Source organism: Mesoaciditoga sp., from assembly GCF_054006115.1.
The window spans coordinates 1-57,671 of sequence record NZ_JBPNHS010000017.1 but is presented as its reverse complement, the minus strand read 5'-3'; the positions used below and the strand labels follow the sequence as shown (position 1 = coordinate 57,671).

Here is a 57,671-nt window from a genome sequence, read left to right as displayed (position 1 = left end):
TGAACCTTTCTCTTTCATCAACTTTCAATGTGGCTTACGCACCAGATTTGTGGTATTTTAAAACTCGTCTGGAATTGATGGACGGAGAGATAAAAAAAGCCAAAAAATCTTTAGAAATGGCGGCAAGTGTTTTTCATCCAAAATCCGTGTATACTTTGTTAAATTCTCTAACGAATGCCTCTGTAACTTCCTTTTCTCCTATTACAAATGTTAATTACCTCAATTCTATAAAAGGATTTTACGGTGAAGAGGTTTTTTATTCTCCGATCTCGGTGACATCTAGAAGGGAAAATTATTACGTTTTGGATGGTGCCAATCGTTTTGTAGAAAAGTTTGGACTGATCCAAAAACGCTACTTTTTGGGAGTTAATTCAACTCCAACAGCCATGATTTATTCTTACAGACTCGATTCTTTCTTCATTTCATTTGAAAACGGATGTATCTACAAATACTCTCCAGATTTCTCAAAAAAGTCGATCTTTGTTAAAGGTCTTTCTTATCCAATAGTTTCTTTTTCTGATAACTTTGGAAGAGTTTATGTGATCAACTCCGGAAAAGATGAAGTAAACGTCTTTGAATGTAACGGTCAGCTCTTCAGAAATTTTAATTTTTTCAACAATAAAGTTCATATACTTGGGAACGTGAGAGAAAGTGCTGGGACAATGTACGTTATGGATTACACAACAAGAAGCGTTAGAACTTTTGATATAACAAATGGAAAAGAACTGTCTCGAATTCCATTTCCCGATGGTTTAACACCAACTTCTTTTGAAATTTTAGGTTCAAGCGTAATTTTTATCGGTTCCCAAAATTTGAATGTTGGAGGCATAAAATTCCCGCTTGAAGACTCTAAGTCGGTGTTTTCTTCTTCGCTAACAGAAAGAATTCTAATGACCACGGACATTGAAAGTAACAAAGTAAATCTTTACGAGATGAAAACGAGTTCCAACATTTTCATTCCCTTAATAGATAATTTGTCCTTTTCCAATGGGAAGATCTCAATCAAATTTAGAATTTTAGATCCTCTCGGTTCAAAAATAGAAAATCCGGGTAAGGTCGTTGTAAATGATAATGGTTTCACAAAACCTATAACCCTTACCACTATTGAACTTCCAATATCTTTGCACCGTCTTCAAAATGTAAGCGATATTTTGGAAATGAAAAGAAACAAGCGTAATTTCGTCGTTGTGTACGCGTCCACTTTAAAAGGGCATGAACGTGGAATGTTCGCTCCTGCGATTCTCAAAAACATAACGTTTTACATAATTGAAGATACCCCCCCAACAAAATTAGAAAAAACACTTGTAAGATTGACAAATGGTGACTTTATATCCCAACAAGAAGCCGACAATTTTGAAGAAATATTGCCTAATATGCGCGCTTTTGAATTTAAGGCGTCTTACACTTCAATTCTTCCAAACGGCGTGGATGAAATCGATCTCATGTACGGTGCAAACGCTAAGTACGTGGACAGCGTTTACTACACATTTCAAAATGTGATGAAGTGATAAAACAAAATGCTTCATCTAAAGTACAAATTTCGTGGCAAGTCAACGGCAGAGTTAATAAGATTGGCTCAAAGCGGAATAAGAGAGGCCACAGATTTAATAGTTGAAAGATACTATCCCATGGTTGTAAAAATTTCAAGTAAGTACTATACCGAATGGGCTGAAAAAGATGATCTTATTCAAAACGGTCTTGTTGGAATTTTAAAAGCTATTTATTACTACAAAGAAGGAAAAAGTTCTTTCACGAGTTTTGCGTGGAAATCGATTGAATCCGAAATCAAATCATTTTTAACCTATCTTAACAGAAGAAAGAACAAGATGCTTACCGATTCCGTTAAAATAGATTTCTTGCTGGACGAAAACGAGGATGACAAATCGCTTAATTTTGGTTACAACCAGGGATTGTTTGAAAGTTACATCGTAGAAGAGTTCTTGAATGAATGTAAAAATATACTAACAGAAGAAGAATATGAGATATTCAACTTGTATTTGCAACACATTCCGTACAAGGAAATAGCCAAACTTGTGGGTAAAAAATTCAAATATGTGGATAACACGCTGCAAAAGATAAAAAAACGCTTAAATCCATTGATAAAAGCGTACGGTATAATTAGAATGTACAAGAATTTCATGTGATGATTACTCGGAGGCGAAAATGAACAATCAAGAAGAAGATACCCCTTTTATATTCAAAATCATAATAATTCTAATAATAGTTTCAGCCATTTTTGGAGCGTTCATGGGCGTTGTTAATCTTTCACTTGCAAGAATGAACTCAAAGGAAATAGGTGAAGTGAATTCGATAATAGACAAATCCATAAATGCGAAGATAAGTAGAATAGAAAATGAAATTTCCTCTATAGATACTTCTTTAAGACCAGGTGGAATGATAGATTTGTACATAAATGCATATCATTATTTATCCAATTCGAGCATAGATCTTCAAAAGATAGTTACAATAGCCCAATCCAATTATGGAAAGACTTTTTTTTCAATTTACATCACTGGAAAGTATGAAGTGTGGATAGGTGTAATGAAAAATGGGAAATACGTATTTCAATCGGAAATGACACCAGGAATTTCGGATCAGCGGTTTTTTGTGAATTCAACTCCAACCGTCTCGACTTCTTACACCATAACTTTGAATTCATCATCTGTACTGATGAGCGGCGATCCACAAAACACCTATGTATTGCTTGTCACACCGGATGGTGCCCAATTGCTGAAAATGTCTTCAAAGTCCTTAAGCGTTGGAGAATTGATTCAGGAGGGGAAATAATGATCATCAAAAGGGTAAATGCAGCCATCTTCAAATTAAGATTTGGTGCTCCTTCAAATCCAATAAACGTGGTGAACGAATTTGAATCTGAAGACGATATAGATTTTAAGTTAAACGAAGATGGTGAAAGGCTTACTCTACTGTCTAAAGACAAGAAAATGATTAGCATAGAAAAGTACGTTCAAAAAGATGGAAAAGCTTGCTTGATGTGTTACTCGGAGCAAGCTCATTTTTTTGGTTTTGGAGAAAAATGGGAGAATTGGATAAAAGGGGAAGAAAAATGGAAATGCTCAACAGTGATAATCCATTACACCTTCCAGATACCGATCCATTGTACATTTCCATTCCCTTTTTTATTGTGCTTTCTCCTTACAAGCCTACCATTGGTCTCTTTTTAAATTCAACATCGAAAACTTATTTTTCCATGAACGGTGATGAATACGCCATATGCTCAGAAGATGACGGATTGGAACTCTACATAATTTACGGCCCAAAGGTTTCAGATGTCTTAAAACGTTTCTCACTCTTGGTGGGAAGAATGGAATTACCACCGGCCTGGGCACTTGGCTATCAGCAATCTAGATGGAGTTATTTCACGTCTGAAGAAGTTTTAAACGTGGCTGAAAAAATGCGAAGAGACAAAATTCCATGTGATGTGATCTATTTAGATATAGACTATATGCAAAATTACAAAGTTTTTACCTGGTCAAAAGAAAGCTTTCCAGATCCCAAGAGAATGGTAGATAGGCTAAAAGAAATGGGATTTAAGATTGTAACCATTGTTGATCCGGGCGTGAAGATCGAGAATGGTTACGATGTTTACGAAAGTGGAAAAGAAAAAGACGTCTTCGTGAAGAAAAAAGGTGGGGAAATCTTCGAAGGCTACGTTTGGCCTGGAAAATGCCATTTTCCCGACTTTTTAAAAGAAAATACACGCGAGTGGTGGGCCCAACAACATGATAAGCTCTTCAAAATGGGTGTGGATGGGATTTGGAACGATATGAATGAGCCTTCGATAATCTGGGATGATGAAAAATCAAATGAGGCAAAAAGCTTGGTTGAAAATAGAAAATTCGTTCTTTCAACTCTCGAAAGATTGAAAGGGTTGGCAAACCAAAAAAACTACGTTCACGATATAATTCACGAAGACGACACGGGGAAAAAGTGGGAACACCTTAAGGTGAGAAATGTTTACGCTTTACTTGAATCTCAAGCGACAAAGAGGGCATTTGAACTTTACAAAAAAAATCAAAGGCCATTCATATTGAGTAGAGCCGGGTTCGCTGGTATTCAAAGAAATGCCGCTGTTTGGACCGGTGACAATTCAAGCTGGTGGGAACACCTTAAAAATGAAATGGCAATGGCCTTAGGGTTAAGTGTAAGTGGTGTAAGCTTTTGTGGCGGAGATGTTGGAGGATTTGGCTCAAACGCAACGCCAGAATTGCTTGTAAGGTGGATCGAAATGGGGGCTTTTTTACCATTTTTCAGAAATCATTCTGCTATCGGCACAAGCCATCAAGAACCATGGGCATTTGATGAGAAAACGGAAAACATTATCAGAACTCACATTCAAAAGAGGTACGAATTATTCCCATACTTTTACACTTTGTTTTACGAGTCATCTGTAACCGGATTGCCAATAATCAGACCACTCTTCATGCAAGACGAAGAAGATGAAACGCTTTACTCCATAAACGATGAATTCATGCTTGGAAATTCAATGCTAATAGCACCCATAACACAGCCCAACACTTACTGGCGAGCTATTTATTTTCCAAAAGGAAGGTGGATCGATGTAAGAAACGGAGAAATATACGAGGGCAAAAGGCTCTACAAAGTGGATGCTCCCTTAGAAGAAATTCCAGTTTTTGTCAAAATGAATTCAATGCTTTTAAAAACGCAAGCGCTTAATTACATCTTTGAAAAGAAGCGCCTACCGCTCTATGTAGAAATTTACGGTGATAGAGCAAACTCCATTCTTTACGAAGATGATGGAGAGACTTTGGAGTACAAAAAAGGAAAGTACAATCTTTACAGAATATCTGCTGGAAGTGTAGCGAAATCCCTGCATGTAAATGTGGAATATTTGAAACATGGTTACACGGGCATATACGAAAGAATTATCTTCAAATTTTTTGCGCCTAAAGTATCGAATGTCTACGTGAATAGAGAAGAAACGCCTGTTTTCTTCAAAAATGGTGTGCCTCAAGTTGAATTTGACATCTCAAAGGTGAAATGAGATGTTCATAGGCGCTCATATGTCTTCTCCCCTTTCCACCGTTCCAGAAAGAACCGTAAAAATAGGTGGAAACACATTTCAAATTTTTTCACACAGCCCCAGAGTCTGGAAAATGTCGGTAAATGAAAGTGAAATGGAGAAATTCAAATCCGAAATGAAAGCATGGAATATAGAAGCAAATAAAGTTCTTATACACGCAAGTTACCTTATAAATCTTGCAAGCCCTAAAGATGAAGTTTGGCAAAGATCAAAAGCTCTCCTAAAAGAAGAAATGAGAATTGCGCATCTTCTTGGTTTAAAGTACGTTAACGTTCATCCCGGCAGTAAGTTAAAAGAAAGTTTGGAGTGGGGCTTAAGAAGATGTGCGAAAGCGATAAAAGAAGTGTATGATGATTCACCAAAAGGTGTAACACTTCTTTTGGAGATCGTGGCTCCAAAAGGAGGAAACATTGGTTACAGCTTCGAACAATTGCAAAAGATAAAAGACCTTGCAAAAGTGGATTTAAAATTCACGTACGATACCTGTCACGGCTTTGATGGTGGTTACGACATAACCACAAAAAGGGGAATGAAAGATCTTGTAAGCGAAATTAAAGTTACCATCGGCATGAAAAACCTGCTCATGTGCCATTTGAACGATTCAAAGTACCCTCTTGGTTCTGCGAAAGACAGACATGAAAGGATTGGAAAGGGATATATAGGTATAAAGGGTTTTTTAAACTTCTTTTCCTTCGAAGAATTTCAAAAGATTCCTTTAATACTGGAAACACCAGGAAAAGATGAAGAGCATGCTCAAGATATCTTAACGGTAAGGAAAATACTTTCCCAATTGGGAATTAACAATACAAAATAAATTCAAAGGAGATGGTTTTTAATGTTCAAGGTTTCTCCACAGATGGTTATCGATAACCCATCAAGTGATGAACTTTGGAAGATGTCAAAAGAATTCTCTCTTCCAAACAACTTGGGTCTTCCTCTTTTCCATTCAAAAGTTAAGTCAAGAAGTGCCAAATTCACCGCAAATTACGAAGTTTCAGACGGGGAAGCTCAAAAATACATAAAAGACGTTCAAGAGTACATCAACACTCACAAAATGATAAAAATAGATGCGAGAGTAGGAGACGGTTCAAGTTGTACTTTTAAAACTACATTATTTGTAAGTGAAAAATATCCGCAGCTTGCTTTTATGTTTCAAAGAAACCTCTTTGAGCCCAATGGAAAAGAAAACGACAATATAACCGTTATAACCATTCCTGAGTATCCTGAAAGAAAAATCATGGTTTTTCCACACGAAGCGACTGAAATAATACTTGGATCTGACTACTACGGCGAAACGAAAATGGCAGCGTTGAGACTTGCAATGTATCTAGCGCGAGAAAAACATCAACATCTTGGTCTTCATGCCGGATCAAAGGCCTATAATTTAAATGTGGACGGCGAAATGAAAAAATTTGGTGTTCTCATCTTCGGTCTTAGCGGAACAGGCAAGACCACCCTCACCTGTGCTACCCACGACTTAAAAAATCCAGAAAGTGTGGAAATAGTGCAAGATGATATCAATTTTTTAAGCGCTGAATTGAATGCGTTCGGTTCGGAAAGAAATTTTTACGTTAAAACGGACAGCATAACATCTCAGCCCCTTTTGCTTGCGGCGGTGAAAGAAGAAGGCTCAATTCTTGAAAACGTGTACGTTTCACCAGAAGGGGAAGTGGATTTTGACAATCTCAGCGTTAGTACTAATGGTCGCGCCGTTTTACCAAGAGAACACATACCTTTCCACGCTTCTTCATACAGCGTTGGAAAAATTAACACCATATTTTTTAACACAAGAAGAGACGATATTCCTCCGATATTGAAGATAGATTCATACGAAAAAGCCGCAGCGGTTTTCGGATTGGGAGAATCGACTATAACAAGTGCAGACGATCCGTCAAAGGTTGGACAGCCTGTCAGGACGGTGGGATTTAATCCATTTATAATAGAAGATCCCGCCAAGGAAATAAACACCTTTAAAAAGTTTCTAAATGGAAAAGATATTCAGGCATTTGTCATCAATACCGGTTGGGTAGGTGGTCGGGACGGTTTAAAGATAAAACCACAAGACACGTTTATGTTCGTTGAAAATGCGCTTAGAGGTAAAATAGAATTTAAAAAAGATCCGATCGTTGGCTTTGAAGTACCGGTTAAAGCAGAGGGATGGGATATAAGCAAATTCGACGTTATGAATTTCTACTCAAAAGAAGAGTATGAAAAGAAGATGAATAAGCTTCGTCAAGAAAGGAAAGAAGCCTTGAAAAAAATAGGTGGTGTAGATGAAGATATAATAGAATCTCTTTGAGCTTTACTTAAAATTTTATAAGACTCGCTTCGTTTAAAGCAACGAAGTGAATCTTTTTCATAAATCTATAAAGACAAGGGCCGTGTTGGCCCTTGTGAGTTTTTTACTTTACTTTTTTGACGATATCGTTTTCATGCTGTTGTTCTTGCATGAACTGCACCTTTGTTGGGACCAAATCTCTAACTTTGGCTATTATCTTGTTTTTCTTTATCGCATCATGAACGATTTCTGTAGATGGAAAATTAATCGCGCCAACGGGACAGATATTCGCGCATGTTGTACATCCAACCAAACAATTGTACGGATTGGCAACAACGGGTTTTCTTGAGTTGAGATCGTAACTGTACACATTTCTTCCACAAGTCATAAAGCATAGTCCACATCCAACACACACCGCAGGATCAATGGAAGGATACCATCTTATCTCTTTTCTTGGAATACCAAACCACTCGTCAAATTTCCCAGCCATCTCTTTCACCTCTTTTAATTATTTTTTTCACAATCAAAGGCAAAAATTTATTAGCTTTTGCTCAAAACGATCATAGCATTAAATTCCTCACTGCATATTAAGAATGTTTTATCAAATAAAAAAATAAATATTGTGATTTTTTTAATTTATATCACGATAAACGCGCTTCATTTAGGATATAGAAATTCAAAACGACAAGAAAGAGTATGACAGCTTAGCTAAATGAAAATAAGTAACTGCTAAATCGAAAGAGCTCATTGAAAACATGAAAAAAAGAATGTATAATTGTGCTAAATTATTTCTTCCTTTCCTTCAAGTTAAGGGGGAGAAGTCAATTGGATTTGATAAAGGGAAAATTCCATCTTTACCACCTGATATCGAACGTTTTTTCCACCCTTATGTACCTTCTTTTTTCTTCTGTAAATACCGTCGCCACTGGATGGGGGCTTTCATTTTTTTCAATTGGACTTATAAATTTCATCGGAGCACTTACTTACATAGGTACAAGCTTTATTTTCGGAAGATTAGGGGATAAATATGGCCACAAGCGTGTTATCTCCTACGCAACGTTGTTTTTTTCCTTTTTCAGTGTTCTTGGATTTTTTTGGTCAAAAATAATAGAACTTCTCATTTTTGTTATAGGAATGAACATGTTCTTTGGAACATTTTTTCCCCAGGTAGAAGGCTTGTTATCGAAACGTGAAAAAGGTCTTGGCGTGGATGCGGCGAGTACCATCAACCGCTTTAATCTTTCTTGGAGCACTGGGAATATCGTTGGAGTAATACTTGGTCCTTTTTTAATAGTCAGGATTCCTTACTTGGTTTTCGTTTTTTCGATATTTTTGAATCTTTTGGCTTACTTTTTAATAAAAAAAGATCTCGCGAAAAATGCGGAGAACCTTTCTTTTGTGCCTTCAAAAAAGTTGAAAATTTTCTCATCTGACGTGGATTTTCCAAGGATAAATACTTACAGGATGAATTACAGATTAACGCTTATATTATCAGGTTTAGTCTACGCAGCTTTTCTTTCATTATTTCCCAAAATAGCGGTCTTTAGCAATATTCCATTATCAATAAGTGGATTATTGGCGTCTGCGTCGAATGCCGGTGTTGTGATAACATTTCTAACCCTGGAAAAGGTGAAAATCTGGGTCGGAAATCCTTTCAAGGCTTTTTTTTTGATGATTGGCTTTCCAATAACCGTTCTCTTGCTTTTCATTCCGCCTTCCGTGCCCCAATTTCTCCTGCTTGCTTTCTTTTCAGGTATCACCTACGCTGTTCCATACACCTACGCTATATTCTACGCTTTGAATTCCCCCGATGAAGATCACAGCAAACAAGGAGGCTTTCATGAAGCCACAATAGGGATACTTTCTGGTTTTGGACCACTGTTGGGAGGAACCATAATTCAAATTTCGAATGGTTTAAGGGGTTTTGCCTTGACGGCTTTACTTCTATTGCTAATTGTCGTGATCCTACAAATAAGATTCATAAAGAAAGTTAAAATGTGATAACAACTGCGTTTAACATTTTAAACGAAAATATAGTAAAATCGTTTTAGAGAGGTGAAGAATGAGAGAAGATTTTGAACTACTTCTTAGCTTGCTCGAAGAAAAGATAAGCGCACTCGTTGAAAAACACAAAAAGACTTTACAGAACTTGAAAGAATGCGAAAAAGAAAATGTTCAGTTGAAAAAAGAAAACCTTGAATTGAAATCCATGCTAGAAACTCAAAGCGTGAGGGTTGATGCGTTGTTGAAAAAATTAGAAGAAACTCTTAAAGATAGACAAAAAAGCGAGAGGGGTGTGCCAGGTGAAAAGAACGGTAACTTTTGAACTTGGAAGTAGAAAATACAAGTTTACAACTACAGATCCACAACAAGAGGTAGATGAAACGTTAAGCGCCATAAGAGAAGAATTCGAAAATTACGCTCAAATCGTCGATAAGCACGGTTATGACAAGGTTTTCCTGATGATGCTGCTGAACAATGTGCATGAAAACATAGTTTTAAAAGAAAGAATAAAAGAGCTTACCAAGAAATTGGAATTGACCGATTCTTCCGATAAATAAAGGGTGAAAAAATTGGACGTAGTTGCTCTTGGAGGAGGAACAGGCCTTTCAACATTATTGAAAGGCTTAAAGCTTTTTTCTGATGTAAACATCACCGCAATTGTCACGGTAACGGACGAAGGGGGAAGCTCTGGTGTTATAAGGGAGGAGCTTGGCATTCTTCCTCCTGGAGATATAAGAAATAACATAGTTGCCCTTGCAGAAGACGAATCTTTGATGGCAAAGGTTATGAGCTATCGTTTCAATGAAGGAAAAACTTTTAAAAACCACAGTTTGGGCAACCTCATAATTGCGGCGTTGACAAAGATAACAGGGGATTTTGCCACCGCTATAGAAAGGCTTTCAGACACGCTCGCAATAAAGGGAACCGTTTTGCCAGTTACGGAAGATAAGGTAAGATTGGTTGCAAAAATGAGCGATGGAAAGAGCGTAGTTGGTGAAATGAACATAGTAAAGGCAAACAAAAAAATCGTCCATATAAACCTAGACAAAGAAGCAAAAGCTTATCCAAAGGTCATAGAAGCTATAATTAAAAGCGACGTTGCCGTCTTAGGTCCTGGGAGCCTCTACACGAGCATAATTCCAAATGTGCTCGTTGATGAAGTACGGGAAAATTTGAACAAAAAGCCTCGCATTTTCATAGCCAACCTCATGACTCAGCCTGGAGAAACGAACAACTTTACGCTTGAAGATCACGTAAGGGTTCTGGAAAAATACCTCAAAAAACCTGTAGAAAAGATAATAGTCAACAATGAAAAAGTACCATCGAACATACTAAAGAAATACCAAAAAAAAGGTGCAACTGCCGTTTTAAAAGGTGATTTTAACGATGATAGAATTGTGGAAGCACCGTTGGTGAGTTTGGAAATAGATCCAAATGATAAAAATGAAAAAATAAGGCACGATCCGGTAAAGTTGGCAAATCTTGTGAGAAAAGTTGCTTTGGAGTTGATGAAAGAATAAAATGTCTTTTACTTCAGAGGTCAAGATTGAACTTTGTGATCTTAAGATAGAAAAAACACTTGCAATGGCCGAATTTGCTGGTTTTTTAAAGTTCAAAGGAATGCTTGAAATAGGGAAAAAAACTCACCTGGAATTATCTGTAAAGAGCACTTGTGCCGCAAGAAGGGTAAAAAATCTTTTGCTCTTAATGGATGAAAAAAGCGTTACGATTTTTTATCATGAAGAAAAGAAATTGAAAAGGGGAAAGATCTTTTTGTTCAAAATAAGTGTAAAGGATATCAACACTTTTTTGAGCAAATTGTATCTCAATACCATGGGAGAAGTAAAAAAAGAATTATTTGATGATCCTGTAATTTTCAGCGCTTTTTTGAGAGGAGCATTTATTTCATCCGGTTCAGTGGTTGATCCGGCAAGGCACCATCATCTTGAGTTGTATAACAACAAAATTGAAATTCTCGAAAAGATAATGAAAAAGCTTGAAAATTTTTTTGGAATTTATGGACACATAGCCGCCGTGAAATACGGCTACAGGTTTTACATTAAAGACGGAAACATGATAGAAGAATTTCTCAATTTCATAGGTGCGCCAAATGCGGCAAAAAAAGTACACAACGTTCTGTTAGAGAGTAGAATACGTTCTGACATAACGCGGAGCCTGAATTTCATAGAAGCGAATTCCAAAAGAAGTGGCAGCGCATCTCTTAAACAGATAAAGGCGATAATTGAAGTTGATAAAGAAATCGGTTTAGATTCTTTAGATCCAGAGCTCAGAAATGTGGCAAAAGCAAGATTGGAAAATCCGGAACGTTCTCTCAGAGAACTTGGAAACTTGTTCAATCCACCTCTTTCTAAGTCCATGGTTCACAGAAGATTGCAAAAGATAATGAAACTTTCTGAGAAAAGAGGAAAAAAACCATGAAATGCCCATTTTGCGGTTATCCAAACACAAAAGTTCAAGATTCACGTTCTATAGAGAATGGTTTAGTTATAAGAAGGAGAAGGATTTGTCCGAATTGTGGGGCAAAGTTCACCACTTACGAACGGTTTGAAGGTGGTACCTTAATGGTTGTAAAAAAGGACGGAAGAAGAGAAAAGTTCTCGCGCGACAAGGTAATGGGGGGAATAATAAAAGCGTGTGAAAAGAGGCCTATTTCGATGGAAAAAATAGAAGAAATTACAAACGCACTAGAAGCAAGGGCAAAAAAGCGCGGTAAAGAGATAAGCACAGCTGAAATAGGTGAGATGATAATGGGCGAATTAAGAAAGCTCGATCAAGTCGCATACGTGCGTTTTGCGTCCGTATATAGGGATTTTAGAGATATAGATCAATTCATAGAAGAAATCGGGAAACTCAAGGGAGAAGGAAAAAATGGATGAAATGGTGTTAGTTGTGGAAGATTCAGATGTCGATCTTCTCTTTAGAGGATATGGGTTGTTGAGGATACCAATAGAAGAGATCAAAGAATTGGTGGAAAAGAGGGGATTTTTCGTTAGAAGAACGCGCGCAGAAAAAGACAAAACACTGCGACAGCTCATACCTTATGTTGTAATTCAAGATGAAAGTGGGTTATATCTAATGGTAAGAAGACTCCCGGCACAAACCGAATCGCGCCTTCATGGCTTTTACAGCCTTGGTATAGGTGGACACATAAACGATACAGATGAAGGAAATTCTCCGTGGTTAAAGTTCATATCCGGTATGGAAAGGGAAGTTAACGAAGAAGTCGACATATCCGTTTACGATTGGCCAAGGTACATAGGCACCATTCGAGAAAACACCACAGACGTTAACATGGTTCATCTGGGCGTGGTTTTTATGATAAGAACAAAAGTTAAAGGTGTAAAAGAAATCGAAAAATTCACTTGGGAACTTGCTGATGTTGATGATATCTTGAAAAAGTATGATGAATTGGAATCCTGGTCTAAACTCGCTTTTGAAGAAATTGAAAAGATGAAGATTTAACTTTTATCCTTCCTTACCAAAAGCTTTCTTCACAAGTCTTTCAAAAAGTTCCAATTGCGAATCCACCCTCAAATCGAGGGTGCCAAAATCGGCTTCCACTTGAACATCCATCTTTTTTAGATTAGAAAGGGTGATAACTTGTACTTTTTCAATCGATGAAAATTTCTCTATCACATCTTTTGGAAGTTCAGAAGAGAGTTTAAGCACGATCTCTTTTGAAGATTTCACACTTTCCAAGGCTTTCTCAACTTTCTTCTCAATATCCCCTTTCTCTTCTTCGACAAGTAAAATTTCTCTTATCACGGCGAGACTTAAATCTACAAGAGAAGATTTAATTCCATCCACGGATGAATCCATTTGTTCGTTAAGCTTATTGATCATCGTCTTTACCGTTTCAATTTGTTCATTTAACTCTTTTTCAGCCTTTTTTACGCCTTCGATATATCCGGTGTTTTGAGCCTCTTCTTTTATCTTTTGCGATTGGGCTTTTGCTTCATCTATAATCTGCTGCGCCTCATGCTTTGCTTGACTTAAAATTTCTTCCGCCTGCCTTTTGGCAACTTCTATCGGATCCTCAACGTTCTCCTCTTCTAATTTACCGTTATTTTTAATCTTCTTTGGTCCCACAATTACCACTTCATCTGTGAGATCAATGCTTTTAATAATGTCAGACAATGAGGTCTTCACCTCCGCCTCTGCTTATGACTATCTCCCCAGCATCCTCAAGTTTCCTAATAATGGAAACTATCTTTTGTTGCGCCGTTTCGACATCTTTAACCCTTACAGGTCCCATGTATTTCAATTCATCTTCAAGCAAGCTCGCAGCCCTTTTGGACATGTTCTTCATTATCTTTTCTTTGACTTCATCCGAAGAGCCCTTCATGGCCAACGCCAAATCGTGAGTATCGACTTCTCTCAATATCATCTGGATGGATCTATCATCAAGCGTTATTATATCCTCAAAGACAAACATTCTATTTCTTATCTCTTCGGCAAGATCCGGCTCAGTCTTTTCTAAAGCGTCTATTATGGCCTTTTCAGCAGATCTGTCCAAAGAATTCATGATTTCCACAGCAACGTCTATGCCTCCCACATTGCTGAAATCCTGACTCACAAAAGTTGACATTTTCTTTTCCAATACTTTTTCAACCTGTTTAACTATTTCTGGAGAGGTGCTTTTAAGCAGCGCCAATCTTTTTACCACTTCTGGCTGCAATTCTTCGGGCAAAGACATTAACACCTGTGAAGACTGCTTCGGTTCGAGATAAGCCAAAACTAACGCTATCGTTTGTGGATGTTCGTTCCTTAAAAAGTTGACCAGCTGAACTATGTCCGCACGCTTCATGAAATCAAATGGCTTCACTTGGAGATTTGAAGTTAAATTCTCTATTATCTCAAGTGCTTTTTCTGGACCTAAAGCTTTCTCCAAAAGCTCCTTGGCGTATTCTATGCCACCTTCGTTTATGAATTCACGTGCCTTCATAAGATCTGAAAATTCTTCAAAAGCTCTTTTTCTTTCTTCTTCGCTAACATCACGAAGGTTGGCAATTTCCAACGTCAACTCTTCTATCTGCTCTTCAGGAAGGTTTTTCAAAATTTTGGAAGCCTTTTCTGCACCTAGCGCCAAAAGAAAGATCGCGGCTTTTCTTCTGGCTGGAATATCATTTTCTTTTTTTTTCTTATCCATCACATATCAGTCCTTAGACATCCATATCTTTATTATATTCGCAACTTCTGCGGGATCTTCATCAACCCACTTAAGTGCTTCCTCTTTCAACTTAACAAGCGCCTCTTCTTCAGGAGAACCCTTCGCTTTTTTCGTCATTTCCAGCACTTCTTCTTCTATCTTCTTTCTCTTTTCTTCTATTTCTTTTAGCTTTTTCTTCTTCTTGCTCTTTGCCCTCATGTAGTAGAATCCCACCGTCATGAGAATCGAAAGGAGAATGCTGTAAACAACCAAATTTTTGAACCTGCGTTGCGCTTCAAGCTTTGCTTCGGCCTGTGCTGCCGCACGCATGGCACTTCTGTCGAAAAGCATTGGAACAATTTGAACAGCGCTTGCATCAACACCAATGGAATTCGCGACTGCCATACGAATGGTGTTTTCTTCTTTCACATCCGTTGAATTCAAAAAGACAGTCATTCTTAAATTCTTTATTTCACCGGATTTGTCTTCAATTACTTGATTGTACGTTTGTGAAACATCGTAGTTTCGAATGCTTTTGGAATAAGTTGAAACTTGCGAAGAGGGTGTCGTGGTCACATATGTGGGTGGAATATTTGAATTTGCTCCAGGGGCCCCCATAGGAGCTCCGTTGGTTGAAAGACCGCTTTCTTCTTGTTGACTTGCCAGTACACCGGTGTTGTTTTTGGCATCGGTAGGAGTGTAAACTTTGCTTTCTTGTGTTATCTTTTGCCAATCCAAAATAACGTTTGCGGCGACCGCAACATTTCCATAGCCAAAAACCTTGTAAAGCATATTTCTGATTTTATCGGAATAATACTTTTCCACAGATTGTTTCAATTTCAGCTTGGAAGCACCAGAAATTGCAGAAGCCGAAAGGTTAACCTCATCACTGAGAACATTTGAATACTGGTCCACAACTTTCACATCACTTGGAGACATATTTCCCACTGCGCCCGCTACCAGATTCATTATACCTAACACCTGATCGGAAGACAACGTCATTGATGGTTTCAATACGACCAAAACAGAGGCGGTTGGTTTTTGTTCTTCACCAGGCACGTAATAAGTGTACTTTGGCAAAGCTAAAAAAACGCGTGAATATTGAACCGGACTGAGCATATCGATGCTTCGTTCTAATTCGCCAGCGAGCGCGATCTGAAAGTTCACCTGCCTATCAAAACTCGTCATCCCCATAGAAGCAAGAGAACCATTTTGAAGCAAGCTGTAGCCCTTCACACCAGCATCTGGTCCCAGAACCCCAAGAGTGGCCAATTTCATTCTAACGTTGTAAACATTTTCAGAAGACGGTATGTAAATCGTACCATTTTTTCCAGCTTTGTAAGGTATGTTAAGACCATCCAATTTCTGTGCTATGTATCCCGCACTTTGTTCTGTTAAATTTGATACCAGCACAACGTAATGGGGCCTTGCGTTGATTTCTACAAGTACCCACAATCCCACGAAAACACTCACCGCCACCAGAATCCACAATATTTTTTTTCCTAGACTCAGTGGCTTAAAGCGTTTTTCGTAAAAATCTTTCAGTTGATCTTTGAGACCACTGAACTTAAAAGCCATTAAAACGCATCACACCTTGGAAAGTACATTTTTTCTTATTTCCCTTATCTTATCTTCTATTTCTTCCTCATCGTCTTTTCGCAAATCGTAAGCTATTTTCCCCCCCACAAATGTCAGCTGAACGCGCGCGTCTCTCAAAAAGTCAAAAAGTAAATTCCTCAAAATTGGCTTCTTTCCTTCTCCTAAAGGTCCTCTGTAATTATACAACGCAAAGTCAGCGGCGTAACCGGGAATTAATTTTCCAATCGGCTTATCAAGTAATTTAGTTGCGTAACGATAATTGTTATCCAAAAAGATTTTCTTAGTTTGATAGATCGAATCAAAATCGCTTCCGCCTTTCATCATTCTCCTCAGCAGAAAAGCTATCTGAGACTCCGTTAAAACTGAAAAATCGTGAACTTCTCCGCTTCCTATGGAAAGGTTCACTCCTCTTCCCATCATCCCGTCTACATCTGGAAACGCCATGTTTTTTATCATCATTTCCCTTGGACAGTAAACCGCCATCGTATCGGTGGAAGCCATTATGTCTAAATCGGTCTCGGTGAAGTGTTGAGCATTCACTATGACTTCATGATCGCCTAACATGCTTATGTGTCTCAGCCTTTCCAGATTAGACATTCCATATTTGAAAAATGCCTCTTTTTCCTCTGTAAACTCGTCTGAAAGTAAAATAACGATGAAAGCGCCTGTAGAATTGGCGAACTCCTTCAAATTTCTTAAATCGTCATCGGAAAAAGAAGTTATGGAATTCAAAGGAATGTATTTTGGATGTTCTCCAGACTTCAAAAGCCTTTGGAGATCTTCTGGAGTTTTTAACCCTTCTCCAACGGCGAAACGGAAGGGCCTGGTACTTACAACAGATTCTATTGTTTTTTCAACTTCTATTTTGTGAAGGTACCTATCTATAGACCCGGCTATCATCGTTACGCCTTGCTTGAGAGAATCGTGGGCCACTTTTTCAGCCATCGTAAAGAATATTTCCTCGTCTAACACATTTTGAAAGACTTCTAAAATTTTATGGTAAAGCTCTTCGGAAGGAATCCCGGATTTTTCCTCTATTCCAAACATTGGAAATATAGCCGACTCCATCTTAACATATGCGTTGACAAATCCTGGTAAGATCGTCATACCATTTCCATCTATCACATCATCAACGTTTGAATATTTCTTTTCCAAAACTTCACTTTCACCTATTTCGACCACTTCTCCATTTTCAACGTAAAGCGCGCCCTTTTCCAATATTCCAACTTCGAAATCATTGCTAACAATTCTCACGTTCTTAACGAGCATCGTTTCTCACCTCATTCCAAAACTTCTCTTCCATCCGTTACACGAACACACATCAACACACTCGATGACAGATCAATTTTACCACTTTATGCTGATAAAAGTTCTATAATTTAACCAGAAACACATTATTAAATTCTATTTCATTTTAAAAAGCGGCCTTCTAAGAAGACCGCTGTTGGTGCCGAGGGCGGGACTTGAACCCGCACGAGCTTTTCAGCCCACTGGATTTTGAATCCAGCGCGTCTGCCAATTCCGCCACCTCGGCGTTACGTATTTGGATTATATACGTTTAAATTCTCTCTGTCAAGAGGATAACGACAAAAAATCATCAAAATTTAAAAAACACGCAGAAGATGAATTACACCAAATATTTTTTGAACATAGTGGTTCTATCATCATCGTGAATCAAATGAAGATATCTGTTTTTTGCCTCTTTGGCAAACCTTTCTAGTATGGCTTCCAGGTCGCTGTTGTTCAATGCATTTTTCACATCAGGATCTGATCCTATCTTTCCCAAAGAGAAAATTCCATTACCTTCTGGAGTGAATTTCACCTCTTTTTCAAAATCAAAGCTTTTTTCAAAAATGGATGATATGATCCTTTCTACCGCCCTCACAAAGGCTTTTCTAACTTCTTCCGGTTTCTTTGCCATGTTTAACTCTTCACGATAAGTCTTGGACACTTCTTTTTCCAAATTTACATAGCTTTCCATTTGAATCCCTCCTTCACCATGAAGTGGAATAAAACCGACGAAGCTCTTTTAAAAATTCCCAAGCAAGTAATTCACCAACGTTAGAGATGCTATCACGGCAGTTTCCGTTCTAAGAATCCTTTTACCCATTTTCACACTTTCAAAGCCATTTGCTTTGAAGAAATCATTTTCCCTTTCACTGAATCCGCCCTCTGGTCCTACGGCAATTATCACGCTGTTTGAAAACTGCAAGTCTTTAAAAGTTTTAGATGCCTTTACGTCCAAGAGGATTTTCGTTGCGTCTTTTGAAAATTCTTGATACTGTGCATCTTTTATTTCGGGCAAATAGAAAGAACCACATTGCTTCATCGCATCGCGTGCGACGAATTCCATTTTCATCAATTTTGACTCTGTTTTCTTCCTTGTGGTTCGTTCCATATTCATAAACCATAGTTGGTTTGCTCCTAACTCAACAGCTTTTTCAATTGCAAATTTTGTTCTTTCCCATCTTACGGGTGAAAGCACAATCGTTATGTTAGTGGTGGAAGGAGGTTGAAAATCCAATTTTTGGAGTATTTCGGCGGTGCTCGAAGATGCAAGTTTTCCAAGGTAAAGGGTGCCTTTGCCATCCGTGAACTTTATTTCGGAATTTTTTGAATACCTCAGAACCTTAATATGGCGCATTTCGTGCTCATCAAAATGCGCCATTTTTCCATCTATTTGAGCGAAGAAGAAAGAAGACATCAGATCTCTTCTTTTCCTCCCATATAAGGTCTCAAAACTTCTGGAACTTCTATTTTTCCGTTTTCTTTTTGGTAGTTCTCAAATATCGCCACGAGTGTTCTTCCAACGGCCAACCCTGAACCGTTCAAAGTGTGCACGAAATCAAGGGTGTTATCGGATTTTCTGTATCTTTCATTTGCCCTTCTAGCTTGATAATCCGTTACATTACTACAAGAAGAAATTTCCTTGTAATTGTTGTAAGAAGGCAACCATACCTCGATATCGTACGTTCTTGACGCTACAAATCCCAGATCACCTGTACACAGTTCTATAACCCTGTAGGGAAGTTTTAGATACTGCAAAACCTCTTCTGCATCGTGCGTAAGCGCTTCCAAAGCCTCATAAGATTCTTCCGGGCGCGTGTACATGACAAGTTCCACTTTGTCAAATTGATGTTGGCGGATCATGCCTTTGACGTCCTTACCGTAACTTCCAGCTTCTCTTCTGTAACACGGGGTGTAAGCCACATACTTAAGAGGAAGATTTTTTTCATCTATTATCTCGTTTGTGTGCAAAGCCGAAAGGGGAACTTCAGCTGTGGGAATGAGGAAAAGATCATCGAGGGTAGTGGAATAGGATTCCTCTTCAAACTTTGGCAATTTTCCAGTGTTTATCATCGTTTCACGGCTTACCATATGTGGAGGCATTACCTCAGTATAACCGTGTTTTGTGGTATGTAAGTCCAACATGAAAGATATCAATGCCCTTTCCATTTGCGCCGCTTCTTTGTAAAGAATCGTGAAGCGTGAACCGGATAATTTCGAAGCTCTTTCAAAATCCAACAGATTCCTTTGAGGTCCAAGCTCCCAATGGGCTTTAGGCTCAAAGTCAAATTTTCTTGGCTCTCCCCATTTTCTTATTTCCACATTTTCGGTTTCATCTTTTCCAACGGGTACCTTTTCAAAGGGAAGATTTGGAATGTTTAAAAGCCTATCCTTTAATTCTTTTTGCAATTTTGAAAGTTCCGTTTCATCTGCTTTTATCTCCTTTGAAAGCTCTTTTCCCCTTTCCAAAATGCGTTTTGCGCCTTCCTCATCCTTTGCAGCTTTAAACTTTGCCACTTCTTTCGAGATGGAATTTCTCTCCGCTCGTGATGAATTCAGCGTTGTGGTAAGCTCTCTTATCTTTTTATCGAGTTCCAAGACTTCATCTATTTCTTCAGGCTTTACCTTTCTCCTTTTCAACAGCTCTTTTACCCTTTCCGGATCATTTCTTATGAGCTTTATATCCAACAATTCCCTCACCTCCATTTTTGAAAGTATATCTCTTTTTAGATTTTAAGGCAAGAACGAGTGATATAATCTCCTTGAAATTAAAAAAACAGAAGAAGGGAGAAGAAAAAATGGAGAAATTAAAAGTTTGTATTCCAACAAAGGATGAAAAAAACATTTACAAAGGGCATATGGGAGATGCGGATCTTTTTATGATCTACGAATGGGATGGAAAGGACTACAAATTGGTGGAAAAGAAGAAAAACGTGCCATTTGAAGAGAAAAAACATGGCGATCAAAAGAAAATGCAGCACATTTTAAGCATAGTTGGAGAGTGTGAAGTGTTCGTTGGTGGCGTGTCGAGCCCCAATTTTCTGAATTTGCGAGATAAAACCAAAGTTCAGCCCGTCGTTTCAAAAATAGAAGATATTGAGAAAACCTTTGAAGCGTTAAACAAAAATGCTCAAACCATTGAAGAGCTCACTCAAAAGAGAAAAAACGGTGAACATCCACGCGTTATTCCCCAAATTTCTGAAGACGAAACGCGTTTGCTTTCATGATTGATATAGAAAGAGCGAATTTTCGGCACATTTTAGTTGATTAAAATTTAAGAAAGGGGGAATGAAATATGAAAAAAAGAGTTATCCTGACGATTACCGCATTGGCAATCGCAGTGGCGTTGTCTTCGTGCACACTTCTAACTTACAACGTCTTCAAACCTCTTGATAAACCAAGCAATTTATCAAGTACTGCCAAAAGCGCCCTTGACGCCGCGCAAAATGGTGATGCGCAGAGCGCGGTTGATCTTTCAACTCAGGTTATAACGACAGTTGCAAGTTCATCGACCAAAGCTCCTGATCTGTACAAAGCCCTCACCACTTCTGCCACCTCTACGCAATCTCAAAAGGTTATCGACAACGTTGCTTCAAGCGTGAAAAAGGTAAAAGATGACATACTAAACGGCAAAATATCCAAATCAAGCACTGAAGGGGCGGCAATTAAGGACGCCGCCATTGCAATGGTGAGGTCCGTTGCAAAAGTGAAAAAGATCGAGCTTTCAGACGTCATAAGTAACGTTTTGAATGTTTTGAATTCCACTTCTCAAAGTTCAACTTTTAAGGAAAAAAGCGGTGCACTTTTCACAGACACGCCTTCTTCAACGCAGCTATCGCAAACGGTACTAATGTTGTTGTCCATAACAAAGGATATGCCAACCATGAATCTAATGAGCGAACTCACCTCGTTGGTGGCTGTTTATGGCGGAAACGATGCCTTCAATTGGGATGTCGCCACCATATTGTACGATGCACTTTATTCATCAACAGCTTTATTCGATTCAAACGGAGATGGAGTTTTGACAAAGCAAGACGAAATATTCAAGTATGTATGGGATCAAAATAAAAATGAGTTTAAAAATCCGAATGACGTGGACTGGAATGACGTATTGAAATTACAACTTTCAACTTACGAAAATCGAGCGTTGTGTGAAAAAGTCATGGAAAAATTTTCCCAGGCCGTTTCAAGCTTTGAAGACGCCTTGAATCATCTCCCTCAAAATTTCATCAACGGCAAAGAAGAAGGGGAAAATTTCTTGAATTACCTTGAAAAAATTCAAAGCGAAATGAATGCGCAAAAGCTGTCTTCTTTTAAAACCGTTGGCGATTTTTTAAACTTTATGAATTCATTGTTTACGGGAAGTGGAAAAAATGGGTAAAACACTGTTTGTAATCGCATTGATAAGTCTTGTATCGGTCTTTGCCTTCGCGTTTGATTTGAGTTTCTATAACTCCTTTGAAACGCTATGTATGGGGGAAACCTTTACCGGCATAGCAAACGATGCGAATTCGTTGTATTACAATCCAGCGGGACTCGCAAATGGAAGCGGATGGACACTAAAGCTTCCAAATGCGGACGTGGATATGAGCAGTGGAATCGCTTCGGCAACTGTAAAAGCTTTAACGCACATAGATGAAATAAAAGCCGTGCTCAACAGCAACGATAATTTGAAAATAAGCACGTACTTTTTAAACAATTACTTAAAAGCGCTTGTGGGAGAAAGTGATAACGCAGTCGTGAAGAGCAGTTCCTATCTCGGATATGAAGGTAAGAACTTCGCGTTGATGCTTTCAGCAATAGGTCAGGCCTACGCCCATTCGTTTATTTCAAGCGACCTGGTTCCATTCATAACGTTGCATGCAAAGGCGGCCGCCTACGCACAGTTAAGTGGAGCTCTTGCTTTTAACGTGTCGAAAGCAAAACTGTCCGTGGGAGGAACTTACCGATATGGTTACGTAATGCCCGCCATATATTCCATAGACAATCTTTCGAGTTTAATGGTTAATTCTTCAACGTTCGATCCAAATTTAGACTACGAAGCCACTTCAAACGTGGATTTAGGCGTGAAAATTTCGCTGAAAGGATTCATTTTCGGAGGATTATGGCACGATCTTTTGAATTCCCAAACTCCAGATGTACGCGTTGGGATAGGATACGTGACAAAAAAATTCTCAATCGGTTTGGACTTCGAAAAGCTTTTCAACGGAGAATATTCCATCTTCAGAAGAATACACGTAGGAACGAAGTACACACCATGGAATTTCTTAAATCTTTACGCGGGTCTTTCAGCAGGATGGTTTAGCGGAGGTGTGAAGTTGAATTTAGGCTTTTTAAGCCTTTACGCGGGCACATACGTTTTGAATAATGGATATCACGCCGGCTGGGGAGACGATACGAGAATGTACACCGTTGGGCTTGGATTGTAAACCGAATCGCCAAAAATACGAAAATGGCTTCCTCACAAGGAAGCCATTTTTTACGTGCATTTATTATAAATCAACGTCTTACTCTTGCTTGGATTTTACAAGAAAAAAACGCTTTCCATGGTACACTATGATTTTAACTGCTGGATTGTTTTTGACTTTTAAAATCATCTCTTCCTCAGAGAAGCCAAACTTCTTCGCCAGCTCTTTGATCTGTTCTTCTCTCATTGGATGGCGTTCGCAGATTTTGATTATCTCATCGTAAAGCTTGCTTGGATCGTCTATATGGAATTCTCCTTCTTCGTAACCACTTATAACGTAGCTGTGAAGGATCTCGTGAGCTTTTAAAAGAGATTCTTCATCTGGAATTTCCACCCATTTTTCCGCAGGTGGTCGAATTGGGACATTGACGTAAACACGATCTGGATTAATTTCTTTTAGAATTCCCGCAATCCCTTTAAGATGTTTTTCACCATCGTTTATGCCTTTCACAAGCATCACTTCAACCCACAACTGTCCATTCCGAACTTTTGAGAAAACTTTTAAGCCTTCCACCATTTTATTAAAATCTATTTCTCCCTGCGGTCTGTTTATCTTTTTGAACGTTTCTTCATCGTCCGCATCCAAAGAAGGCAACACAACGTCAGCATCTTTTAAATCATTTCTCACGTCTTCCATGTACAAAAGAGATCCATTTGTGATAACTGCAACCGGAAGCTTTGTTCTTAGCTTCGTCTCTCTTATGAGATAATCCAATGATTTGCAAAGAGTCGGTTCTCCTTCGCCGACAAAGGTCACGTAGTCTATACCGTTGGGATTGTTTTTAACCGCATCTAAGATCTCGTTTAGTATTTCTTGCGGATCGTAAAAATCTTGACGAAGGTTTGTCATGTGATCGGTTCTTCCAAGCTGGCAGTACACACACGAATAATTACAAGTCTTTGAGGGTATTGGACTTACCCCCAAAGACTTTCCCAACCTTCTAGATGGAACAGGGCCGTAAACGTGCTTGTATTCCATCACCAATCGCCTTTTCCAAAACCACGGCCACGTCCCATGCCACGGCCCTGTCCACGCCCCATTCCTCTACCCATTCCGCTCATTCCGCGTCCTCCTCCCATACCACGTAAGGAAGGATTTTCAGAGTTCGGGCGTATGGCATTGGTAGGGCATGCTTCCATACATTTGCCACATCTGGTACATATGGAGTTGTTTATTTGAGCCTTTCCATTTACCATTTTTATGGCTCCATCTACTGGGCACACATTCACACATACGCCGCAGCCTTTGCATAAATCTTCTCTAACCCATGGCATATCTCATCACCCTTTCATCACTTTATTTTCAACCTTGTTCCATATTTTCTTTATTTCATTTGCTGAAGGGCAATCGTACGAAATAACGGGTTTAGCCTGTTCGGTGGCGGTTTTTACTATCGTATCGTAAGGTATCTTCCCAAGTATTTCCAACGAGTTCTCTTCACAGTACTTTTCTATTTGTCGTGTTTGTTCTTCGTTGATATCGTATTTGTTTATCACAATTCCCATTGGTATTCTGAAATGTTCAACGGTTTTAACGATACGCTTTAAATCGTGCAGACCACTCATCGTTGGTTCGGCGACGATAACGACGTAACTTGTGGAAGTTATAGAAGACGTTGCAGGGCACCCTATACCTGGAGCACCATCTATGATGATGAGATGGATATCTTCTTCATGTGCCACGCTTACAGCCTTTTTCCTCACTTCCGCTATAAGCCCTCCCGTTGTTTCTTCGCCGGGCCTCAAAAGTGCGTGGATCATAGGTCCTTTTTCAGTTTGGGAAGAGTAATATTCTCCGCTCAGGCTGTCTTCAAGCCTCAAAGCGCCAGTCGGGCACTTCATAACGCAGGCGTTGCATCCTTCACACGCGTATTCTTTTACAAAATACTTTTCTCCATCAAATCCTATCGCTTCAAACCTGCACGTTTCTTGACATATTCCACATTTTGTACATTTATCCTGATCTAAAACGGCTTTTTTCGATCCTATATATTGCTGAGTTTCTTTTATTTTGGGTTTCAAAATTATATGGAGATTTGGGGCATCAACATCGCAATCGGCCATTACCCTTGAATCGGCTAGATAAGAAAATGAGGCCGACAGCGTTGTTTTTCCAGTTCCACCTTTTCCACTTACTATTGCTATTTGTTTCAACATTTGACGTTCGCCTCGACTTTCTCGTACAAGTCGATGAATTTTTCCACATATTCATCTTTGTCCTTTGAAAAAAGCTTACCATTCGAATAGCTTCTCGCTATTTCTACATCGTAAGGTATTTTCATCATAAGAGGAATGTTTTCGCTCTCAAGGTATTTTTCAACTTCGGTGTAAACGCCATCGTATCTGTTTACGATTACTCCCATTGGAATATTCAAATCCTTTATCGCGTTCACGGAGAGCTGTAAATCGTGTAGTCCAAAGGGTGTTGGCTCGGTAACCAAGAGTGCAAAATCCATATCTTGCAATGTTTCAACCACCGGGCACGACGTGCCTGGAGGAGAATCTATAACGATTACATCGGCGTTTTCATCCATATGCTTTTTCATCTGTCTTATTATTCTTACCGCTGAGGGTTCCCCTATGTTAAGTATTCCTTCGCCAAACGAAATTCCATCTTTTGTCTTGCCAAGTTTTATTTTTCCTATTGGTTTTGGCTCTTCTGAAATAGCGTTGACAGGGCATACCATGGAGCAAACTCCACAACCGTGACACAGGTATTCAAATACCATTATATGTTTTGGTGAAACACTTATAGCCGAGAACTCGCACGCTTTGGCACATGCACCACAATGAGTGCATACATTCCTATCAATTTTTGGAATCAAGATGTTGACAGATTCTTCTTGAGTGTACTCAATTTCAAAGAAGATATGAGAGTTTGGCTCTTCTGCATCCGCATCCAAAAGCTGAACTTTCTTTCCCACTTTGTGAAGGGAATAAGCCAAATTCGTCGCGACAGTTGTTTTTCCGGTTCCACCTTTTCCAGACAGGACAGCTATTTTCCTCATACTCTTTTCAATTCTCCACTTTCAAATTTTTCTATAGCTTCTGATGCTTTTAAGCCTCTTCCATCGTACACGGCTATTTCAGCGCTTTTCAAGGCTTCCATAGCGTTTCCGCCCGGCAAAGCGGATATCAAAACTTCGGCACCGTTGTCTATGGCAATTTGAACTGCCTTAGGCCCCATACCATGCGCCATATCAGCATCGTTGCTTATGGGCTCAAATTTTTTGCTTTCCGTATCGTAAATCAAAAAATAGGGGGCCCTTGCAAATCTATCCGCTATTGCGCTTTCCAAAGTTGGTTCGCTCGTTGCGAGCATGATCTTCATAAAAACACCTCCAAAAATTTTATGTATTTTGCATATATATGATATATGCTTGATTTTTCATACGCTTTTCAAAATGGTGAATTTCTTATCTTGCAAACAAACGTAAAATTTTTTAAAAACTGCCATATGCGTTTGTGGTTATCGCTCTTACACACTTCGATTCAATTTTACATCTAAATATGCTTTTAAACAAAAAATTTTGCAAGAAATTCTTCTTGACAATTCAATTTTATTGATATATAATTCAAAAAAATTAAACTATAAATAAAAATTTTTGATAAAGTGAAGAATAAATTTGATTTTTTAGAGAATCAGTCAGGAGGTGATCGAATGGCATTTGTATCCCGTTGCCCTTCATGTGGACATAAAATGGATGTGGTGGCCTTGAAGTGTCCCGTATGTGGCACAGGAGTTACCGGAAAGTTTGAGATAGACGAACTTTTTAGCCTTTCAAAAGAGCAAATGAATTTTGTTAAAGTATTCCTAAAAAATCGTGGGAATTTAAGTGAAGTACAAAAAGAATTGGGAATATCCTATCCAACGGCAAGGAACCGTCTTGACGAAATCGTTAAAGCTTTAGGATATGACGTAAAAGAAGATAAAATTGATGAACGAGAAGTGTTGGAAAAATTGAAAAGTGGAGAAATAAGTGCAAGTGAAGCGATTTCCATGTTAAGGAGGATGAAAAAGAATGAAGATGAGTAAGAATTTTCGCTTTAAAAGCTTGCCCAACGTGAAAGAGATAATTTTTCACTCCGTCTCCACAGATATGAATTTTCTTTCCTGGGATGAAAACGTATTGGAAATAGACGTAGAGTTATCGGGATTTAAAGACGAAGTGGAAGAATACGAACCAGTAGTGGAAAATCACGGTAACACGGTAGACGTTTTCTTTTTGAAGAAAAAAGCGTTTTCAATTTCGTTTTTTGGAACGTCATTCACTTCACTTAAAGCTTTAAAAGCGACGGTAAAAGTTCCAAAGGAAATCGCTTTGAACGCGAAAAGCACTTCCGGTGATATACACATGAATAAAACATCCTTTAAAAAAATGGAGATAACGACCATTTCTGGAGACTTTAACGCAAAAAATGTATTCTGTCACGAAATGAAAGCAAAACTCACAAGCGGAGATGTGAAGGTAGAAGGGTTATCACAAGCAAAAAGAATTGAAATCCGCTCAATTTCTGGAGACGTATTCTTAAGAAACGTTCACTTTCTTGAAGGCTTCATTCATTCAACATCTGGAGACGTGAAGATGATGGAAATTCTTCCCGACATAAAAAATTTAAACGTAAAGACCATCTCTGGAGATGTACATCTTTACTACGCTTTACAACCAAAGCTCCACGTGGAATTTTCAACCGTAAGTGGTGATATAAACGTGAATGGACGAACGTTTAAGGGAAAAGCTAAAAATATAGATTTCAACATAGGAAAAAATCCAGATTCGTTTCTGAAATTCAAAAGCGTTTCTGGAGATTTAAAAGTGAATTTTAAAGATGATAAAGAATTTAACTTCGACTCCAGCACTGATAATGATATAAAGTCGACACTTCGTGATATTATGAAAAAGAAGAAGGCTACGACAGAGGAAATTATGGAACTTATGGAAACGATGGGATATTCAAAGGAAGAAATAGAAGAATTTTTGAAGGAAAGTGAGGAAATTCAAAGATGAAAGCATTTCCAATATTCTTGATTTTAATAGGAATACTTGGCTTTCTCTCTATTTTTGGAATGATGAGCGTAACCTTTGGCATATTAGTAGGAATATTTTTTGCGATCGTGTTTACAATTGAAGGAATCAGGGAATTGATAAACGGTAACTTAGTGGGGATAGGGAGCGTTCTATTTTCCATATTCATAATCATCAAGCTCTTTTTCATAAGTATGACGTTTGGACAGCTCTTTATGGCTTTTATAGCCTCTTACGCTATAGCAATAGGATTTCACATGCTTTTTAAAAGAAGAGAAAGAATACGCTTTTAGCAAAATTGAAAAGTACAGGGGCAACAAATGATTGAGGATGAAGAAAATAAAAAAGAAATGTCTCAAAAACTATTTAACAAAAATTACGTGCTCTTATGGCTTGGGCAAATGGTTTCCGCCACCGGAAATTCCATCCAGTACATTGCCCTGATGTGGTGGATTATGGAGAAGTTTCCTTCCAACCAATCGGGCATCGTTATAGGTTGGATGTTCGCTTCTAACATGATTCCAGTGGCAGCGATTGGGCCATTTGCGGGAGTTCTTGTCGATAGAATAAGCAGAAAGGCCATTGTGGTGTTGGCCGATGCATTACGGGGGGTTTTGATATTATGGATGGCGTACCTTGCGTATACAAATCAATTGACAACTTTTTGGATATATTTCATATCCGCTCTAATGGGAATTGGAGCCGCATTTTTTAGACCATCACTGCAGGCCACAATTCCAAACATAGTTCCCGATAAGCATTTAACAAAAGCTAACAGTTTGTTTCAAACTGGCATGCAGTTTGCCCAAATAATAGGCCCGGCAATTGGCGGCGTTTTGGTAGGATTTATGGGCACATTTTTCGTGTTTTCCCTAAATGGTGTATCATTTCTCATCTCAGCAATAACAGAAATGTTCATAGATTTTAGGCAAAAGCATAGAAAAAGTAAAAGGGCAAAGTCTTTCTTGCGTGATTTTAAAGAGGTGCTGAAATTCACATATGCCAAAAAGATGATATTTTGGACCATGATAATAGCATCGCTCTTGAGCTTTGCTTTTGCACCGGTCGATATCCTTATAGCAAAACAGGTTAAGGTCGTTTACCATCTTGGCGCGTTGGAACTTGGATATGTTGTCAGTGCATTCGCACTGGGAATGATAATTGGAGCTGGATTGCTTTCGATTCTTCCAGAACTGAAAAAGAAGCATAACGTGATAATTTTAAACATGCTTGCGGCGGGATTGCTTTTTTCAATTATGGGGTTTGCCTCGAACTTCGTGATCTTTTTGGTGTTATCATTGATAATAGGTGTTAACGTTTCAATTTCGGATGTGCTTTTCATGGTCGTTTTGCAAAGAATCATTCCAGACGAAAAACGTGGGAGAGTTTTCAGCGTCTTGACGACGGCTGGAACCGTTTTGCAACCGGTATCCCTCGCATTGATCGGATGGGCATCGGCGATTTTGGCTAACTCCATAATATTCCTTTCCCTTGGCATCATGGTAACATTCGGTTCACTTTTCATGTACCTGGTGCCTGGAATAAAGGAAATATAATGAGCAAGCCGAAAAGTTGAATGAGGAGAGTAAGAAAATGAAAAGCATAGAAAATATCAAGAATGTGCTGAACAAAATCAAAGGGGATGTAGAAAAAGGGGCTCTTTGGAGTGTAATGGGGCGCATAGATAAAGTGGTTGGCTTGACTATTGAATCTATAGGTCCAAACGCACCATTGGGGGAATTGTGCGAAATAGAATCTCCATACGGTAAAGTGCTGGCGGAAATAGTTGGATTCAAAGAAAACAAAGTTATACTGATGCCTTTAAGCGATACGGAAGGGCTTTCCATTGGTGCTCCAATACGTGCCACCGGTGAAAGATTGTCCGTGCCTGTTGGAAATGAAATTTTAACAAGGGTAATAGACGGTCTTGGAAATCCTATGGATGGGGAGCCTTTGCCTTTATCAAAATCTTACCCACTCAACGCTTCTCCCCCAAATCCCATAAAAAGAAAGATGATAAAAACACCTCTCCCTGTTGGTGTAAGAGCAATAGACGCCTTTTTGACAATAGGAAAAGGTCAAAGAATAGGAATATTTTCAGGAAGTGGTGTTGGAAAATCAACGCTTATGGGTATGATCGCAAGAAACGCCAAATCTGACGTAAACGTCATCTGCCTTGTTGGAGAAAGGGGAAGAGAGGTAAGGGAATTCATAGAAAGAGATCTGGGAAGCGGAATAGAACGTTCTGTTGTCGTTGTGGCAACAAGTGATAAGCCAGCGCTCGTAAGGGTAAAGGCCATCTTCACCGCGACGGCCATAGCGGAATACTTTAGAGATCAGGGTAAAGATGTGCTTCTAATGGTAGACTCCTTAACGAGATTTGCGCTCGCTCAAAGAGAGGTTGGCCTGGCCATCGGTGAGCCTCCTGCGACACGTGGGTACACCCCAAGTGTTTTTGCGCTTTTTCCAAAAATATTAGAAAGGGCGGGAAATTCAGATAAAGGATCCATAACTGGCATATACACAGTTTTAGTGGAAGGAGACGATATAAACGAACCCATAAGCGACACCGCGAGAGGAATATTAGATGGTCACATAGTTTTAACGCGTGAATTGGCAAATGCGAACCATTATCCAGCCATAGACATTTTGAAAAGCGTTAGCAGGGTTATGCCATCAGTGATGGATAGAGAAATTGTACAAAGTGCAATGGCACTACGAGATATCATGTCAACTTACAACTCGGTTAAAGACATGATAAGCGTTGGAGCTTATAAAAAGGGTACTGATCCAAAGATAGATCGCTCAATAGAAATGCACGACAAAATAGAAGAGTTCCTCAAGCAAGCTGTAGACGATCCAGCTCCATTTGAAAAAACTCTTGAAACTTTAAAAAAATTAGCTCAAGAGGCTACATCTTAAGAATATCTGGACGCCTGTATTTTCTTCCATTTATCTCAAATTCCAAGTACGGCCATCTTCCATCATCGTTGAGGCTTATCAGCTCCATACCATTGGCAGTTCGAATGTAAGTATCCTCCGATTTGGTGCCAGTTATAGTTGGATTCCATGCCAATGCCATTCCGTCTTCTATTTGAAATGGAAAGTGAGGAATGGCGACGAATTCTCGTGTTCTGTATCCCGTTACCCCACCCTGATGGTGAAGCTGCCATTCTTGTGGGTAGCCGTGAAAATCGTATATATTTTCTATATCAAAGAAAATCTGAGAAATCAGAGATTTTTCAAAAGAAGAGTTTATGATTTTGGCGTCTATAAGGGCATTAATTTTATGCTGATCTTCAAATTTTTCATCTCTTTTGAATTCTATAGTCCGTGTTGTTGAAATCACCAGGCCAAACATTTTGGCACAGACAGACGCTATACATCTATCGCCAAGCTTTACCTCACGCGGTAGGTTATGCCTGTAAAGCCTCCTGCTTTCATCTCCAAAAACCAATACCAAGAGCGTGTCCAGCCCTTCTCGTGAAAGTTCCCTTTCTATTAGCGACTTGGCCTCCAATTCCGTCATATCCGGAGAAAAAGTTCTCATCGCATTTTCCAACGCTCGGGCACTTTTTAAGCCAACTATTTTGTACCTTTTCTGCTCGTATTCGCTTAATTTAAGCCTTGAATGAAAGAGAAAATTTTTGAAGTTAGGTTCGTCTTCGTAAAGAATTTCATTTCCATCTGAAAGTTTCTTTACCATATCGTCAATCTTCGTGTACCACGGAAATTCCACAACCGTGAAATTAGAAGTAAGCTCTTCCCTTTTCATTCTTTCTCTTTCGATGTTTTTTGTGATAACGTAAGATTCTTCTTTTGTCAAGAAAACAACGGCGCTTCCTTCATCATCCGACAAAGCTATGTAAGATCGCCCTCCGGAAGTAATCCAAGCAAAGTTTTCTATACCACTCACAACGGCTCCTTTGGCGCCTCTTTCTAACATGTAATTTCTTACCTTTTCTACTTTCGTATTTACATCTTCTTCCCTTTCTATTTCCATAAATTCACCTCTTATTTTTTACTCTTCTTCGCAGTAGTTCGTTTCAAAAATACCTCTTTTAACATTATACAACTAAAAATGGGAGAAAAGCTTGCTTGTGGTAAAATACATTTAACAGTGTTTTTTCAAAATGGGGGTGTACAAATTGGATTTGTTAGACGGTTTCGGAAATATTTTTTCTGTTGTAAAGAAAAAGCCCTCCGTTGTGGTTCCCGCCCTCTTTGGAATAGGGGCGATCTTATTATTCAATCTTGTCATCTTCGAATACGTGGTTATTTTAAAAATAAGTGGAATGGTGTGGCTACCTTTTGCTTTTAACGTTTTGAAATGGGCCATTATTTTTTCCATCTCAGGTTGGACAGCACTCTTGATGAAATACGAAGATCTCAACTACGAAAAAGTGTTTTCAAAATCCTTTACTAACTTGTTCGTTTTTTGCACATTTATGGCTTTTTTCACTGTGGCCGGCTTTTCATTGTACTTCGTTCCAGGAATGTTTATCCTCTTTTTTCTGCTTTACATCCCAACGTATTCGGTCGTTAAAAATGATAGCAATGCTCTGAATGGCTTTAAAGAAAACATGAAATTCATCCTGGAAGATGCGCACGTTATACACACTCTCGTTTCTTTGATAATAATCACCCTTTTTCTTCTGATACCTTACGTTGGCGAGTACTTTGCGGCTTTCTTTTACATGCTGTGGATACCAAACATTTACATATCTGAAAAAGAAGCACAGGCTCTAAAACAAGAAAACCTCAACAACGAATTCTGAAAGAGGTGTGCACTTGGTAGAATACGAAAAAATCATCGAAGAAATCGTAGATTCAATAAGAAAAGATCGCGGAGAAGAGTCCGCGAAAATTGTTCAAAAAGCGTATGAATTTGCAAAAAGAGCCCACGAAGGTCAAAAACGTGATAGTGGTGAACCTTATATTTGTCATCCAGTGAGTGTTGCTAAGATCGTTTTCGACCTTGGTATGGACCCTCAAACTATCTGTGGGGCGTTACTACACGACGTAGTGGAAGACACGGATGTTAGCCTTGAAGAAATAAAAGAAAAATTTGGAAACGAAGTTGAATTGATCGTTGATGGCCTCACCAAAATTCAATCTCTGGAAAAAGAAGACGTGAAGTTTTCAGAAATAGAAACGATAAGAAAGATGATATTCGCAATGGCACAAGACGTCCGGGTAGTTATTGTAAAACTCGCCGATAGGCTTCACAATATGCGAACTCTAAAAACATTTGGAAATGAAAAGAGAAGAAAGGAAAAGGCTAAGCAAACTTTAGAAATTTACGCGCCAATAGCCAATAGACTAGGCATATACACGATCAAAAGCGAATTAGAAGATCTTTCTTTTAAGTACGTTTATCCTCAAGAGTACAAAAAAATAAAGGAGCTCATAGACAAGAAAATAAATCAAAGGGCAGAAGAAATAGCCTACTATAAGGATAAACTTGAAAGCGCTTTAAAAAGAAATAAAGTTGATTTTGTTGAAGTGAACGGACGTGCAAAACATTTTTACAGCATCTGGAGAAAGATGAAGAATAAAAACAAAGAATTCAGTGAAGTTTACGATCTTTTCGCTTTAAGGGTAATCACGAAAGATATTCCAACGTGCTATGCGGCCCTTGGAGTGGTGCACAGTTTATGGAGACCCATTCCGGGAAGGTTCAAAGATTACATTGCTTCTCCAAAATCAAATGGCTACCGTTCGCTTCATACCAGCACAGTAACCGAAAAGGGAGAAGTTCTGGAAATTCAAATAAGAGACGAAAAAATGCACAAAGAAGCCGAATATGGAATGGCGGCACATTGGAAATACAAAGAAGGAAATGTGAAGAACAGTGAATGGATAGAAAGGCTTCTTGAATGGCAAAAAAATTACGTTAAGGGCCTCACAAATTGGGAAGAACTCACAAAAGAGCTTCAACTAGATGACGTTTTCGTTTTCACTCCCGAAGGAGAAGTGAAGAGCCTTCCAAAAGGATCCACACCAATTGATTTCGCTTATTCCATACATACAGAAATAGGAAACCATTACACAGGGGCAATAGTAAACGGAAAGATGGTACCAATAGGCTACAAGCTGAAAAACGGCGATAGAGTACGAATATTAGTTGACAAAAACAGTTCTGGTCCAAGTTTAGATTGGTTGAGATATGCCGAGAGTTCAAGAACTAAGGCGAAAATAAAAAAATTCTTGAGGGACAAATACTCAGAAGAGTACGTTTCGCGTGGACAAGAAATTCTCAGAGAAGTACTGAAAAAGTACCGTATTTCCCTTGAAGACTTTTTTAAAAGTGAAAAGGTGAAGCGTTACTTCGAAAATCACCATATAGAAAACGAAAGGGAGTTCAAGTTAAGACTTGGAGAAGGCGCTATAACTTCTGTAAGTGTTGAAAGCCTTTTAGAAGAAAAAAAGACAAAGGAAAATTTCACTCAATCTCCACCAAAAACGCACGGAAGGGAAATCTTCATAGAAGATTTAGATGGAATAGAATTTCATCTTGCCAAATGTTGTAACCCCGTTCCAGGTGATCCGATCGTTGGAGTGGTTACTAGAAATCATGGAATAAGCATTCACACTGCCGACTGTAAAAACCTGAAGAATTTTGACAAGAGTAGACTTGTAAAAGTCTCGTGGGGTATGGAATCAGGTGAGCTTTTCAGCGTCGGGATAGCACTTAAAGCTTACGATCGTGAAGGACTTCTTGGAGATATAATAAATCGCATAAGAGAAAAACACGTTCAACTTGCCGGTATAAATTCCTGGGTAGATGACGTCGGAATAGCTCACGTTTCCATAATCGTAAACGTATCCGATCTTAAACAATTAAAAGATGTTATTTCGCATGTGAAAAAAGAAAAGGGTGTTTTGGAAGTCCATAGACAAAGAGGAGGCAATAATGAGGGCGGTAGTACAAAGGGTTAAATGGGCAAAAGTTGAAGTTGAAGAAGAAATAGTTGGAAAAATAGAAAAAGGCTTGTTGGTATTTTTGGGAGTTGGAAAAGACGATGATCAAAAAGATCTCGAATGGATGACAAACAAAATACCAAACTTGAGAATATTCGAAGATGAAAACGAAAAAATGAACAAATCCCTTTTAGACGTAGGCGGGCAACTCTTAGTTGTGTCGCAGTTTACACTTTACGGGGATTGTAGAAGGGGAAGAAGGCCATCTTTCACATTTGCGGCGGATCCCAAAAAGGCCAAGGAAATGTACGAGACTTTTTGCGAAATTTTGAAAAAGAAGTATTCCATAAAAGTGGAAAAGGGAATTTTTCAAGCGGACATGAAAGTCTCTCTTTTGAACGATGGTCCGGTTACCATGTTGTTAGAATCAAAGGGAACTTTTTAAAATCATGATTGAGGGCCGTGATGCCTCAAAATAAAATCTACATTTGGATTTGACGGAATCGGGACGCCTCCTTTCTGTTTTCTTTTTTTCATGAATCTCGAGAAGCTCGTTTGAGCATTTAACTATCTTACGTTTTAAGTCGTATAAATCCAGTTTTTCATGGATTGCTCTGAGAGCTTCTTTTTTCTCTTGAGACACATCTTTGGAATTCAAGACTCTTTCATATGGGGTGGTGGCTTTGTCGTAGCGTTTTATCACTTTGCTTGAGTCTCTCACTTTTTCAATCAATTTCATCGAAGCTTGGAAGTGATTGTTATAGAGTCTTAAGTATCCATACAATTTGTTCAACAGCTCCAATTCTTCTTGAGTGTCATATCTAAGATATCCAACATTTCTCCTGACTACAGACCAATTCTTTTGTTCAACATGAGAGTTGTCATTCTTTTTGTATTTACGTGAGCGTGTGAAATCAATCTTGTGAGATTCACAATACTTCAAAAGATGTGCGTTTATGAATTCAGAACCGTTGTCTGAATTTATGCCAAGCATTTCAAACGGCAATCTCTTACGTATAACGTCAATCGCTTGAACAGTCCAGATTTGCGCTTTGTTCTTTATCGCTACTATTTCATCCCATCCACTCGCTACATCCACCATATCTAAGCTGTAACAAAAATCTCCTTTTGCATCTCCGCCATCATGTCCAACCAGGTCCACTTGAAAAAAGCCTACCTTTGAATCAGACCATTGTGAGAATGTCTTTATCTTTATTTGTTGCTTCAAGAGGCTCCGCGGTTTCGTGTGAGACCTACCCTTTATCTTAAACCTTTTTCTTTCATCCTTTAGCATTCTGTCAATGGTAGAAGCGCTCATAGTGAGAAGTTTCTCTTTTACTTGTCGTGTAAAGGGAAAATGTCCATGCTTGTCGAGATTATCCACACTTTCATTCATGGCAGATTTCAATCGTTTTCCACATGCAAAGTCCATTATCTTCCAGACCCATACAAGTGCTTCGAGTACATCCCTTGTATAAATTTTCTTTCTTCCTGCCTTATGATTGGATAATCTCTTAGTTTTTGCTCTTTCGACATGCGTTTTCAAAATATGAGCCGCGTAACTTCGATTATAACCCGTTGTTTGAATGAACTCATCCAATATCTTTGTTTTATCCTTCTTAGATGCTCTCACATAACGCTTATGCAAGATATTCACCAGCTTTTTTCTCTCATTCATTTTCAGCTCTTTCATCTTCTCACCCACTTTGAAATTGATAAGGTGTTTGAGAAGATTATCCGTCATTCACTCATGATTTCGTGTAGATTTTTATTTTGACTCATCGACTCGATTTCATGTAGATTTTTTATGAGTCAATTCGAGGGCTTGATCAAAACTCACTCTTTATGGTAAAATCTTTCTCGAAGACAGTGCGGGCATAGCTCAGATGGTAGAGCATCGGCCTTCCAAGCCGAGTGTCGCGGGTTCGAATCCCGTTGCTCGCTCCAAAAACGGGCATCTAAAGATGCCCGTTTTTCAAATAAAAGTGGTGATTTGCCTTGTTGATGGTAAAGATCGTATTCGTGCTTTTGGGAATTGTGTCTTACGTGTACACAGGGGTAAGAATTTTGAAAATGCGCGTCAAATTCACAGCCTTCGTGTATTTTCTTCTTCTTTCGGTATTTGCGCTTGCTGTTGTGTTTGATAACACCATCTTTATACTTTCGTGGTCATCTTTCAGCCTTCTTATTTCGGCTTTGATCTACATATTGGCACGATAAAGCAACAAATGCCGTTTAATGCTTTGTAAAAAGTATGCATGCGAATTTTCAGAATTGAATAAAATCCTTTAAAAGTGTAAAATTTGAATTGGAAATGTTCTACTTGAATTCAGAAGGAGAAAATAAACAGAAAGATCTCATTATTCCCACACTTGCGAACGAAAAAACCAGACTGGAGTTCGATTGAATCGATTCTTAAACAAAGGAAAATACATGACAATAAACGGGAAAAAAATTGTAGTGAACGCTTCCTATGGAGGAGATTGAGACGTTAATAGTCAACGATGAAATTTTGAAAAGCTTTATCTCGTGTCATAGAAAAGCTTTTTTACTGGAAAAAGAAGCGAGGCAGCGGGATTTATCCCAAAAAAATGAAAAACTTTATTTTAAAGCCAAATACGAAGGTATGGTGCTCTTTTCGAAAGCGGATGACTTTGTGGAAATGAATGGCCAAAAGTTTGTTGTGCTGGACGTTCATTCTGCCACAATTCGTGAGAGGCATAAAATTTCAGCTTCTTTTTTGGCCTTCATCATGGCATTAAACAAAAATGAGATTCCAATTTCTTTTAGAACACCAGAAGGTTTAAAAATTGTATATCCACGCATTGATAAAGCAAAACAAATACTCCTTAAAATAAAGGAAATCCTTTCAAGGAAAAAAGCGCCCAATCCCACTTTCTCTTTTGCGTGTAGAAATTGTCCTTTCCATACCGAATGTGTTGAATTTGCTTCAAAAGAAGGAGACATATCAATGATAAACGGTATTGGTGAGGGAAGGAAGAAAGCACTCCAAAAAGCTGGATATTCAACGATAAACGAAGTGTCAAAAGCGGACCCCAAGCTATTGGCTAAGTACATGGGGATAAACGTTCAACAAGCGCAAAAAATAGTGCTTCAAGCCCTGTCAGTTAACACATCAAAGTGGTTTTTGGTGAATAACAAAGATAAGGATTTGAAAATTTTCAACAGAAATTACGAGTACTTTTTTGACGTTGAAAAAGCCGCGGACGAAACCTACCTCTTCGGCATTCTCTTAAAAGAAAAAAATGAAGTTACGTACAGGTACTTCCTTTTGCTTGAAAACGAATGGAAAGTGGAATGGGAAAACTTTTTGAATTTTGTAAACGTTCATCCGCGCACTCCAATTTACCACTACGATGTTTTTGACAGAAATGTGATGGAAAAATTTGCTTTCATGTCTTCCAAAAACGTTGATAGAACTCTAAAACGCTTTCAAGACATGTACAACCTGGTAAAGCGCTATTTTGTCGTACCGGTAAGATTCTACTCTTTAAAAGACGTGGCAAAGAGTATAGGTTTTAATTGGAGAGTGGAAAACTTCAACGGTTATGAAGCCATGAAGCAGCTTACCGAATGGAAAAACAAAAAAGATAAGGCGCTTCTTCAAAAGATAGTAGAGTACAATGAAGACGATTGCAGGGCTCTCATGGTTGTGAAAGAAAAAGTGAGTGAGATGATGAAGCGAAGCGAAAAGTGAAAAAAGCGGGGAATTCCCCGCTTTTACATCAAGGTTATCTGATCGTTTTCCGGTAAGTTTTTTATTGCTCCAAGTTCGCGAAGTATTTTAAGGTGCGTCTTGTTGATAAGTGTTCTTCTTTTCAGATCTTCCACAGAACGAAAAATTTTCTTCTTCCTTTCCGTCTCTATGGAAGCGGCCACTTTCTCACCAAGACCGGGCACTTTATTCAACGGTACTCGTAAATTCCCGTCTTCAATGGTGAATTTTGAAGAACTCGATTTGAAAATATCAACATTTTTAAAGCCAAAACCTCTTACCATCATCTCACGGCATATCTCCAACACACTTTGCCTCGCTTTGTCTTTTACGTTAGACACACCTTCTGTTGCCATTCTTTGAAGTTCCATATTCACCCATTCCAAGCCACCTTTAACAATCCGTATATCAAACTCACCGCCTTTTATCGTGAGATAGGTGGCGTAGAAGGCAAGGGGATAGTGCACTTTGAAATAAGCTATCCTGAATGCCATACTGACATACGCGACAGCGTGCGCTTTTGGAAAAAGATACTTTATCTTCTTGCAAGAATCGATGTACCAAGAAGGCACTCCACGTTCTTTCATAGCTTTTAGATCGTCGGCTTCCAGACTTTTCCCCTTTCTTACCTTTTCCATTATCTTAAACGATAATGAAGGTTCCACTCCCTTACGAATCAAGTAATTCATTATGTCATCGCGGCACGCTATAACTTCTTCCAAAGTCGCTTTTTTGGAATTGATCAAGTTTTGAGCATTGTTTGCCCACACATCTGTACCGTGCGAAAGTCCGGATATTCTCACTAAATCCCCAAAAGTCTTTGGTTTAGTTTCAACTAGCATCTGTCGCACAAATCTTGTTCCAAATTCAGGTATGCCGTACGTTCCAACTTCAGTACCTATTTCTTTTCCACTCACGCCTAAAGGCTTTGTGGAGGAGAAAATGCCCATGGTTTCCTTATCGTTCATAGGGATTTCCATCGGATCTATTCCAGTTAAATCCTTTAACATCCTCATCGTCGTGGGATCGTCATGACCGAGTATATCGAGTTTTACCAGAGTGTCGTGAATCGAATGATAATCAAAATGGGTCGTTGTAACGTCGCTTTTCGTATCGTTGGCAGGTCTTTGTATAGGTGTAAAAGTATGGATGTCCATGTCCTTTGGGACGATCATGAGACCACCGGGATGCTGACCGGTTGTTCTTTTTACACCGGTAAGTTTTGAAGCCAGATACTCTATTTCCGCTTTGTTCAAAGCTTCTCCACTTTTCTCCATGTAACCTTTCACGAAACCGTACGCCGTGCGTTCGGCTATGGTGGATATCGTTCCCGCCCTGAACACGTGGCGCTTGCCAAAGACGCTTTCTATAAATTTATGGGCTTTAGATTGGTAGTCACCAGAAAAATTAAGGTCTATGTCTGGCACCTTATCACCGTGAAAACCCATAAAGGTCTCGAACGGTATGTTTTGACCATCTGCTTTCAACTTTGCGCCACACTTCGGACAAATTTTTTCCGGTAAATCGTAACCGGATTCGACAGATGAATCGAATTCGAAGTAGTGGCAATGCGGGCAGTAGTAATGTGGAGGAAGAGGATTAACCTCGGTTATTCCCAACATAGTGGCAACAAAGGACGAGCCAACTGATCCTCTTGAACCTACAACGTATCCATCTGATTTAGACTTTTCAACCAGCTGCTTCGCTATAAGATAAAGCACGGCGTAACCATTACCTATTATCGAATTCAGCTCCCTTTCAAGTCTTTCCTCGACGGCTTTTGGAAGCGGATCACCATACCTTCTCTTAGCCTCACTGTAAGCGTGATTCCTTATCGTTTCCTCAGCGTTTTCTATTTTCGGCGGATGAAGTTGCGAATCAACTATTTTTATCTCTTCTATCTCATTCGCTATTTTGTTTGTGTTTTCAATGACCACTTCATTACAAATTCTTTCCGCATCATTTGAAAACTCAGAATCAACAAATATTTTTTTCGCTTCTTCAAGCATCTCATCGGTAGTTCTCAAATAAAGTCCTCCTTGAGAATTGAAATTCTTGTAATCCTGGGCCGCTTGCAATATTGATCTCACTTTGGCGTCTTCTGGATTTAAAAAGTGCACATCACCGGTCATCACAACGGGTATAGAAAGGGCTTTTCCCAGCGAATAAACCTCAAGGTAGAACTTTTTCAAAAGCTCTTTGCTTATCTCTCTCGAATTGTCATCGCTCAAAACATCCAAAGGCATGATTTCCAGGAAATCGTAAAAAGAAGCTATTTGAATGAGCTCATCTTTGCTTGCCCCACCAAAAAAGTTTTCCGCGAGTTCCCCCGCAGTGCAGGCTGAGCCAATTAACAGCCCTTTTCTTCTTTTTTCAAGCAACGACTTGGGAATTCGAGGCTTTCCCTTGAAGTACTCAAGATGTGACTTGCTCACAAGTTTGTACAAGTTTTTAAGCCCTTCTCTGTTCTTCACGAGAATCGTCATGTGATAAGGGTACAAAGCCTTTACATCGACATTTTTCGACAAATCGTTTAGTTTTTCTAACGTGTGAATACCCTTTGAATACGCCATATCGATAAGTTTTAAAAAAGCTTCCGCCGTCACCGTGGTATCATCAAGCGCTCGGTGATGGTTAAAGGTCCCAAGTCCAAGCGCCTTCACAACCTTTTCAAGCCCGTATCCAGAAAGATTTAACATCGCCTTCGAAAATTGAAGCGTATCGATGTAAGGAATGTTCACATTCAAATCAAGTTTCTTCGCACTTTCCCTCAAAAAACGATAATCGAAATCCGCGTTGTGAGCGACAAAAACGCTTTTTCCAATGAATTCTAAAAGCTTTGGCAGTACTTCTTCAATTGTGGGAGCGTCTTCAAGTTCTTTCAGAGAAATTCCCGTTATTTCCAAAGAACGGTCTGATACTTTCTTGGTTGGCTTTACAAGTGAATGAAAGCTTTCCGTGATCTTCAATTTTTCCACCTTCACGGCCCCTATTTCTATTATTTCATCGTCTATGGCGTTAAGACCTGTGGTCTCGAAATCAACAACCGTAAAACTTTGATCTTTTATTTCGCCATTTGCGTCCGTTCCGTTTCTCAATATCTCTCCGGTATCGTCCACCACGTAAGCTTCCATTCCATAGAGAGCCTTTATCCCAGTTTTTTTGCTGGCCTTTTCAAATGCGGGAAACGATTGTATGACACCATGATCCGTCACGGCAACGGCTTTATGACCCCAGCGCTTAAGGATTTCAAACAATTCATCCACGTTAACAAGCCCATCCATAGAGGACATGACGGTGTGCAAATGAAGTTCAACTCTCTTTTCAGCTGAGTTGTCCATTCTGAACTCAGGCTCCCATTCTTCTATGGAATTGACGAGAAAAACTTTTTCATGGCTGAATTTATCTTCCGATACCTTTCCCGAAATCAACGCGTACTTTGGTAAAGACTTCGAAAAATCCGTGGCGATCTTTCCAAAGGCTTTGCATGAAATCGCGGATGAAGCGTCTTTTAACGAGAAAGATAAGATCGGAGTTTTTCCGTTTCTAAAATCAACTCCAAACGTTTCACCGGCTATCCAATTTTTCACGGAATCTTGGAGAGATTTAATTGAAGAAATTTTAACTTTTTTCTTCCTTTTCACATGGCTAACAGAGTGATTTTCGACTTTTTCACGCCTGGACGTTGATAACATCTTCGGTATTTGCACCGTTTCTGGTACTTTTCGGGTGCAAAAAACTTCAACTTTCATCTCGGGAAAAAATTCGGCCACCAACTCATCTATTGCGCGCTTAGAGCCATTCACGCTTATTCTTTCTTTTACAAAGGCGTTTGAAACGAAAAGTTTAACAACACCATCTTCAACTTTAATGCCATCTAAGACGCCTTCCAAAAATCTTACCTTTTCAATGAGACTTTCTTTAACAAGCGATAGCTTATCGTTTGCATCGAACGAATGAATTTTTACCGGTACTTTAAGGTAGTTGGAAAGTATTTTCTCCACTTCTTCACTTTTCTTAGAATCCAAAGCAAATATTTCAACGCCATCTTCGCTTACCACAACGCTCTCAACTTTTTCGAAAGCGTTGGATGGCAAAAACGACGGAACCTTTCCAAAAGTCGAGTTGGTAAGTATTTTGTATTTCATGGCAAAGCACCTTCCATCTCTTTTACATTAACATTCTCGAATTTTCTACGATCTTTTACTATCCTTTTTAAATGCGTTTTAAAACGTCTGATGAGCGTGACACAAAGCGATCGCCAGAGCGTCCGCAGCATCATCGGGGCGCGGTATATCGTCCATATTCAACATAATCCGCACCATTTCTTGAACCTGTCTCTTTGTGGCTTTTCCGTAGCTTGTAACTGAAAGCTTAACTTCCATGGGAGTGTACTCATATATGTCTATTCCAAACTTTTCCAACGCCAAGAGGATAACACCTCTTGCTTCTCCCACCGATATGGCGGTGGTAACATTTCTAAAGAAGTAAAGCTCTTCTACCGCCGCTTCGTTCGGCTCATATTCGGTAAGCAATTTTGAAAGCTCATCGTATATCTTCTCTATCCTTTTTGGAATGGCATCGCGCGATGAAGTTCTTATGGCGCCATATGTAACCAAATTCTCACTCCGACCGTAAACGTCAATGACTCCGTACCCTACAATCCCAAATCCCGGATCCACCCCGAAAATCCTTTTCTTTTCATTCTGCATGAAAAAATTATACCCTTCAGATTTTTAAGAACGTTCACGTCACGGTGAAGAGTTTGGTACGCTTGGAATGTAAATTCTGTAAATATTTTTTCAGATCGCCGATGCGCTTTTGCAGACGGCCTTTTAACAGAGGTAAAAATGAATTATTTTAAATCAAAGTTTCTTCGCCACCTCTGCTGCCAGTGCGGCGTTAGATCTAACAAGAGAAATATTGGCATCAAGCGCTTGAGGAAAGCTTTTAACTATTTCCGAAAGTAAAAATGGTGTAACGTCTTTTCCCTTTATTTCATTTTTTCTTGCAAGTACAAGGGCTTTTTCTATGATATCATTCATAAATTCACGCTTTATCTCATCTTTTTCCGAAATGGGATTTGCAAGAAGCATTCCACCATCTATTCCCATTTCTCTTCTCACTTTAAAGAGAGCTGCCGCTTCTTCTGGCGTATCAACTCTCATGTAAACTTTTGAGCCACTTGAACGAGAATAAAATGAAGGGAATTCATCTGTTCGGTATCCGACCACCGTTACGCCTAAAGTTTCCAAAACTTCCAAAGTTTTTGGTATATCAAGAATCGACTTCACACCTGCTGAAACGACGAGAACCGGGGTTTTCGAAAGTTCAAAAAGATCTGCGGAAATGTCGAAAGTCTTTTCCACTTCTCTGTGAACTCCACCAACTCCACCAGTGGCGAAAACCTTTATTCCTGCGAGATGAGCACAGATCATCGTGGCGGCAACTGTCGTTGCCCCATCTAAACCCTTTGAAATCGCGTATGGGAGATCCATCCTGCTGAGTTTTAAAATGCCACTCGCCTTTGCCATGTACTCGATTTCCGAAGGTTCAAGACCCACCTTTATCTTCCCACCTATTATCGCTATGGTTGCTGGAACTGCGCCACGCTTTCTAACGCTCTCTTCTAACGAAAGAGCAGTCTCCAAATTCTGAGGATAAGGCATTCCATGTGAAATAATCGTTGATTCTAACGCAACAACTGGCATAGAGCTATTCAACGCGTCCTTAACTTCTTTGGATATTTCCAAAAAATTTTCCATTTTTCCATCTCCTCTGTGAATTCCAAAATATCATTCTTTAATATCATTCTTTCCTAATGATCGATTATACACGAACATGCAATTTGCATTTAAATGCTTTTTATGATATGATGTCACGTAAGACGCAAAGGATAAAGCTCCCACGTTTTATACGGGAGCGTTTATTTTTGGCATTAACTCATCTTTTTGATGAATCAAGAAAGGAAATCTTGTATGAATGACTTTAGCTCGATGAATTTATCACAGGAAATGAAAAAAGCTTTGAAAGAAATGAATTTTAAAGTTCCAACCCCTATACAAAGTATGTCAATTCCAATTTTGATGGGAAACACGGATGTTATAGGGCAAGCTCAAACTGGCACTGGAAAGACTCTCGCCTATTCCATACCTGCCGTCGAAAAAGTAACAAATGACAAGAGTACACAAGCCCTTATTCTTTGTCCAACAAGGGAATTGGCAATTCAAGTTTCAAAAGTGTTGGATAAACTTTTAAGATACAAAAGGGGAATCACTTCCGTTGCCATTTATGGAGGACAAAGAATAGATTTTCAAATTAAGGCCCTTAAAAAAGGAGGCCAAATTGTGGTTGGCACTCCAGGAAGGTTAATGGATCACATGAGAAGAAAGACTTTAAACTTGGAAAATGTCAAACTCTTGGTCCTTGATGAAGCCGATGAAATGCTAAATATGGGCTTTATAGATGATATAAAAACGATTCTTTCTGAACTTCCATCCGAAAGGCAAATAGCGCTATTTTCCGCAACGATGCCAGGAGCAATACTAAACCTGAGTGAAAAATTTCAGAGGCAAAGAAAATTCTTGAAAGTACCAAATCAGGAGTTGACTGTCAAAAACGTTGAACAAATTTATTTCAAAATAAAGGAAAGCGATAAGATTGTTCTCATTTCAAGAATTTTGGCAATGGAAAATCCAAATAGCGCAATGGTTTTTTGCAATACCAAGAAAAAAGTGGACGATCTCTCAACAACTTTAAAAGGAATAGGTTTTCAAGCAGATGCAATCCATGGAGACATAAAACAAATGTCGAGAGATCGTGTTATGAACGCCTTTAGAAGCAAGCAAACAAAAATATTGATCGCGACGGATGTTGCGGCTCGTGGAATAGACGTTGAAAACGTTGAGATAGTCTTTAATTACGATTTGCCTCAATATCACGAATACTACATACATAGAATAGGAAGAACAGGAAGAATGGGAAAGAGCGGGAAAGCCTACACATTTGTAACGGACAGAGAGATGAGTAAGTTTTACACGATAAAAAGGTACGCAAAAGTTGAAATAGAACGCGGAAGGATACCTTCCCTCAAAGACGTGCGCGCTGCAAGGATGAAAGCGCTTCTTAAAGACGTGTCCAAAATCATAGATGAAGAGAATATAGAAGAATACGAATCCATAGTGGAATTGTTAACCGAAGAAAATTACTCTTCCCTCCAAATTGCCGCGGCGCTTTTAAAAAGAAATTCAAAAGTCAAAATACTGGACAATCCTATTTTTCAGGCGAAAATGGACTTGAATTTCAAAAAAGAAAAAAAGGTAAAGTCATTCAACTTTAAAAACGGTAATTCGAAAAAGCGAAAATATTCTTCTCGCACTTTCAAAAAGAGATCTCGTATTTGAAAACCCGCTTAAAAGCGGGTTTTCATTTTACACTTTTTCCACTCTTACTTCTTTTAACAAACGTTCCACGTCTTTTCTTAAACAAAGCGTTGTACCCGGTGTCATAACGGCGGCGTTGCCGGCGGCCGATGCCCATTTTAAAGCTTCCATCAAAGAAGCGTCACGCTTCAAAACAAACGCCGCAAGAAATGAATCTCCTGCCCCCACAGCACTAACAACCTTTACATCTACAGGGAAAAGCTTGTAAATGTTTCCTTCGCACAAAGCTATGGCGCCATCTTTTCCCAATGTTACAAGTATATCCTTCACACCGTACTTTTCGCTCACGTTCTTCACGGCTTCCACTATTTCATCTTCGTTCTTTAAAGTGCTTCCAATTAAACGAGAAAGTTCATGAATATTGGGCTTTATTCCGGTTGGAAAAGCTTGAAGCGCTGCCTTTAAATTTTCCCCATCCGTGTCAACGTAAACATTTGCTCCTTTCTCTTTTGCCAGTTTTGTAATTTCAAAGTACGTTTCAGGAGAAAAGCCAGCCGGTAGGCTTCCAGAAACAACCAATGTGTCTTCACTTCTTAAAGTCGCCTCAAGCATTGAAATGATGAGTTCAAATTCTTTTCTTTCCAAAGCTGGCCCTGGAAGGCTCATTCTGTATTGATGAATTGAAGACTGAACGATGATGTTCATTCGTGTCTCTTTTTTTATCCTTATCGCGGCGTACAAAACGAGCTCATCATCGAGGAGAAAGGATATTTTTTCTCCATTTTCTCCACCTAAAGGAGAGATCGCTATAGAATTTCCACCTAATTCCTTTATGACCCTTGAAACGTCTATTCCTTTCCCAGCCGCGTAGTCTTCTACCTTTTTTACACGCATCGTGTCGTCCTCTTTTAATTCATCAACGTAAAGATACCTATCGAGACTCGGATTGAGAGTTAAAGTGAATATCATAAAACCGCCTCCTTCGTTTTCAACAAGTACTCAAAATTTCTTTGATGTTCTCAAAATCCACTTTTTTCGTAGTTTGCCATTCAACAGCTCTTCAATATCCTTTCCATCCTTTAGGATGACTTTTCCACTTTTTGCGAGATCAATCGCCTGCCTGGTGAAGTAAGAAGTCGTTACCACCGCTTTGCGCTTGAGAGATGGAAAACCGTTGTTTTTCCAGTAAGTTGCGCCGGCCATAACTTCTTGAACGGCATCATTTCCAGTTGATCTTGCGTAATTTTTGGCTTGCACAGCCACTTTTCCATTCAATATCAAATCAACACCCTGATCCGAAGAATTTGTGGATGAAGTCGGGTTTTGCACTTTCCATCCACAGGCCTTAAAAAGTTTGGTTAGAAATATTTCAAACGCTTTCCCATCTCCGTTCCCCTGTAACTTGTAAAACTCCACCTTCAATTTAAACGCTACAGTTTTCTTGTATATCACGTGTATAAGTAGAAAAAGCAGGCCAAGTCCTACAAAGGCCAGCCCAACTTTTAGACAGAGAGAAGACAGCCATACTTGCCTTAGAAAAAGTGGCACGTACGATTCTACGAAGAAAAAATTTTCTTCGTTGGCAAAGAAATAAAAGATGAACGAAGCGCCAATTATGAAAAAAACAATGGAAAGAAGTTTTATCACCTTCATATTTGAACCTTTCCACGTATTTTGAATGTTTTAAAACCTTCACAAATTACTATGCAATTTTACTACGAAAAATTGCAAAATAAAAGGGCCTTAAGGCCCTTTTATTCATACATGTAAATGAATTCTCAAGGTTTAAGTCCCTTAATGATTATCAACTCAAGCGTTTTAGGAGACATTTGTCCTTCTGGCAACAACGCAGACGAGCCAACTATATCTGTTATGGCTCTGGCAAATTCGGGAGAGGAATTACCAGTTTCTGAAGCTATAACATCGGCTACCTGTTGTACAAAAACGTCGTACCTTTTCTTCATGTACTGCCAATTTTTGCTTTTTTCCGAATAAAATTTGTTCTTTTCCCTTTCTATAAGGCGTAAAGACTTTCGATCGTTACGTAGAAAGTCGATGTAAGCTCTCAAAAACTGCTTGACTTTTCTAACGTACTTGCCTTCCTCTTCTTTAGGCCCAAAAACTTTATCTTCCAAGTCTCGAAAAGCCTCATCCCACGCTTCCTTAAAAAGCTCTTCTTTACTTGGAAAATAGTAGTAAATCAACGGCTTCTTCACGTGCGCTATTCTGGCTATATCCTCCATCGATACTTCCGCATACGATTTGGAAGCGAAAGCCTCCCGTGCGGCTTCAAGAATCGCTTGTCTCGTTTTGTTTCCCATCCGAGTGGCCATAAAGGCTCTCCCTTCTTGGAATTTTTGATTTACCGATCGGTAAAATAATATCATATTTTTCGCAGATGTCAAAGAAAGTGAATTACATCACAAAACGCAGCATTCATCTGAATATTCTATTTGGTATCCTTCTTTTTCAAGATATTCAATAATTCTTTTAGAGGGTTGAGTTATGAGGTTAAAGCCATTTTCGATCGCCGCCATGGCAATCTCATCTCTATGTGTTCCAGTTGGATACATGCAGCCAAGGTTTAAATCGCAATCGAATTTCTTTCTCGCGTAAGCGAAAACATCTTCTACATCTTTTAAATTTGGGACGGGACATCTTTCAAAAGCCGTATTCTTGGTTGGAATGAAGACTATGAAAACCACTTTTTTTTGAGTGTACCTCGAAAGTATGTCGATCGCTTTGAATTCATGCGTTATCTTGCCACAATTAAGTCCTACTGTTATGTGTGGGTAAACATTATCCGTGTATTTTTTAAGAGCTTCAAACGTGCGAATATAATCTTCAACTCTTTTATTTAAATTGTAAACGTACTTTATAGTTTCATTATCCCCAACAAAATCGAATGATATCGCATCTGCGATCTTCGATATCTCCACAGCCTCTTTCTCATCTACCAAACCAACGTGAAAATTCAATTTGTAACCTTTTTCTTTTAATCTTTTTATCTCATTCATATGTGCCAGCACTGGCACTTTTCCATCTTTTGTAGAACCTCCGCTTACGAGAATGCTCTTTGTACCGTCTGGAATATTTACACTGTTTACATTCATCATGTGCTTAAGGTAATGAGCGTTACAGTGCTTACAAAGCAAGGAACACGCCGTTCCCGTTACACTCACAGGAACGGTGCGCCTTAAATTCGCGATCTTGATCTTCCTCATGATTTAGAAATATCCACTTCCCTGAGATACTTTGCCGCGTCTTCCGGAGGCGTGGGATTTATGTAAAAACCAGAACCCCATTCAAAGCCTGCGAGCTTTGTTAAGCGCGGTACTATCTCGACGTGCCAGTGGTAATAGTTTCTTCCTTCACCAGATGGCATCCCCGTGTGTATCATGAAATTGTACGGTGGATCGTCCAACGAAATTCTCATGCGCAAAAGCACGTTCTTCAAAATTTCGGCGAAACTTTTAACACCCTTTTCACTTATTTCTCCAAAATCGTATTGATGGACTTTCGGAAGTATCCATGTTTCAAATGGAGCTCTCGACGCGTAGGGTTCAAAGGCTATGAAGTCTTCGTTTTCTTCAACAATTCTCGTATTTTCCATCTTTTCCTGCTGAATTATGTCACAGTAAATGCATCTTTCTCTGAACTTGTAATACTCGTTAGATCCTTCTATCTCTCTCATGACACGACTTGGAACCGTTGGAGTGGCAATTATTTGAGAATGAGAATGAGCAAGTGATGCACCAGCGTCTGCGCCGTAATTTTTGAAGATCAGGACGTATTTTATCCGTTCATCTTTCAAAAGGGCGTTATACCTTTCTCGGTAAGCCCAAACTATCTCTTCCACTTGTTTGTAATCGAGAGTGGCTATTGTGGCTTCGCTGTCAGGCGTTTCTATAACTATTTCATGTGCACCAAAGCCAGACATGGAATCGTAGATACCATGTCCGAGCTTCTTCAAATCCAATTTGGGATCTAAAGCTGGAAATTTGTTTGGTACAACTCTTATCCACCATCCCGGTGTATTTGGTTCTGTATCTGCCGGTCTGAAAGCCATTATTTCTGGAGGCGTCACGGACTCGTTACCGGGCGCAAATGGATCGAATTTTGAAACCTTTTCTTCCTTCGGTTTGGCAAAATCGTGTGGGCGCTTCGCACGCTCAGTTGAAATTATGACCCATGTTCTAACTATTGGATCCTTCCTTAATTCTGGCATCTCAACTCACCTCAATGATTTTTTAAAGCCAATTCGTAAAGCTTTAAATATTCATCCGCCGATCTTTCCCATGAAAGATCCGTCATCATGGCGTTTCTGATCAAAGTCTTCATCTCATCTTTTCTGTGATAAAAGTACAACGCTTTTAAAATGGAACGGGCCAAATACGCGGAATCGTATGGCTTAAACCCAAATCCATTTCCCTTAACGCCATCAAATTCTTCAACAGTGTCCGCTAAACCGCCCGTGTACCTAACTATTGGGATAGTACCATACCTCAAGCTGTACATCTGTCCCAATCCACATGGCTCGTACCGTGAAGGCATCAGGAAGAAATCACAACCTGCGTATATGCGCTGCGCCAAATTTATGTCAAAACCTATCTTCACCGACGCTTTACCGGGAAATTCCCTTGCGAGCTTCGAAAAAGAATCTTCATATTTCTTGTCTCCCGTGCCAAGCAAAACGAACTGCACGTTGCAATTCATAACGTACTTCATCACGTCATCAATTAAATCCAAACCTTTTTGATCTACCAGACGGCTTATCAAACCTACAAGTGGAACTTCAGGTTTAACATCAAGGCCCATTTCTTTTTGAAGCTCCTCTTTATCTTTCCACTTTCCGTCCATGTTATCTACACTGTAATGATATGGAATTCTCTTATCAGAAGAGGGATCGTTCTCTTCGTAATCAATGCCATTCAACACTCCATAAAGCACTTCGCTTCTTGACTGCAAAACCCCTTCGAGCTTTTCACCGTACTCCGGCGTCGTTATCTCCTGAGCGTACGTTGGGCTAACGGTGTTAACTATGTCGGAAAAAACTATTCCGCCTTTCATGAAGTTCAAATTTCCGTAGAATTCAACACCATCTATGTTGAAAAGGTAATCGGGAAGTTTTGCAAATCCCATGTAAGATCTGTCGAATATACCCTGGTAACCAAGATTGTGAATTGTGTAAACGCTTGCCGTGTGAGCAAAGAAAGGATCATTTGAGTAAACACTTTTCAAATAAACGGGTAGAAGACCGGTTTGCCAATCGTTCGCGTGAATGACATCAAAATGCTTTTCCATCTTTTTCATCGCTTCTAACACAGCTTTCGTGAAAAAGATCGCCTGTTCTCCACCATCTGGTGAGCCATAGACATCCTCAGAAGAAAAATAATGAGCGTTATCAACCAAATAAACCGGTATATCAGTTTTTGGAAGAATTGTCTTAAAAAGAGAGGCTTTTTCTGTCGTATAAAGCCCCAAATCGAATTCGTCTAAAACCTTTTCTAAAGGGAGATCCAATTTTTTAACGTTATCCTTTGCCTTTTTATGAAAAGGCATGAATATTGAAACATCCGTTCCTTTCTTCTTAAGCGCCTTTGGAAGTGCACCAGCAACGTCCGCAAGCCCTCCAACTTTTGCCAATGGATACACTTCAAAGGATACAATGGCAACTCTCATTGGAATTACCCCCTCTCATATTTCCTCTTCTTTTATGATTGAACGGTATCCTATATTGCTAACTTCCAAAATCTTTGCCAAATCTTTTACATTCTTACCCGTTACACGCAAAATAGTTATTTTCTTACCAATTTCTTTGGAATTATGAATCAAAATGGATAGTATATTCAGAGAATGGGCGTAAAGTATGTCTATAACTTTTTTCAGTTCACCCGGTGTATCGTCAAGCTCAAGCTCAAGCCTTATTCCACCTTCGCCAAAACCGGCCATTTGTGTGAAAGCATCGAGTATTTGAAAGAGATCTAACACGCCGATGATCTTCTCATCTTCTATTACCGGAAGCTTTTCCATATCAGATTCCAAAAAGAAAACGGCAGCTTCATCTAACGTATCCTGAGGATCAAGAGTGTAAACCACTTCATCTATGAAATCAGATATAGGCCTATCATCATCCACTCCAAGAATCTTATCACTTTTCAGCATCCCAACGAATTTTTCTCCATCGCAAACCACGCCACACTCAGCGTCTTCGGCTTTTAACAATTTTTTCGCCATTCCCACGGTGGAATCAACTGGAATTTTTTCAAAATCCTTTTCCATCCAATCCCTTATCAACATTCCTTTCACCTCTTCTCGTATGCGTACACTTAAGATCATACACCATACATCAGAAAAAAGCAAAATATCTACGAAATTCAAAGAAAAGACGAGATAAAATGAGAATAAGAGAGTTAAACTGCGTTAAATACCTTATACAATTGAAAATTCTACTTCTCAGCCCAAATTGGCCTTTCAATCGCGTAAAATATAAAGAAAGTGGAAATCGTAAGAAGAGCGCCAAGGGCTTGTGCTTCTGGAATGTGGCGCGAAGAAAAAAGCCTGTATGCGCTAACGGAAATGGTTGGAAAGCGCGGATCGTAAAGCACCATAGTTGCACCCATCTCCCCGATGGCTATTGCAAAAGAAAAAAAGAAGGAAGAAATCATTTGAGGTTTCAGAATTGGAAGGTACACTTTGAAGAGCTTTATCCAAAAATTTGCCCCATCAACAGAAGCGGCGTCATCCACAAAAGATGGAAATCTTTGCCATGCCGAAGAAAAAATTTGAAAGCCTATAGGAAAAGAGATAACCGTATATATGGCGATTATTTCCACAGGAAAAGAAAGGTAAAAGTACCCCTGTAAGATAATATAGCCAAAGGCAAGCGTTACGGGAGAAACGGCCAATGGCGAGGTGAAAAGTGCGTCCAAAAAGCCAGATTTTCTCACACTGAGGCGGGCAGAAACGCTTGAAAGCAAAATGACAAAGAGCGAACTTGTCAAAGCGAAGATCAAAGTCCAAAAGATGGCCATAAAAACGCTATTTCCTATGTAAGCGTTCATTCTTCCAGAAAAAAGGTTTTTCATCCATTGAAGTGTAAAAGAATTTCTTCGAAAGTTCCAAAAGCCGGCTAACACCTGAGAAAGTATTGGGCCGAAAGCGAAAATGGAAATGAAAATCATGTAAAAGTATCCCCACAACGGAAACGAAGCTTTCGAACTTGACAATTCTTGAGAAAAAATTCCAAAACCCTTTTTCATTACAGAAAGCGCAAAAGCAAATGCGAACACAAATGAAAGCTGTAAAATCGTTAAAGCCGCCGCGCTTTTAAAATCCAACAGGGTCCTTAGATACATGTATATCTGCACTTCTATTGTGGCGTATCTCGCTCCTCCTATCATGAGGACAACGGCAAAAGATGTGAAAGAGTAAATGAACGCGAGGAGAAAAGCGCTAGCGACAGATGGAAATATCAACGGAAATTCCACGTAAAAAAAAGCTTTTAAACTGGACGCGCCATCCATCTTCGCCGCTTCGAGGTAAATTTTGTTGACACCAGCCAAAGCTCCTCCAACAATCAACATGACGAGTGGGAAATTGTAAAATGCGTTTCCCATAACAATTCCCAAAAGAGAAAAAAGAGGCGTGAAATTCACGTGAAATACGGGCTGCAAAAGGTAAGTGTTCAAAATTCCATTTGAACCGTAAAAAGTGAAAAAGCCAAGCGCCATAGAAACAGATGGCATAACAAATGGCACGCTGGACAAAGCTGAAAAGAAACCTTTGAATTTAAAGGAGGTTCTGCCCAACAGATAAGCCGCTGGAAGGCCCAACGCCGTTGCCAAAATAGCAGAGAGAATGGCCTGGTAAAAGGTGAAAAGCGTAACGTGAAAGTTCAAATTAGAAAAAAAATCCAGATGTCCTCCGCTTTCAAACGCGTAAAAAATTATCAAAGAAAGTGGAAGCAAAAACGCTCCCACCATAAAAAGAATGGTGGGAAGCACTTGAAAATATTCCCCTTTCTTCACTTTATCACCAACGTGCTCCACTCTTCAAGCCATTTTGAAAGATTCTTTTGAATGAAAGTCGGATTGAGAACAATGCTCTTTGATATCTTTGGAGCGTATTTGTAAACTTCAGGAAGCTTTACATTCGTGACGGGATACATCCATTGATTCAAAGGAATGGCTTTTTGGAATGGCTTTGATAAAATGAAGTTCATGAATTTGCGGGCTAAACTCAAATGCTTCGTTCCACTCAATATGCCAGCGTATTCAACCATAACGTAGGCGCCTTCGGAAGGTACTATCACACCAATGTTAGAACCTTTGTAATAATAGTAATTGTACGCTTCATCCGTCGCAAAGCTCACCATCATCTTCGCTTCTCCCTTTTCCAACATTTCAAAGGCGCTGTCCCAACCGCTCGTTATCGTTTTAATAGATGGCAAAAGCTCGCTCCAATAATCTTGCCACCTGTCTTTGTACAAAGCTATCGTCCACAAAAGAAAATCCAAACCAGTCCCGGAAGTTCTCGGATCCTCCACAACAAGCGAGTCCTTAAAACATGGTTTGGTGAGATCTTCAAAGCTCTTTGGGGGATTTTTCAGCTCCTTAAGGTTGTAATCTATTGCCAAAGCTCCGTAGTCAAAAGGAATAACCCTGTACTCTGGATCGATCAGAAAAGATTTGTTTACCACGCTGGCAATATTGGTGGGTTTGTAAGGCTGGAATAGATCCGCGCTTAGAGCTTTCGAAATTTGACTTTGAGAAAGCCCCACCACCACGTCAGCTCGTGGATGAGATTTCTGCAATATCAACCGTGTAAGGAGGTTGCCGGAATCGCCAAAAGAAAAGAAATTCACCTTGCAGTTGTACATCTTTTCAAAAATAGGTCCCACTTGTTTTGCCATACCTGATATGAAGCTATCGTAGGTGTAAACTGTCAAAGTCGGAATGGAAAAGGAGAGACTCGCAACACACATTGCAAAAACCGCAACCATCACCAAAACCTTATTTTTCATGCAACGCCACCTCCTGAAATAAAAAAATCCGCTCCCACCAAAAACGGGGAACGGCCCATCTTTCCCTTCGCCGGCATTACCCGGATCAGGTTCAAAGGGTCGAGGCTTTCAGCCTCCTCTCAGCCGGTCCCACCGGCTCCCCGTTTCCACTCATATTGTACCACAAAAATAAGTGCTTTTACGTATGCAATACACGTGGTCCAAAGAGGTTAAAAACTCTTGGCACAACGCGAGAACTTAACCATAGAATGAAATTACTCACTCAACGAATGTTTTCTCTTTGAATTTACACCATGTCGTACTTGCTACGGTTCTCATCATTACAAGCTCGTTTCGACATCCTTTTTTAAAATAGAACCGAAATCAAATTCTTCCAATTCTTTTTTGGCAATTTGGTATATCGTTTCCGATTTCAAAAAATCGTACCATTGGATGTGGGGTATGTCAAATTGAATCGCCATGTCCGCTTCTTTAAGATCGATATCAGCCAAAATCCTTCCCTTTACATCATCAACTGTGTACTGAATCGCCAGCATATTAGAAATGTCCGCACTAAACGGTGAAACATCTACCCCAATGATAAAATCCGCTCCCAGTTTTCTCGCTTCTTTAACGGGTATTACCCTTGTCGTGCCCCCATCGACGAGTTTCATTCCACCAAGCCTTACAGGTGGAAAAGTTCCAGGTACGGAAGAGCTCGCCACGACGGCGTCAAGGATAAACCCCTCGTCTATGAGGATGGACCTTCCTTTGTCTATGTCAAAAGCGACGGTTGCGAACTTTTTTTCACATTCGGAAAATTTCTTTGAGCCGAACAAAGCTTTCAAAGAATCGTATATGACGTCTCCAGCCAAAAGAGAATGGGCAAAAACTATCTTCGATATCTCCACAACGCCATCTTTCAATTTGTGCTTCTTTCCCATTATCTCATCGGCCTTTTTCACGATGTCTTGATTTAAACGAACAAGCTCCATCATGCGATCCATAAGTCCATTCAAGCCATACAGGCAATACAGCGCTCCAACCACGCTTCCCATCGAAGAACCGGTTATCACATCAACATCTACATTCATAGCGCTTAGTTTTTCTAAAAGCGCGATGTGAGCAAGTCCTCTCGCTCCACCGCTTCCCAACGCGAGACCTATTTTCAAAATATCTCTCCCTTCAAACTTCTTTTCTTCAATATTACACCAAAAGTCCAAATAAAAAAAGCGCCCACAAATGTGGGCGCTTTATGGTTGTTTAATCGCTTTTATGTCTACATATTATTTGTTGTTTGGGTTGGGAGATGAAACGTTCTTAAATGTCACAGTAGTAGAAATATTTGTAAGCTTATTTCCACAGGAATCAACGAATTTTTTAGCGTTCAATGTAATGGTTACTGTGTTCCCTGCTAATGGCAATACATTTGTAGTGGCCCCAGAAGTTGTTAACAGCTGGGATATATGCAATAATCCTCTTCCATTATTATTTGTATAACTATTGGCTTGAGTTGCCTCAGCATCCAAATAATAGTAAACACCATTGACATCGAATACTATGTCAGTTGAAGCAAGATTAGTTATAGTAGCATTTCTCATATATTCGGAGAATTGGATATCAAGATAGTAAGTTCCGCCTGATTGGTAAAGTGTTTTATTAACTGACATAGTTGGTGCAACGGTGTCCACGTAGAACGAATCTGTGTAAGTTTTAAGATTTCCAGCTTTATCCAAAACCGTCAGTGTAGCAGTAACTGTGGTTCCATTTATTGTGCCTAACTCAAATACATTGTCATTTAAAGCTATTGTTGCAGGTGTAGAAACAGAAGCTTGACCGACCAGCAAACCATGATTGTTAATAGTAAGCGTAGCTGAATAGAAATGTGCGTCGGTAGCCACGTAAGTTGCAACGGCTGTATTAAAGTTTGAAAGATTTAATGTTGAAGGCAAACTCAACTTCGCTGTTGGCAACGTGCTATCTATAACAACCGTAACAGTTGCACCATCAAATGTTGTTTTGTGCCCAAATGCATCTGTTGCCAAAGCAGTCACAGTGTATGTAGCTTCGCTCAATGTCGTGGAAATATTAGTTGGTGAAATTGCTGTTAAATTCCTAGTCCAGGTTGCACCATCAATTTTTGCAACTGTCGCGTAAAGTGTTACGGTTGATTTGCTATCATCTGTTGCAATTATTGTCAAGGTAGCTCCGTCTTTAGCGTAAACTGTATATGTTTTCCCATGTTCTATAATAGTTGTTGGCGTTAATCCCGTTCCGACAAATTTAACTGTTATCTTAGGAGCCGTGGCATCTATGTATATAGCCCTATCCATTGTAGCTTCATTTCCAGCGTTATCGTAAACAACTATATTATAAGTTGCAACTTTTGATATGTCAGGTGCCGTAAATGTTGCGACATAGGTTCCAGACGCAATACCATAAATACCAGCTGCAGTAGAAGAGGTCGATGCCTTCGCAGCTACCCCATTAACAGTAACCGATTCTATCCCACTTAAATTATCGGTTGCATGAATTGTAATGGTGACAGTGGCTCCTCCTTCAACGGTTGCCGGTAAATCAATATTAAAGCTTGCTGCCTTTGTATCGTACACAAACAAAGTGGTATGAGTTGCTTTGTGTCCAGCAGCATCTTCAACAGTCGCGGCGTATGTATACGTAGCGTTAGAAGATGGGAATGTGTACGTCCACGAAGCTGAGTATGAAGGCT

At 39.3% G+C, this 57,671-nt stretch carries 56 protein-coding genes, 2 tRNA genes and 1 riboswitch (1 of these 59 running past the window's edge); of the genes, 28 read left to right on the top strand and 30 right to left on the bottom strand.

The genetic code is table 11. The features are described from left to right. From ACXJIN_RS03380 to ACXJIN_RS03355, 6 genes are all read left to right on the top strand, one after another. On the top strand, nt 1–1,508 hold the 3' portion of the coding sequence (locus ACXJIN_RS03380; RefSeq protein WP_456399390.1) for an NHL repeat-containing protein. It extends 136 nt beyond the left edge of the window; only the last 1,508 of its 1,644 coding nucleotides appear in the window; its start codon lies off the left edge, out of view; the stop codon is at nt 1,506–1,508. 9 nt (nt 1,509–1,517) lie between these two features. Beyond that, nucleotides 1,518–2,144 carry a sigma-70 family RNA polymerase sigma factor gene (locus ACXJIN_RS03375; RefSeq protein WP_456399389.1) on the top strand — a complete coding sequence of 209 codons (627 nt, stop codon included), beginning with the start codon at nt 1,518–1,520 and terminating at the stop codon, nt 2,142–2,144. Nucleotides 2,145–2,163: 19 nt separating this feature from the next. After that, the gene (locus tag ACXJIN_RS03370; RefSeq protein ID WP_456399388.1) at nt 2,164–2,787 is read left to right on the top strand and encodes a hypothetical protein; all 624 of its coding nucleotides are present in this window, start codon (nt 2,164–2,166) and stop codon (nt 2,785–2,787) included. A 250-nt stretch (nt 2,788–3,037) separates the two neighbouring features. Further along, nucleotides 3,038–5,026 carry a glycoside hydrolase family 31 protein gene (locus ACXJIN_RS03365; protein WP_456399387.1) on the top strand — a complete coding sequence of 663 codons (1,989 nt, stop codon included), beginning with the start codon at nt 3,038–3,040 and terminating at the stop codon, nt 5,024–5,026. A gap of 1 nt (nt 5,027) precedes the next feature. Next, nucleotides 5,028–5,879, top strand: a complete 852-nt coding sequence (locus tag ACXJIN_RS03360; RefSeq protein ID WP_456399386.1) for a deoxyribonuclease IV — start codon at nt 5,028–5,030, stop codon at nt 5,877–5,879. Nucleotides 5,880–5,900: 21 nt separating this feature from the next. Further along, a complete protein-coding gene (locus ACXJIN_RS03355) occupies nt 5,901–7,364 on the top strand; it encodes a phosphoenolpyruvate carboxykinase (RefSeq protein ID WP_456399385.1) in 1,464 nt (487 codons plus the stop codon). Between the two features lie 103 nt (nt 7,365–7,467). Here the strand turns inward: ACXJIN_RS03355 and ACXJIN_RS03350 are convergent, their stop codons facing one another. Next, the gene (locus ACXJIN_RS03350; protein WP_456399384.1) at nt 7,468–7,833 is read right to left on the bottom strand and encodes a 4Fe-4S dicluster domain-containing protein; all 366 of its coding nucleotides are present in this window, start codon (nt 7,831–7,833) and stop codon (nt 7,468–7,470) included. A 335-nt stretch (nt 7,834–8,168) separates the two neighbouring features. On the opposite strand from ACXJIN_RS03350, the gene ACXJIN_RS03345 reads away from it, so the two are divergent. The 7 genes from ACXJIN_RS03345 (at nt 8,169) to ACXJIN_RS03315 (ending at nt 12,830) form a co-directional block, all read left to right on the top strand. Further along, nucleotides 8,169–9,344 (top strand): MFS transporter, encoded by a 1,176-nt coding sequence (locus ACXJIN_RS03345; protein ID WP_456399383.1) that lies wholly within the window; start codon nt 8,169–8,171, stop codon nt 9,342–9,344. 61 nt (nt 9,345–9,405) lie between these two features. Continuing rightward, complete coding sequence (locus ACXJIN_RS03340; protein ID WP_456399382.1) at nt 9,406–9,669, top strand: hypothetical protein; 264 nt, start codon at nt 9,406–9,408, stop codon at nt 9,667–9,669. Further along, nucleotides 9,647–9,904 (top strand): cell division protein ZapA, encoded by a 258-nt coding sequence (zapA, locus tag ACXJIN_RS03335; RefSeq protein ID WP_456399381.1) that lies wholly within the window; start codon nt 9,647–9,649, stop codon nt 9,902–9,904. Before ACXJIN_RS03340 ends, zapA begins: the two co-directional genes overlap by 23 nt. Before the next feature lie 3 nt (nt 9,905–9,907). Beyond that, entirely contained in the window at nt 9,908–10,867 is a 960-nt protein-coding gene (locus ACXJIN_RS03330) for a gluconeogenesis factor YvcK family protein (RefSeq protein WP_456399380.1), read from the top strand. 1 nt (nt 10,868) lies between these two features. Further along, nucleotides 10,869–11,786, top strand: a complete 918-nt coding sequence (gene whiA / locus ACXJIN_RS03325; RefSeq protein WP_456399379.1) for a DNA-binding protein WhiA — start codon at nt 10,869–10,871, stop codon at nt 11,784–11,786. Further along, nucleotides 11,783–12,244, top strand: coding sequence for a transcriptional regulator NrdR (nrdR, locus tag ACXJIN_RS03320; protein WP_456399378.1), 462 nt, complete (start codon nt 11,783–11,785; stop codon nt 12,242–12,244). Before whiA ends, nrdR begins: the two co-directional genes overlap by 4 nt. Then, nucleotides 12,237–12,830 (top strand): NUDIX domain-containing protein, encoded by a 594-nt coding sequence (locus tag ACXJIN_RS03315; RefSeq protein WP_456399377.1) that lies wholly within the window; start codon nt 12,237–12,239, stop codon nt 12,828–12,830. The genes nrdR and ACXJIN_RS03315 overlap by 8 nt, the downstream gene beginning before the upstream one ends. A 3-nt stretch (nt 12,831–12,833) precedes the next feature. Here ACXJIN_RS03315 and ACXJIN_RS03310 read toward each other — a convergent pair whose 3' ends face one another. The 8 genes from ACXJIN_RS03310 to serS all read right to left on the bottom strand — a co-directional run bounded on the left by ACXJIN_RS03310 (nt 12,834) and on the right by serS (nt 20,094). Further along, nucleotides 12,834–13,505 (bottom strand): FliH/SctL family protein, encoded by a 672-nt coding sequence (locus ACXJIN_RS03310; protein ID WP_456399376.1) that lies wholly within the window; start codon nt 13,503–13,505, stop codon nt 12,834–12,836. Then, nucleotides 13,498–14,517, bottom strand: coding sequence for a flagellar motor switch protein FliG (gene fliG, locus ACXJIN_RS03305; RefSeq protein WP_456399375.1), 1,020 nt, complete (start codon nt 14,515–14,517; stop codon nt 13,498–13,500). Before fliG ends, ACXJIN_RS03310 begins: the two co-directional genes overlap by 8 nt. A gap of 6 nt (nt 14,518–14,523) precedes the next feature. Beyond that, complete coding sequence (gene fliF, locus ACXJIN_RS03300) at nt 14,524–16,095, bottom strand: flagellar basal-body MS-ring/collar protein FliF (protein WP_456399374.1); 1,572 nt, start codon at nt 16,093–16,095, stop codon at nt 14,524–14,526. Nucleotides 16,096–16,104: 9 nt separating this feature from the next. Further along, on the bottom strand, nt 16,105–17,385 hold the full coding sequence (locus tag ACXJIN_RS03295) for an amidohydrolase family protein (RefSeq protein ID WP_456399373.1): 1,281 nt from the start codon (nt 17,383–17,385) through the stop codon (nt 16,105–16,107). A gap of 176 nt (nt 17,386–17,561) precedes the next feature. Then, a tRNA-Leu gene (locus ACXJIN_RS03290) sits at nt 17,562–17,650 on the bottom strand. A 93-nt stretch (nt 17,651–17,743) separates the two neighbouring features. Beyond that, nucleotides 17,744–18,097, bottom strand: a complete 354-nt coding sequence (locus ACXJIN_RS03285; protein WP_456399372.1) for a hypothetical protein — start codon at nt 18,095–18,097, stop codon at nt 17,744–17,746. 48 nt (nt 18,098–18,145) lie between these two features. After that, nucleotides 18,146–18,820, bottom strand: coding sequence for an RsmE family RNA methyltransferase (locus ACXJIN_RS03280; RefSeq protein WP_456399371.1), 675 nt, complete (start codon nt 18,818–18,820; stop codon nt 18,146–18,148). After that, nucleotides 18,820–20,094 carry a serine--tRNA ligase gene (serS, locus tag ACXJIN_RS03275; protein ID WP_456399370.1) on the bottom strand — a complete coding sequence of 425 codons (1,275 nt, stop codon included), beginning with the start codon at nt 20,092–20,094 and terminating at the stop codon, nt 18,820–18,822. The genes ACXJIN_RS03280 and serS overlap by 1 nt, the downstream gene beginning before the upstream one ends. Before the next feature lie 107 nt (nt 20,095–20,201). Between serS and ACXJIN_RS03270 the strand changes: the two genes are divergently transcribed. The 3 genes from ACXJIN_RS03270 (at nt 20,202) to ACXJIN_RS03260 (ending at nt 22,832) form a co-directional block, all read left to right on the top strand. Beyond that, nucleotides 20,202–20,630 (top strand): NifB/NifX family molybdenum-iron cluster-binding protein, encoded by a 429-nt coding sequence (locus ACXJIN_RS03270; RefSeq protein WP_456399369.1) that lies wholly within the window; start codon nt 20,202–20,204, stop codon nt 20,628–20,630. Nucleotides 20,631–20,698: 68 nt separating this feature from the next. After that, nucleotides 20,699–21,784, top strand: coding sequence for a hypothetical protein (locus tag ACXJIN_RS03265; RefSeq protein ID WP_456399368.1), 1,086 nt, complete (start codon nt 20,699–20,701; stop codon nt 21,782–21,784). After that, nucleotides 21,777–22,832 carry a hypothetical protein gene (locus ACXJIN_RS03260; RefSeq protein ID WP_456399367.1) on the top strand — a complete coding sequence of 352 codons (1,056 nt, stop codon included), beginning with the start codon at nt 21,777–21,779 and terminating at the stop codon, nt 22,830–22,832. Before ACXJIN_RS03265 ends, ACXJIN_RS03260 begins: the two co-directional genes overlap by 8 nt. Before the next feature lie 78 nt (nt 22,833–22,910). Here the strand turns inward: ACXJIN_RS03260 and ACXJIN_RS03255 are convergent, their stop codons facing one another. From ACXJIN_RS03255 to ACXJIN_RS03235, 5 genes are read right to left on the bottom strand one after another with little or no spacing between them, the layout of a single operon-like run. After that, nucleotides 22,911–23,849, bottom strand: coding sequence for a radical SAM protein (locus ACXJIN_RS03255; RefSeq protein ID WP_456399366.1), 939 nt, complete (start codon nt 23,847–23,849; stop codon nt 22,911–22,913). Next, nucleotides 23,849–24,145: a DUF362 domain-containing protein gene (locus ACXJIN_RS03250; RefSeq protein ID WP_456399365.1), complete on the bottom strand. Its 297-nt coding sequence runs from the start codon at nt 24,143–24,145 to the stop codon at nt 23,849–23,851. Before ACXJIN_RS03250 ends, ACXJIN_RS03255 begins: the two co-directional genes overlap by 1 nt. Before the next feature lie 6 nt (nt 24,146–24,151). Next, nucleotides 24,152–25,027 (bottom strand): ATP-binding protein, encoded by an 876-nt coding sequence (locus ACXJIN_RS03245; protein ID WP_456399364.1) that lies wholly within the window; start codon nt 25,025–25,027, stop codon nt 24,152–24,154. Then, complete coding sequence (locus ACXJIN_RS03240; protein WP_456399363.1) at nt 25,021–25,878, bottom strand: ATP-binding protein; 858 nt, start codon at nt 25,876–25,878, stop codon at nt 25,021–25,023. Before ACXJIN_RS03240 ends, ACXJIN_RS03245 begins: the two co-directional genes overlap by 7 nt. Further along, entirely contained in the window at nt 25,875–26,201 is a 327-nt protein-coding gene (locus ACXJIN_RS03235; protein ID WP_456399362.1) for a NifB/NifX family molybdenum-iron cluster-binding protein, read from the bottom strand. Before ACXJIN_RS03235 ends, ACXJIN_RS03240 begins: the two co-directional genes overlap by 4 nt. A 330-nt stretch (nt 26,202–26,531) precedes the next feature. Between ACXJIN_RS03235 and ACXJIN_RS03230 the strand changes: the two genes are divergently transcribed. The 5 genes from ACXJIN_RS03230 to fliI are packed head-to-tail and all read left to right on the top strand — an operon-like array spanning nt 26,532 to nt 30,819. Further along, nucleotides 26,532–26,906: a DUF2089 domain-containing protein gene (locus ACXJIN_RS03230; RefSeq protein WP_456399361.1), complete on the top strand. Its 375-nt coding sequence runs from the start codon at nt 26,532–26,534 to the stop codon at nt 26,904–26,906. After that, nucleotides 26,893–27,879 (top strand): DUF4097 family beta strand repeat-containing protein, encoded by a 987-nt coding sequence (locus ACXJIN_RS03225; protein ID WP_456399360.1) that lies wholly within the window; start codon nt 26,893–26,895, stop codon nt 27,877–27,879. Before ACXJIN_RS03230 ends, ACXJIN_RS03225 begins: the two co-directional genes overlap by 14 nt. After that, a complete protein-coding gene (locus ACXJIN_RS03220) occupies nt 27,876–28,190 on the top strand; it encodes a hypothetical protein (RefSeq protein ID WP_456399359.1) in 315 nt (104 codons plus the stop codon). The genes ACXJIN_RS03225 and ACXJIN_RS03220 overlap by 4 nt, the downstream gene beginning before the upstream one ends. A gap of 27 nt (nt 28,191–28,217) precedes the next feature. Further along, nucleotides 28,218–29,453: an MFS transporter gene (locus tag ACXJIN_RS03215; protein WP_456399358.1), complete on the top strand. Its 1,236-nt coding sequence runs from the start codon at nt 28,218–28,220 to the stop codon at nt 29,451–29,453. A 37-nt stretch (nt 29,454–29,490) separates the two neighbouring features. Then, on the top strand, nt 29,491–30,819 hold the full coding sequence (gene fliI / locus ACXJIN_RS03210) for a flagellar protein export ATPase FliI (RefSeq protein ID WP_456399357.1): 1,329 nt from the start codon (nt 29,491–29,493) through the stop codon (nt 30,817–30,819). Here the strand turns inward: fliI and ACXJIN_RS03205 are convergent. Beyond that, nucleotides 30,809–31,900, bottom strand: coding sequence for a M24 family metallopeptidase (locus ACXJIN_RS03205; RefSeq protein WP_456399356.1), 1,092 nt, complete (start codon nt 31,898–31,900; stop codon nt 30,809–30,811). The two genes, fliI and ACXJIN_RS03205, sit on opposite strands and share 11 nt — an antisense overlap. 145 nt (nt 31,901–32,045) lie before the next feature. Here ACXJIN_RS03205 and ACXJIN_RS03200 point away from each other — a divergent pair, with 145 nt between their 5' ends. The 3 genes from ACXJIN_RS03200 to dtd are packed head-to-tail and all read left to right on the top strand — an operon-like array spanning nt 32,046 to nt 35,266. Further along, nucleotides 32,046–32,675, top strand: a complete 630-nt coding sequence (locus ACXJIN_RS03200; RefSeq protein WP_456399355.1) for a hypothetical protein — start codon at nt 32,046–32,048, stop codon at nt 32,673–32,675. Between the two features lie 13 nt (nt 32,676–32,688). Then, a complete protein-coding gene (locus tag ACXJIN_RS03195) occupies nt 32,689–34,839 on the top strand; it encodes a RelA/SpoT family protein (RefSeq protein WP_456399354.1) in 2,151 nt (716 codons plus the stop codon). Then, entirely contained in the window at nt 34,814–35,266 is a 453-nt protein-coding gene (dtd, locus tag ACXJIN_RS03190; protein WP_456399353.1) for a D-aminoacyl-tRNA deacylase, read from the top strand. Before ACXJIN_RS03195 ends, dtd begins: the two co-directional genes overlap by 26 nt. Here the strand turns inward: dtd and ACXJIN_RS03185 are convergent. Next, nucleotides 35,249–36,499: a DDE-type integrase/transposase/recombinase gene (locus ACXJIN_RS03185; RefSeq protein ID WP_456399404.1), complete on the bottom strand. Its 1,251-nt coding sequence runs from the start codon at nt 36,497–36,499 to the stop codon at nt 35,249–35,251. The two genes, dtd and ACXJIN_RS03185, sit on opposite strands and share 18 nt — an antisense overlap. A 193-nt stretch (nt 36,500–36,692) precedes the next feature. On the opposite strand from ACXJIN_RS03185, the gene ACXJIN_RS03180 reads away from it, so the two are divergent. The 3 genes from ACXJIN_RS03180 (at nt 36,693) to ACXJIN_RS03170 (ending at nt 38,539) form a co-directional block, all read left to right on the top strand. Then, nucleotides 36,693–36,768, top strand: a tRNA-Gly gene (locus tag ACXJIN_RS03180). Nucleotides 36,769–36,825: 57 nt separating this feature from the next. After that, on the top strand, nt 36,826–37,041 hold the full coding sequence (locus tag ACXJIN_RS03175) for a hypothetical protein (RefSeq protein ID WP_456399352.1): 216 nt from the start codon (nt 36,826–36,828) through the stop codon (nt 37,039–37,041). Nucleotides 37,042–37,294: 253 nt separating this feature from the next. Then, nucleotides 37,295–38,539, top strand: coding sequence for a TM0106 family RecB-like putative nuclease (locus ACXJIN_RS03170; protein WP_456399351.1), 1,245 nt, complete (start codon nt 37,295–37,297; stop codon nt 38,537–38,539). 23 nt (nt 38,540–38,562) lie between these two features. Here ACXJIN_RS03170 and ACXJIN_RS03165 read toward each other — a convergent pair whose 3' ends face one another. The 3 genes from ACXJIN_RS03165 to ACXJIN_RS03155 form a co-directional block, all read right to left on the bottom strand. Beyond that, entirely contained in the window at nt 38,563–42,705 is a 4,143-nt protein-coding gene (locus ACXJIN_RS03165; RefSeq protein ID WP_456399350.1) for a PolC-type DNA polymerase III, read from the bottom strand. A gap of 78 nt (nt 42,706–42,783) precedes the next feature. Beyond that, nucleotides 42,784–43,269, bottom strand: coding sequence for a crossover junction endodeoxyribonuclease RuvC (gene ruvC / locus ACXJIN_RS03160; protein ID WP_456399349.1), 486 nt, complete (start codon nt 43,267–43,269; stop codon nt 42,784–42,786). A 153-nt stretch (nt 43,270–43,422) separates the two neighbouring features. Then, a complete protein-coding gene (locus tag ACXJIN_RS03155; RefSeq protein ID WP_456399348.1) occupies nt 43,423–44,322 on the bottom strand; it encodes a pseudouridine-5'-phosphate glycosidase in 900 nt (299 codons plus the stop codon). A 213-nt stretch (nt 44,323–44,535) separates the two neighbouring features. On the opposite strand from ACXJIN_RS03155, the gene ACXJIN_RS03150 reads away from it, so the two are divergent. Further along, a complete protein-coding gene (locus tag ACXJIN_RS03150; protein ID WP_456399347.1) occupies nt 44,536–45,960 on the top strand; it encodes a DEAD/DEAH box helicase in 1,425 nt (474 codons plus the stop codon). Between the two features lie 27 nt (nt 45,961–45,987). On the opposite strand, the gene ACXJIN_RS03145 is transcribed toward ACXJIN_RS03150, so the two are convergent. The 11 genes from ACXJIN_RS03145 to ACXJIN_RS03095 form a co-directional block, all read right to left on the bottom strand. Continuing rightward, on the bottom strand, nt 45,988–46,908 hold the full coding sequence (locus ACXJIN_RS03145) for a 1-phosphofructokinase family hexose kinase (protein ID WP_456399346.1): 921 nt from the start codon (nt 46,906–46,908) through the stop codon (nt 45,988–45,990). Nucleotides 46,909–46,938: 30 nt separating this feature from the next. After that, nucleotides 46,939–47,592 carry a restriction endonuclease gene (locus ACXJIN_RS03140; RefSeq protein ID WP_456399345.1) on the bottom strand — a complete coding sequence of 218 codons (654 nt, stop codon included), beginning with the start codon at nt 47,590–47,592 and terminating at the stop codon, nt 46,939–46,941. Nucleotides 47,593–47,717: 125 nt separating this feature from the next. After that, nucleotides 47,718–48,272, bottom strand: a complete 555-nt coding sequence (locus ACXJIN_RS03135) for a TetR/AcrR family transcriptional regulator (protein ID WP_456399344.1) — start codon at nt 48,270–48,272, stop codon at nt 47,718–47,720. An 87-nt stretch (nt 48,273–48,359) separates the two neighbouring features. Then, a complete protein-coding gene (gene lipS1 / locus ACXJIN_RS03130; protein WP_456399343.1) occupies nt 48,360–49,163 on the bottom strand; it encodes a LipS1 family lipoyl synthase in 804 nt (267 codons plus the stop codon). Further along, entirely contained in the window at nt 49,160–50,167 is a 1,008-nt protein-coding gene (galT, locus tag ACXJIN_RS03125; protein WP_456399342.1) for a galactose-1-phosphate uridylyltransferase, read from the bottom strand. The genes lipS1 and galT overlap by 4 nt, the downstream gene beginning before the upstream one ends. Before the next feature lie 11 nt (nt 50,168–50,178). Beyond that, nucleotides 50,179–51,621 (bottom strand): glycogen synthase, encoded by a 1,443-nt coding sequence (locus ACXJIN_RS03120; protein ID WP_456399341.1) that lies wholly within the window; start codon nt 51,619–51,621, stop codon nt 50,179–50,181. A gap of 15 nt (nt 51,622–51,636) precedes the next feature. Continuing rightward, the gene (locus tag ACXJIN_RS03115) at nt 51,637–52,239 is read right to left on the bottom strand and encodes a CBS domain-containing protein (protein ID WP_456399340.1); all 603 of its coding nucleotides are present in this window, start codon (nt 52,237–52,239) and stop codon (nt 51,637–51,639) included. A gap of 149 nt (nt 52,240–52,388) precedes the next feature. Next, nucleotides 52,389–53,969, bottom strand: a complete 1,581-nt coding sequence (locus ACXJIN_RS03110) for an ABC transporter permease (RefSeq protein WP_456399339.1) — start codon at nt 53,967–53,969, stop codon at nt 52,389–52,391. Further along, nucleotides 53,966–54,964, bottom strand: a complete 999-nt coding sequence (locus ACXJIN_RS03105; RefSeq protein WP_456399338.1) for a thiamine ABC transporter substrate-binding protein — start codon at nt 54,962–54,964, stop codon at nt 53,966–53,968. Before ACXJIN_RS03105 ends, ACXJIN_RS03110 begins: the two co-directional genes overlap by 4 nt. Before the next feature lie 62 nt (nt 54,965–55,026). Beyond that, nucleotides 55,027–55,107: riboswitch (TPP riboswitch) on the bottom strand. Between the two features lie 177 nt (nt 55,108–55,284). Continuing rightward, a complete protein-coding gene (locus tag ACXJIN_RS03100; RefSeq protein ID WP_456399337.1) occupies nt 55,285–56,115 on the bottom strand; it encodes a patatin-like phospholipase family protein in 831 nt (276 codons plus the stop codon). A gap of 114 nt (nt 56,116–56,229) precedes the next feature. Next, nucleotides 56,230–57,671, bottom strand: a 1,442-nt coding sequence (locus tag ACXJIN_RS03095) for a DUF7743 domain-containing protein (RefSeq protein ID WP_456399336.1), incomplete at its 5' end; no start/stop codon positions are given.

Coding starts and splice junctions, on each gene's coding strand:
- ACXJIN_RS03140 (WP_456399345.1), bottom strand. CDS start 47,592: ATGAAGGTGATAAAACTTCTTTCCATTGTTTTTTTCATAATTGGCGCT.
- ACXJIN_RS03105 (WP_456399338.1), bottom strand. CDS start 54,964: ATGAAAAATAAGGTTTTGGTGATGGTTGCGGTTTTTGCAATGTGTGTT.
- ACXJIN_RS03370 (WP_456399388.1), top strand. CDS start 2,164: ATGAACAATCAAGAAGAAGATACCCCTTTTATATTCAAAATCATAATA.
- ACXJIN_RS03260 (WP_456399367.1), top strand. CDS start 21,777: ATGGGTAAAACACTGTTTGTAATCGCATTGATAAGTCTTGTATCGGTC.
- ACXJIN_RS03350 (WP_456399384.1), bottom strand. CDS start 7,833: ATGGCTGGGAAATTTGACGAGTGGTTTGGTATTCCAAGAAAAGAGATA.
- ACXJIN_RS03245 (WP_456399364.1), bottom strand. CDS start 25,027: ATGTTGAAACAAATAGCAATAGTAAGTGGAAAAGGTGGAACTGGAAAA.
- ACXJIN_RS03270 (WP_456399369.1), top strand. CDS start 20,202: ATGGAGAAATTAAAAGTTTGTATTCCAACAAAGGATGAAAAAAACATT.
- ACXJIN_RS03135 (WP_456399344.1), bottom strand. CDS start 48,272: ATGGCCACTCGGATGGGAAACAAAACGAGACAAGCGATTCTTGAAGCC.
- ACXJIN_RS03155 (WP_456399348.1), bottom strand. CDS start 44,322: ATGGAAAATTTTTTGGAAATATCCAAAGAAGTTAAGGACGCGTTGAAT.
- ACXJIN_RS03205 (WP_456399356.1), bottom strand. CDS start 31,900: ATGGAAATAGAAAGGGAAGAAGATGTAAATACGAAAGTAGAAAAGGTA.
- ACXJIN_RS03175 (WP_456399352.1), top strand. CDS start 36,826: ATGGTAAAGATCGTATTCGTGCTTTTGGGAATTGTGTCTTACGTGTAC.
- ACXJIN_RS03165 (WP_456399350.1), bottom strand. CDS start 42,705: ATGAAATACAAAATACTTACCAACTCGACTTTTGGAAAGGTTCCGTCG.
- ACXJIN_RS03340 (WP_456399382.1), top strand. CDS start 9,406: ATGAGAGAAGATTTTGAACTACTTCTTAGCTTGCTCGAAGAAAAGATA.
- ACXJIN_RS03240 (WP_456399363.1), bottom strand. CDS start 25,878: ATGAGGAAAATAGCTGTCCTGTCTGGAAAAGGTGGAACCGGAAAAACA.
- ACXJIN_RS03115 (WP_456399340.1), bottom strand. CDS start 52,239: ATGTTGATAAGGGATTGGATGGAAAAGGATTTTGAAAAAATTCCAGTT.
- ACXJIN_RS03355 (WP_456399385.1), top strand. CDS start 5,901: ATGTTCAAGGTTTCTCCACAGATGGTTATCGATAACCCATCAAGTGAT.
- ACXJIN_RS03215 (WP_456399358.1), top strand. CDS start 28,218: ATGATTGAGGATGAAGAAAATAAAAAAGAAATGTCTCAAAAACTATTT.
- lipS1 (WP_456399343.1), bottom strand. CDS start 49,163: ATGAGGAAGATCAAGATCGCGAATTTAAGGCGCACCGTTCCTGTGAGT.
- ACXJIN_RS03295 (WP_456399373.1), bottom strand. CDS start 17,385: ATGCTCGTTAAGAACGTGAGAATTGTTAGCAATGATTTCGAAGTTGGA.
- ACXJIN_RS03365 (WP_456399387.1), top strand. CDS start 3,038: ATGGGAGAATTGGATAAAAGGGGAAGAAAAATGGAAATGCTCAACAGT.
- ACXJIN_RS03145 (WP_456399346.1), bottom strand. CDS start 46,908: ATGATATTCACTTTAACTCTCAATCCGAGTCTCGATAGGTATCTTTAC.
- galT (WP_456399342.1), bottom strand. CDS start 50,167: ATGCCAGAATTAAGGAAGGATCCAATAGTTAGAACATGGGTCATAATT.
- ACXJIN_RS03150 (WP_456399347.1), top strand. CDS start 44,536: ATGAATGACTTTAGCTCGATGAATTTATCACAGGAAATGAAAAAAGCT.
- ACXJIN_RS03170 (WP_456399351.1), top strand. CDS start 37,295: ATGGAGGAGATTGAGACGTTAATAGTCAACGATGAAATTTTGAAAAGC.
- ACXJIN_RS03235 (WP_456399362.1), bottom strand. CDS start 26,201: ATGAAGATCATGCTCGCAACGAGCGAACCAACTTTGGAAAGCGCAATA.
- fliF (WP_456399374.1), bottom strand. CDS start 16,095: ATGGCTTTTAAGTTCAGTGGTCTCAAAGATCAACTGAAAGATTTTTAC.
- fliI (WP_456399357.1), top strand. CDS start 29,491: ATGAAAAGCATAGAAAATATCAAGAATGTGCTGAACAAAATCAAAGGG.
- dtd (WP_456399353.1), top strand. CDS start 34,814: ATGAGGGCGGTAGTACAAAGGGTTAAATGGGCAAAAGTTGAAGTTGAA.
- ACXJIN_RS03280 (WP_456399371.1), bottom strand. CDS start 18,820: ATGTCTTCTTTCTTCTTCGCTCAAATAGATGGAAAAATGGCGCATTTT.
- ACXJIN_RS03265 (WP_456399368.1), top strand. CDS start 20,699: ATGAAAAAAAGAGTTATCCTGACGATTACCGCATTGGCAATCGCAGTG.
- fliG (WP_456399375.1), bottom strand. CDS start 14,517: ATGGATAAGAAAAAAAAAGAAAATGATATTCCAGCCAGAAGAAAAGCC.
- ruvC (WP_456399349.1), bottom strand. CDS start 43,269: ATGCAGAATGAAAAGAAAAGGATTTTCGGGGTGGATCCGGGATTTGGG.
- ACXJIN_RS03375 (WP_456399389.1), top strand. CDS start 1,518: ATGCTTCATCTAAAGTACAAATTTCGTGGCAAGTCAACGGCAGAGTTA.
- ACXJIN_RS03185 (WP_456399404.1), bottom strand. CDS start 36,499: ATGAATGAGAGAAAAAAGCTGGTGAATATCTTGCATAAGCGTTATGTG.
- nrdR (WP_456399378.1), top strand. CDS start 11,783: ATGAAATGCCCATTTTGCGGTTATCCAAACACAAAAGTTCAAGATTCA.
- ACXJIN_RS03360 (WP_456399386.1), top strand. CDS start 5,028: ATGTTCATAGGCGCTCATATGTCTTCTCCCCTTTCCACCGTTCCAGAA.
- ACXJIN_RS03315 (WP_456399377.1), top strand. CDS start 12,237: ATGGATGAAATGGTGTTAGTTGTGGAAGATTCAGATGTCGATCTTCTC.
- ACXJIN_RS03120 (WP_456399341.1), bottom strand. CDS start 51,621: ATGAGAGTTGCCATTGTATCCTTTGAAGTGTATCCATTGGCAAAAGTT.
- ACXJIN_RS03255 (WP_456399366.1), bottom strand. CDS start 23,849: ATGGAATACAAGCACGTTTACGGCCCTGTTCCATCTAGAAGGTTGGGA.
- ACXJIN_RS03230 (WP_456399361.1), top strand. CDS start 26,532: ATGGCATTTGTATCCCGTTGCCCTTCATGTGGACATAAAATGGATGTG.
- ACXJIN_RS03220 (WP_456399359.1), top strand. CDS start 27,876: ATGAAAGCATTTCCAATATTCTTGATTTTAATAGGAATACTTGGCTTT.
- whiA (WP_456399379.1), top strand. CDS start 10,869: ATGTCTTTTACTTCAGAGGTCAAGATTGAACTTTGTGATCTTAAGATA.
- ACXJIN_RS03225 (WP_456399360.1), top strand. CDS start 26,893: ATGAAGATGAGTAAGAATTTTCGCTTTAAAAGCTTGCCCAACGTGAAA.
- ACXJIN_RS03250 (WP_456399365.1), bottom strand. CDS start 24,145: ATGCCATGGGTTAGAGAAGATTTATGCAAAGGCTGCGGCGTATGTGTG.
- ACXJIN_RS03285 (WP_456399372.1), bottom strand. CDS start 18,097: ATGGAAAGCTATGTAAATTTGGAAAAAGAAGTGTCCAAGACTTATCGT.